The organism is Candidatus Zixiibacteriota bacterium (assembly GCA_034439475.1).
Lineage (GTDB): Bacteria > Zixibacteria > MSB-5A5 > GN15 > FEB-12 > JAWXAN01.
This window is the reverse complement of record JAWXAN010000040.1, coordinates 1-44052: the sequence shown is the minus strand read 5'-3', so window position 1 is coordinate 44052 and position 44052 is coordinate 1. Positions and strand designations below refer to the sequence as shown.

41 protein-coding genes and 1 tRNA gene are annotated in these 44052 nt (G+C 47.3%); 27 read left to right on the top strand and 15 right to left on the bottom strand.

Translation table 11 applies throughout. From position 1 onward, the window contains the following. Nucleotides 1–328 precede the first annotated feature (328 nt). Complete coding sequence (locus tag SGI97_05675) at nucleotides 329–2047, bottom strand: M28 family peptidase (GenBank protein MDZ4723375.1); 1719 nt, start codon at nucleotides 2045–2047, stop codon at nucleotides 329–331. A 150-nt stretch (nucleotides 2048–2197) separates the two neighbouring features. Between SGI97_05675 and SGI97_05670 the strand changes: the two genes are divergently transcribed. From SGI97_05670 to SGI97_05655, 4 genes are all read left to right on the top strand, one after another. After that, entirely contained in the window at nucleotides 2198–2758 is a 561-nt protein-coding gene (locus SGI97_05670; GenBank protein MDZ4723374.1) for a hypothetical protein, read from the top strand. A 63-nt stretch (nucleotides 2759–2821) separates the two neighbouring features. Continuing rightward, on the top strand, nucleotides 2822–3544 hold the full coding sequence (locus SGI97_05665; protein MDZ4723373.1) for a ComF family protein: 723 nt from the start codon (nucleotides 2822–2824) through the stop codon (nucleotides 3542–3544). A gap of 14 nt (nucleotides 3545–3558) precedes the next feature. Next, nucleotides 3559–4473 (top strand): site-specific tyrosine recombinase, encoded by a 915-nt coding sequence (locus SGI97_05660; protein ID MDZ4723372.1) that lies wholly within the window; start codon nucleotides 3559–3561, stop codon nucleotides 4471–4473. Further along, on the top strand, nucleotides 4424–5422 hold the full coding sequence (locus tag SGI97_05655) for a diguanylate cyclase (GenBank protein ID MDZ4723371.1): 999 nt from the start codon (nucleotides 4424–4426) through the stop codon (nucleotides 5420–5422). The genes SGI97_05660 and SGI97_05655 overlap by 50 nt, the downstream gene beginning before the upstream one ends. An 8-nt stretch (nucleotides 5423–5430) precedes the next feature. On the opposite strand, the gene SGI97_05650 is transcribed toward SGI97_05655, so the two are convergent. After that, nucleotides 5431–7416 (bottom strand): oligopeptide transporter, OPT family, encoded by a 1986-nt coding sequence (locus tag SGI97_05650; GenBank protein MDZ4723370.1) that lies wholly within the window; start codon nucleotides 7414–7416, stop codon nucleotides 5431–5433. Between the two features lie 582 nt (nucleotides 7417–7998). Here SGI97_05650 and SGI97_05645 point away from each other — a divergent pair. The 4 genes from SGI97_05645 (at nucleotide 7999) to SGI97_05630 (ending at nucleotide 11882) form a co-directional block, all read left to right on the top strand. Continuing rightward, nucleotides 7999–8808: a FlgD immunoglobulin-like domain containing protein gene (locus SGI97_05645; protein ID MDZ4723369.1), complete on the top strand. Its 810-nt coding sequence runs from the start codon at nucleotides 7999–8001 to the stop codon at nucleotides 8806–8808. Between the two features lie 300 nt (nucleotides 8809–9108). Continuing rightward, nucleotides 9109–10110: an ABC transporter permease gene (locus tag SGI97_05640; GenBank protein ID MDZ4723368.1), complete on the top strand. Its 1002-nt coding sequence runs from the start codon at nucleotides 9109–9111 to the stop codon at nucleotides 10108–10110. Beyond that, the gene (locus SGI97_05635) at nucleotides 10107–10886 is read left to right on the top strand and encodes an ATP-binding cassette domain-containing protein (protein ID MDZ4723367.1); all 780 of its coding nucleotides are present in this window, start codon (nucleotides 10107–10109) and stop codon (nucleotides 10884–10886) included. Before SGI97_05640 ends, SGI97_05635 begins: the two co-directional genes overlap by 4 nt. Before the next feature lie 60 nt (nucleotides 10887–10946). Beyond that, on the top strand, nucleotides 10947–11882 hold the full coding sequence (locus SGI97_05630) for an MlaD family protein (protein MDZ4723366.1): 936 nt from the start codon (nucleotides 10947–10949) through the stop codon (nucleotides 11880–11882). Between the two features lie 15 nt (nucleotides 11883–11897). On the opposite strand, the gene SGI97_05625 is transcribed toward SGI97_05630, so the two are convergent. The 7 genes from SGI97_05625 to SGI97_05595 all read right to left on the bottom strand — a co-directional run bounded on the left by SGI97_05625 (nucleotide 11898) and on the right by SGI97_05595 (nucleotide 18974). Continuing rightward, nucleotides 11898–14177 (bottom strand): DEAD/DEAH box helicase, encoded by a 2280-nt coding sequence (locus SGI97_05625; GenBank protein MDZ4723365.1) that lies wholly within the window; start codon nucleotides 14175–14177, stop codon nucleotides 11898–11900. A gap of 20 nt (nucleotides 14178–14197) precedes the next feature. Continuing rightward, complete coding sequence (locus SGI97_05620) at nucleotides 14198–14761, bottom strand: hypothetical protein (GenBank protein MDZ4723364.1); 564 nt, start codon at nucleotides 14759–14761, stop codon at nucleotides 14198–14200. A 188-nt stretch (nucleotides 14762–14949) separates the two neighbouring features. Further along, entirely contained in the window at nucleotides 14950–15624 is a 675-nt protein-coding gene (deoC, locus tag SGI97_05615; protein ID MDZ4723363.1) for a deoxyribose-phosphate aldolase, read from the bottom strand. Between the two features lie 12 nt (nucleotides 15625–15636). Continuing rightward, a complete protein-coding gene (locus SGI97_05610; GenBank protein ID MDZ4723362.1) occupies nucleotides 15637–16818 on the bottom strand; it encodes a phosphopentomutase in 1182 nt (393 codons plus the stop codon). A 115-nt stretch (nucleotides 16819–16933) separates the two neighbouring features. Then, nucleotides 16934–17785 carry a hypothetical protein gene (locus SGI97_05605; protein MDZ4723361.1) on the bottom strand — a complete coding sequence of 284 codons (852 nt, stop codon included), beginning with the start codon at nucleotides 17783–17785 and terminating at the stop codon, nucleotides 16934–16936. A 44-nt stretch (nucleotides 17786–17829) separates the two neighbouring features. After that, nucleotides 17830–18396 (bottom strand): zf-HC2 domain-containing protein, encoded by a 567-nt coding sequence (locus SGI97_05600; protein MDZ4723360.1) that lies wholly within the window; start codon nucleotides 18394–18396, stop codon nucleotides 17830–17832. Nucleotides 18397–18398: 2 nt separating this feature from the next. After that, complete coding sequence (locus SGI97_05595; GenBank protein ID MDZ4723359.1) at nucleotides 18399–18974, bottom strand: RNA polymerase sigma factor; 576 nt, start codon at nucleotides 18972–18974, stop codon at nucleotides 18399–18401. Nucleotides 18975–19133: 159 nt separating this feature from the next. On the opposite strand from SGI97_05595, the gene SGI97_05590 reads away from it, so the two are divergent. The 3 genes from SGI97_05590 (at nucleotide 19134) to SGI97_05580 (ending at nucleotide 22561) form a co-directional block, all read left to right on the top strand. Next, nucleotides 19134–20540 carry an MFS transporter gene (locus SGI97_05590; GenBank protein ID MDZ4723358.1) on the top strand — a complete coding sequence of 469 codons (1407 nt, stop codon included), beginning with the start codon at nucleotides 19134–19136 and terminating at the stop codon, nucleotides 20538–20540. Nucleotides 20541–20579: 39 nt separating this feature from the next. After that, nucleotides 20580–20652: transfer RNA gene (locus SGI97_05585), tRNA-Ala, on the top strand. A gap of 169 nt (nucleotides 20653–20821) precedes the next feature. Further along, complete coding sequence (locus tag SGI97_05580; GenBank protein MDZ4723357.1) at nucleotides 20822–22561, top strand: hypothetical protein; 1740 nt, start codon at nucleotides 20822–20824, stop codon at nucleotides 22559–22561. 72 nt (nucleotides 22562–22633) lie between these two features. Here the strand turns inward: SGI97_05580 and dcd are convergent, their stop codons facing one another. Continuing rightward, nucleotides 22634–23191 (bottom strand): dCTP deaminase, encoded by a 558-nt coding sequence (gene dcd, locus SGI97_05575; protein ID MDZ4723356.1) that lies wholly within the window; start codon nucleotides 23189–23191, stop codon nucleotides 22634–22636. Nucleotides 23192–23443: 252 nt separating this feature from the next. On the opposite strand from dcd, the gene cobO reads away from it, so the two are divergent. The 10 genes from cobO to SGI97_05525 all read left to right on the top strand — a co-directional run bounded on the left by cobO (nucleotide 23444) and on the right by SGI97_05525 (nucleotide 34732). Next, nucleotides 23444–23986, top strand: coding sequence for a cob(I)yrinic acid a,c-diamide adenosyltransferase (gene cobO / locus SGI97_05570; protein MDZ4723355.1), 543 nt, complete (start codon nucleotides 23444–23446; stop codon nucleotides 23984–23986). A gap of 102 nt (nucleotides 23987–24088) precedes the next feature. Further along, on the top strand, nucleotides 24089–25042 hold the full coding sequence (trxB, locus tag SGI97_05565; GenBank protein ID MDZ4723354.1) for a thioredoxin-disulfide reductase: 954 nt from the start codon (nucleotides 24089–24091) through the stop codon (nucleotides 25040–25042). Between the two features lie 118 nt (nucleotides 25043–25160). After that, entirely contained in the window at nucleotides 25161–25877 is a 717-nt protein-coding gene (locus tag SGI97_05560; GenBank protein ID MDZ4723353.1) for a Yip1 family protein, read from the top strand. A gap of 10 nt (nucleotides 25878–25887) precedes the next feature. After that, entirely contained in the window at nucleotides 25888–27219 is a 1332-nt protein-coding gene (locus SGI97_05555) for a TolC family protein (GenBank protein ID MDZ4723352.1), read from the top strand. 27 nt (nucleotides 27220–27246) lie between these two features. Further along, nucleotides 27247–28563 carry an efflux RND transporter periplasmic adaptor subunit gene (locus SGI97_05550; GenBank protein MDZ4723351.1) on the top strand — a complete coding sequence of 439 codons (1317 nt, stop codon included), beginning with the start codon at nucleotides 27247–27249 and terminating at the stop codon, nucleotides 28561–28563. After that, entirely contained in the window at nucleotides 28560–29252 is a 693-nt protein-coding gene (locus tag SGI97_05545; GenBank protein MDZ4723350.1) for an ABC transporter ATP-binding protein, read from the top strand. Before SGI97_05550 ends, SGI97_05545 begins: the two co-directional genes overlap by 4 nt. 48 nt (nucleotides 29253–29300) lie before the next feature. Continuing rightward, entirely contained in the window at nucleotides 29301–30521 is a 1221-nt protein-coding gene (locus SGI97_05540) for an ABC transporter permease (protein MDZ4723349.1), read from the top strand. 46 nt (nucleotides 30522–30567) lie between these two features. Further along, nucleotides 30568–31779 (top strand): ABC transporter permease, encoded by a 1212-nt coding sequence (locus tag SGI97_05535; protein ID MDZ4723348.1) that lies wholly within the window; start codon nucleotides 30568–30570, stop codon nucleotides 31777–31779. 171 nt (nucleotides 31780–31950) lie between these two features. After that, nucleotides 31951–33300 (top strand): GWxTD domain-containing protein, encoded by a 1350-nt coding sequence (locus SGI97_05530; protein MDZ4723347.1) that lies wholly within the window; start codon nucleotides 31951–31953, stop codon nucleotides 33298–33300. Next, nucleotides 33242–34732, top strand: a complete 1491-nt coding sequence (locus tag SGI97_05525; GenBank protein ID MDZ4723346.1) for a GWxTD domain-containing protein — start codon at nucleotides 33242–33244, stop codon at nucleotides 34730–34732. The genes SGI97_05530 and SGI97_05525 overlap by 59 nt, the downstream gene beginning before the upstream one ends. Before the next feature lie 149 nt (nucleotides 34733–34881). Here the strand turns inward: SGI97_05525 and SGI97_05520 are convergent, their stop codons facing one another. The 5 genes from SGI97_05520 to SGI97_05500 form a co-directional block, all read right to left on the bottom strand. After that, nucleotides 34882–35280, bottom strand: coding sequence for a hypothetical protein (locus SGI97_05520; protein ID MDZ4723345.1), 399 nt, complete (start codon nucleotides 35278–35280; stop codon nucleotides 34882–34884). A gap of 147 nt (nucleotides 35281–35427) precedes the next feature. Beyond that, nucleotides 35428–35640 (bottom strand): hypothetical protein, encoded by a 213-nt coding sequence (locus tag SGI97_05515; GenBank protein ID MDZ4723344.1) that lies wholly within the window; start codon nucleotides 35638–35640, stop codon nucleotides 35428–35430. Between the two features lie 134 nt (nucleotides 35641–35774). Next, a complete protein-coding gene (locus SGI97_05510) occupies nucleotides 35775–36527 on the bottom strand; it encodes a DUF1573 domain-containing protein (GenBank protein MDZ4723343.1) in 753 nt (250 codons plus the stop codon). Between the two features lie 38 nt (nucleotides 36528–36565). Then, nucleotides 36566–37342: a DUF1573 domain-containing protein gene (locus SGI97_05505; GenBank protein MDZ4723342.1), complete on the bottom strand. Its 777-nt coding sequence runs from the start codon at nucleotides 37340–37342 to the stop codon at nucleotides 36566–36568. Nucleotides 37343–37390: 48 nt separating this feature from the next. After that, nucleotides 37391–38119 (bottom strand): DUF1573 domain-containing protein, encoded by a 729-nt coding sequence (locus tag SGI97_05500; GenBank protein MDZ4723341.1) that lies wholly within the window; start codon nucleotides 38117–38119, stop codon nucleotides 37391–37393. 145 nt (nucleotides 38120–38264) lie between these two features. On the opposite strand from SGI97_05500, the gene SGI97_05495 reads away from it, so the two are divergent. The 6 genes from SGI97_05495 to SGI97_05470 all read left to right on the top strand — a co-directional run bounded on the left by SGI97_05495 (nucleotide 38265) and on the right by SGI97_05470 (nucleotide 43830). After that, entirely contained in the window at nucleotides 38265–39197 is a 933-nt protein-coding gene (locus SGI97_05495) for an ABC transporter ATP-binding protein (GenBank protein MDZ4723340.1), read from the top strand. Then, complete coding sequence (locus SGI97_05490) at nucleotides 39194–39991, top strand: ABC transporter permease subunit (GenBank protein ID MDZ4723339.1); 798 nt, start codon at nucleotides 39194–39196, stop codon at nucleotides 39989–39991. Before SGI97_05495 ends, SGI97_05490 begins: the two co-directional genes overlap by 4 nt. Before the next feature lie 45 nt (nucleotides 39992–40036). Beyond that, nucleotides 40037–40552 carry a ferritin family protein gene (locus tag SGI97_05485; GenBank protein ID MDZ4723338.1) on the top strand — a complete coding sequence of 172 codons (516 nt, stop codon included), beginning with the start codon at nucleotides 40037–40039 and terminating at the stop codon, nucleotides 40550–40552. 180 nt (nucleotides 40553–40732) lie between these two features. Then, entirely contained in the window at nucleotides 40733–42100 is a 1368-nt protein-coding gene (locus SGI97_05480; protein MDZ4723337.1) for a dipeptidase, read from the top strand. Continuing rightward, nucleotides 42100–42897, top strand: a complete 798-nt coding sequence (locus tag SGI97_05475; GenBank protein ID MDZ4723336.1) for an SDR family oxidoreductase — start codon at nucleotides 42100–42102, stop codon at nucleotides 42895–42897. Before SGI97_05480 ends, SGI97_05475 begins: the two co-directional genes overlap by 1 nt. 3 nt (nucleotides 42898–42900) lie before the next feature. Continuing rightward, complete coding sequence (locus SGI97_05470) at nucleotides 42901–43830, top strand: DMT family transporter (GenBank protein MDZ4723335.1); 930 nt, start codon at nucleotides 42901–42903, stop codon at nucleotides 43828–43830. Nucleotides 43831–44052: the final 222 nt, after the last annotated feature.

The following is a 44052-nucleotide window of genomic DNA, read 5'->3' as shown; positions in this document are numbered from 1 at the left end:
CCAGTCCTAAAGATTTAAGAGAACAAGTGTACTTCTACACTTAGATAGAATAGCGGTTTTCAGGGATAAGTCAAGGCAGATTATTGTTAGGACGGGATGAACTGAGATTGCAGCGTCGTCCCGTTTGATACGGAACTCCTCGCAACGACGTACTGGAAATGTCTGCTTTGATTTCTTGTAGCACACCGCTTGCGGTGTGATCTTAATGTTGGCGCGCGACAGGGACGTCCCGCGCGAAGAGATATTAACGTGTCAGGCGGGGCGCCCGACACCACAGAACGCTTGAGTCGTTGCGAAGACTCTTTGTCCTCGATTTGGTCTTTAATCTCTACTTGAATTCCACTTTGAGATTGAGCGTATCATTTTCCCGAATGACAAGCGCCTGTGTGCTTTGTCCTTTGCGGAATTTTCCAAGTGCCGACATATAGGCGTTGATGTCATCAATTTTATAATCACCGAGCTTGATAATGACATCACCCCGAAGAATGCCTGCCCGCTCGGCTGGCCTGTTCGCGGACACGCCATCGACCCGCAATCCCACAACCTCGGCGATGTAGTCGGGCATTATTCCAAGCGTCACAGAGAAGGAGCGTGCCATTTGTCCGGTTTCGTCTTTGGTTTTCTGAAAAGCGAGAGTGGTCTGGGTGCTGTCAAAATGGGATATAATCTCTGTGACAACGCCAAGCACTCTGCGGGTCCCTTCGAGGTTTATTTTGGAGGCAATATCTGAGGGTTTATGATAGTCCTCGTGCTGGCCAGTGAAGAAGAAAAGGACCGGAATGCTTGCGTTGTAAAAGGCCGTATGATCGGAAGGGCCGGTGCCGGTCTCTTTGAATGTCATTTTCATATCCGACCGGGAATAGGTGGCGAAGTAAGTCTTGAATGCCTCTGCCGTTCCGGTTCCGAAAATGCCCAATCCGCTGTCTTCAACTTTCAGGCGGCCAATCATGTCCATATTGAGCATCATACGGATCTTGTCTGGCGCGACTGTCATATTCTTTGCAAAATGATTTGAGCCAAGAATGCCGGTCTCTTCGCCTGAAAAGGCTATAAAAAGAAGCGAGTAGTTTGATGGTTCGGGCTGTTGAATAAAATATCGGGACAGTTCAAGCACTCCAGCAGTCCCCGAAGCGTTGTCATCGGCACCATAATGTATCAGGTGTTCGGTCCCGGTATAACGCGAAGCCGCGTTACCCCAGCCGAGATGGTCGTAGTGACCGCCTACGATGACTGTGCTGTCACTTTTGCCTTGAATAAATCCAATGACATTCATTCCAGTGTCTTTGACCCTTACAAGATCAGTGTTTCCCGACACACGGGTAATTTTGGGCTTTTGCAAGTCCAATCCGAGTTTTTTAAGCCCCGCGCGTTTAAGCCAAATTATCGGGATTTCTTTCACCGCAATACGTGTGGCTGCCATCGACGGGATGGTGTCATCCTGATTCAACGGGGTAACAAAAAAGATTGCGCTCACTTTATTGTCGATTGCCGTCGCGATTTTGTCGGTCAAAGAACTGAATTTGTCGAAATCAACATGCGGGAAAGAATCTGCCGATGGAGCATAGCGACGGATAAGCACAGGTTTGCCTTCGACAGATTTGCCGTCGTAGTCGTTGTACTGGCCATCGCCACTATTGATGCCGTAGCCGAGATCCATAACCTCGTTGAGAACAAAGACGCCGCTCGATGATTGAAGCAATGGCACATATTCCTCATGGAGGCGAAGCAATTTGCCGTTGATAAGTAGCGTGTTTCCTTGACCATACTCGGTACCTTTGGTGAATTCGAAATACTGGAACCAACTGTTATTGTCACCTTTGGGTGTCAGGCCTGAGGCCATGAATATCGACGCAATATACTGGGCGGCTTTTAATTCACCCGGCTCGCCGACCTCGCGTCCTTCCATTGAATCCGAGGCAAGGATACTAATATGTTTAAATATGGAGTCGGTTGAGATAGTATAGCCGGAGCTTCTTGTGTCTGCGGCCAAAGCCAGTGAAAGCCCGATGATGTAAAAATATGCTTTGAGCATCAAGAACCCTTTCATTGTGAATATTCTCTTTAACTGGGAGCAATATAGAGAAGTATTGACGTCGAGTCATGTAGATTTTTAACTCTGAATAGTTTGCCCATTGGCAAAAGATTACTATATTGCGATTGAAAGAGAAAATTCGGATGAAGAAAGCAAGGATCGAGTTTGCCTGACGACATCAAAATCACGAAGAACAAGAACGCATTTGGGAATATCCCGGATTTGTTGGTCGTCGCCGTCATACTCTTGGTGGCTATTATAGCATATTTGTTGTTTTTTGAGCGGCAAATTCCCGCATCGCCGACAACTCACGGCCAGACGGATTCCCGTCCGGGTATGAATTCCTCCTTGTTGAGCCAACTGCCGCAGGATTTCGGTTCTCTGGTAAGTCTGGGGCACAGTTTTATGGACTCTGCTAATTATCCGATGGCCGCCGAGGTTTATGCCCGGGCGCTAGCCATCGACAGCAGTTCTTTGGATCTTCGGACTGATTATGCTACATGCCTGAATGGTATGGGCCTTCCCGACAGGGCTATCGATGAGTTTCGCAGAGTTCTTGTAATCAATCCGAGCCACATGGTGGCCCATTTTAATTTAGGGATTGTTTTTCAGGCGAAGAACGCTATGGATTCTGCGAGAGCGCATTGGCAGGAGTATTTAAATCTCGACCCCAATGGACCGGCCGCCCAGTCGGTAAGAAATTTACTTCAGGAGACGAAACCATAGTTTTATCAATCGAGAGTTTGATAGTGCCGTTTGTGTTTGTTTGACTTATTATAGTACGAGGTAATGATGGCACACAAACTCTTCTCTGCTGGACTCATTGCGGATTTAATAGACTTTATTTTCCCTGCCTTGTGCGCTGGTTGCGGTAGCTATTGCGAAAACAGAAGCGGTCTCTGTGAACTCTGCAATAAACAAATCCAAACATTTTCAAAGCCGTTTTGTTTGGCCTGCCTCACACAGGCCGATATTGAAAAGAAATGTCCGCATTGCAAAGAAGTGATGACTCCGCTGTTTGCCTATGGCGACTATTCCGGTCCCCTCAAAGAAATAATTCGTCAGTTGAAATTTCATGGTGTGACGACACCTGTCAACTCAATAGCCGGGAGACTTCATGCCCAGTTCGCTGACCTTATCGAGCCGTTAACAGCCGATACTCTTGTCCCCATTCCGCTCTATTCAGGCAGGGAATACCATAGAGGTTATAACCAAGCCGAACTCTTTGCGCAAGCGATAAACGGTCAGTGCTCCATGTCTGTGAATACGGACTTACTGTTTCGAAATGTAAAAAAGAAGGAACAGGCGAAACTTCGCTTTGAGGATCGCATCGAAAATATTAAAAACGTGTTTGAATATGCGGAACCAGCGGATGACAACCAGTCCGGGTTGAGAATTATTCTGGTCGATGATGTCATCACCAGCGGTGAAACTGTCAAAGAGGCAAAAAAAATCCTTGAGCAGAATGGACATTTTGTTGTGGGCGTGATGGCAATGGCGCATGGGGTATGAAAGAAGGGGTATCGATGAAAACCGCAACTGGCGGGTCAGCCGAGATGTATGTGGAGGATTTCCTACACCATCTTCGCCTTGAGCGGGGGTTGTCTAAGAACACAGTTGACTCCTATCGAAGCGACCTTTTTTCATTCTTTTCCGGCGCATTAATAAAAGCACCCAAAGATATCACGCCCAGGAACGTAAATGATTATTTCAGCGGCTTGAGCAAAAAGGGACAAAAACCATCGACCCTGGCAAGAAAGATTTCCTCCCTTTCGCTCTTCTTTGAGAGGCTTCAGTCGCTTGGAATCGTTTCGACAAATCCAAGCGTTGCATACTCTGCGCCCAAGATATCCCGTTATCACCCCGATTATCTTTCTGTCAAGGAGATTGAATCAATTATCGCGTCGGTCGAAACCCTTTCAAAAGAGAAGTTTCGTGATCGCGCGATCCTTGAGATTCTCTACGGGAGCGGGCTTAGACTTTCAGAATTGATTGGACTCGGCTTGAGCAATGTGGAATTTGAAGCCGGTTTCATACGAGTGACCGGCAAAGGAAACAAGCAGCGTATTGTGCCGCTTGGAGGATTTGCCAAAGAGGCGTTGGTTGCGTACATACATCATCAATCACCAAACAACCCAACTTTCGGCAATTCAGCCATTTTTGTCAGTCGGCTCGGTAAACCCTATTCACGGGTCGGGATGTGGAAAATCATCAAAGAGTTGGTTCATCAAGCCGGGATAACCAAAAAGGTCACCCCCCATACTTTCAGGCATTCTTTTGCAACGCATTTGCTTGAGGGAGGAGCGGACCTGCGGACAGTACAAGAAATGCTTGGGCATGCCGATATATCTACTACGGAGATTTACACCAGAATAGACCGGGACTATATCATTGCCGAACATCGAAAGTATCACCCTCGAGAACTTGCGGGCTTCAAATGAGACATCATTTGGTCACGGCCTTGTTTATCATTTTGCGATAAAACAAAACGGCGTTAGCCTCGACTTTCATCTCAAGCAATTTTTCAAAGGGAAAGAACTCTCCTTTCATTTTTTCGACGATTTCGAAAAGCTGGTGACAATCTGTCAGAGGCACCAGATCAATGTCATCCTCGTCGGCGGGAAATCTGATTTTTTTAAAGAGCTTGAGTTGATTCAGGCGATAAAGCAGAACGTATTTCTCTCAATTATTCCGGTAATCCTGTATCATCCTGAGCCGAGCAACGAGACGATCATCGCGGCGTACGAAAACGGGGCGGAAGACTTCATTCATGGCGAGTGGATAGAGAAACTTGTTGAAGTTCGCATCCAGCGGGTCATTGCAAGAAGTATACGCGATCTATCGGTTAATCCCTCAACCCGTTTGCCGGGTCCGGCAATGATTGAAGAGGAGATAAACAGACAACTTGCAATGAAGGCAACCTTTGCTGTCTGTTACGCCGACCTTGATAATTTTAAGGCCTTCAATGACTATTACGGCTACTCTTTCGGCGATAAACTCATCAAACTTACGGGACGGATTATCCGTGACACGGTTTTCGATACCTGTCGCGAGGGATTTGTCGGCCATATTGCCGGAGATGACTTCATCTTTATCATACCGGATGATTTGATTTCAAATGTATGCGGCTGGATAATTAAGTGTTTCGATGCCTTTGCCCCCAATTACTATGAGAGCGAAGACATCGAAAGGGGATTTATAACAATTGAAAATCGCAAAGGGATAATTGAGAGCTTTCCGATACTGTCGATCTCAATTGCGGTTGTTTCGAACTCAACACGACAATTCGGTCATATGGGCGAATTGTCAAAAATACTGGCGGAGCTAAAGAGAGCCACGAAGCAGCTCCCCGGCTCAAATTATATGGTCGATCGAAGAAAAGACCATTAGCGCCAGCCTCAGTCTTTCGAATCCTTAAAAGAGAAATAGGCCAGTAATCCTGCCACACAGGAGAACATCAGCAGGGCGAGCCAAGGTCCAAAAGCTCCGCCGAGGCTTCCCAGCATCCCCTCATGGGCGTCATAGTATCCGGCAAATGTAACCGAGGCTCCGATCAGGAAGGCCACTAGCACACCAATCAGGGCATCACCAGCGACCATGCCGGAGCAGAATAGAATACCTCTGAAACTTCGCTGAGTCTTTTTACTTTCAGGCGAAAATTTGTCAACGGCCATAGCAACTAATCCGCCAAGCAGTATGGGGGATGAAAGTGAGAGCGGCAGATAGAGTCCGATGGCAAAGGGGAGTGAGCCGATGCCCAATAGTTCGATTGAGAGCGCCAGCATTCCACCCACAAAAATCGGAGTCCAGGGGAGATTGGAATTCATTACTCCTTCGACCAGCGTCGCCATGACATTGGCCTGAGGTGCGAGCAACGGAGTTCGGGTTGTGTCACCGGCGACAAAGCCGAAGGCGTCATTCAGATAGTACAGTGTGAAACCCATCGCCAGAGCGGGAAAGACAAGTCCGATAAATTCAGTGAGCTGCTGCTTCCACGGAGTTGCACCCAGAAGGTATCCGGTTTTGAGATCCTGCGCGATGTCGCCTGACATGCACACGGCGATGCAGACAATTGTTCCGATAGACATGGCCGTAATCATTCCGGGGATGCCCGAGACTCCAAATTGAATGAGCAGGAGACAAGTGACCAAAAGGGTCGCGATAGTCATTCCTGAAACCGGCGATGACGAAGAACCGACAAGCCCGACAATTCGCGCGGCTACTACGACGAAGAAGAATCCGAATAGCGTTGCTATCGACGCGCCCAGAAAACCAAGCTGGCTTCCGGGTAGAAAAGTCATTATGACGACGATTACCAAAACACCAATCACCACCCATTTCATGGAGAGATCACGAGTTGTACGCGGAACAGTGTTCGAATCTACCTTCTTTCCTGTCAGTTCCTTTAAGCCGTGACCGAAGGACGAAATAATCACCGGAAAAGCCTTGATGAGTGACACGAACCCACCCACAGCAACAGCGCCAACGCCTAAATATTTTATGTACGATCCGCGAAGCTGCGATGCTGTCATGTCATTAAGCGGAATTGTCCCCGGAGGAATAATAGCATCAGGGATATAGCCGCCTATAAATGAAAGCAACGGGCCGATTCCCAAATATCCCAAAACCGCGCCGCTGAACATGAGGGCGGCGATCCGTGGGCCGATAATATAGCCGACGCCCATTAACGCAGGAGTGGCATCAATGCCGACTGTCCCGCCTTTGAGTAGTCCTCTGAATTCATAGTTGACAGATTCTGGCCAAACTTTAAACATGTTGTAGCAAATTTTATACGCCGCCCCAATTCCAATTCCGGTGAAAACGAGTCGGGCTTTGCCGCCGCCTTCATCGCCCGCCATAATAATCTCAGCGCATGCTGTCCCTTCGGGAAAGGCAAGTTTGCCATGCTCTTTCTCCACAAGGTATTTGCGCAGAGGAATCATAAGGAGGATTCCCAAGCTTCCGCCAAGCATCGCGAGGAGAAAAATATCGAGCTTTGACACAGTATGTTGGTAGCCTGCGGCTACAAGCTGTTCGTTGGCCGACCAGATGAAAAAAGCAGGTATTGTGAAAATAATCCCCGCGGCAAGCGATTCTCCGCTGGAACCGATTGTTTGGACTATATTATTCTCGAGAACTGTTCCTTTGTTTTTTCTGAATAATAGCTTAAAAACAGCCATGGATATAACGGCCGCTGGAATCGAGGCCGATACGGTTAGGCCGAATTTTAGTCCGAGATAGGCATTGGCGATCCCAAAGACGACTGCTATTATAGCGCCAAGAATTACAGCTCTCCATGTTACTTCCGGCACAGTTTCGGTGTCGGCAATGAATGATTTGAAGACTTTAGGTTTCTCTTTTTTTGCTGAGTCTGCAACCTGCATGACACCTCCTCGGCCTGTATCAACTGATGATTTTTAGCTAAAAAAGCATCAAAGTTGTGGAATGTCAAGGATTTAGTGTATATCGCAAGCCCAGACCGCCTCTTTGCGGAAGGGCTCTCAGAAGTGGCAGTGTGTTTGCTTAATAATCTTTGGAGAAGCCATGGCCGACGCAGAATCTGTGTCTGCCCAGAGAGGTAGACTTTGTTGACCTTGAAAATTTGCATAATTGCCTAAGTTTTTGTTTTGACGCGATTTTATGAAACTGTTATCATAATGGCGTGTTCAACTCTCAGACAGGCAAAAGAGGAAGAATCTTCTTTTTTTATTCGCATTTATAACAAGATTGAGCGCAAAAAACCTTGACAACGATAGCAGAGAAGTGTAATATGCCTGTAGGTAATCTAACGCCGATACTGACTAATCCGATTGCAAACGAGTTTTGGTCATTCATACAGGCACACAAATCGTATTGTGGAATAGGAAGCGGCTGCTGGGAACGAGGGATTGTTCTGAAGCCTTGTCAGCCTTATCATCAACCAGTTTAGCCCTGAGGGGTGAACCTTGTTCAAACGTTTTAAAACCATGACAGTAGTCGTTGCTGTACTTATGGCTCCGGCTCTGATTCTTGCCGCGGGGAACCGCTTAGCTCCTTCCAAGGCAACAGCAGGAACGGACAACACAATCACTATTCCTTTGGAAATTTCCAACTTGGATGGTCTAATGGCTATGGACATTCCGTTAAAGTTTTCTGAAGGCGTAACTCTCAAAGAGGTTACCTTCGAAAACACACGTACGGAATACTTTGATCTGAAGTTGTCTAACATCAATAACGAGAAAAACACTGTCGTTATCGGTATGATCAGCCAAGCGTCCGGTGAACGCAAGCCGGAGCTCACTGCTGGCGAAGGTGCCGTTGCAAACCTTGTGTTTACCATTGATAATCCTGCGATTACAGAAGTGACTTTGGAAGCGGTGAAGCTTGAATCTCCGCACCACTCGCTACTCTTCATCTATCGCGAAGATGGCGCAAACGGCTCCGTACACACCCGTGTCGAGCCCAAGTTCGAGAATGTTACAGTCTCTCTTTCAGGCATCACCCCGGATGGAATGCCGAAAGAATTCAGTCTGAACCAGAACTATCCTAATCCGTTTAACCCGTCGACCCAAATCGCGTTTGCTTTGCCAACCGCTTCAAAGGTCGAATTGTCAATCTTCAATGTGCTTGGCCAGAAGGTCAACACTGTTGTCGACGGTGACATGCCAGCGGGGAATCACACGGTAACCTGGGACGGCCGAAATGCGAGTGGAAGCTCCGTGTCAAGCGGTGTCTATTTCTATCGCATCGTTGCCGGATCGAATATCCAGACCCGCAAGATGATGATGTTAAAGTAAGGATATTCTTACTTAGTTAGTTATATTACGCGTTCAATAAAGTGTCGAAGGCCTTTTGCGCTAGTCACGCAAGAGGCCTTTTTTCATTTTTCCTCGCACATTCTGCTCTCAAAAGTACCCCTATCATAGTAGCTATTGCGTAATTGCGCTATAGGCCCCCCTCTGACATGTTCTCGTGCCTCAAAAGTCATTGAATAGAAGTCGATTAGGAGACAGTGTGAGCCACAGGGACAATATGGCACAGTTTTTGTATATGTACAGCCTACCAGTGAATTCGGTCAACTTACCAGAGCCGTATATGTGAGTGTACGTTCGTGTTCGAGATTATTGTCGGTCTTTCTTGGCGGTTATACCGTTGATAATGCGTTTCACTGGCATGTGAGAAAAAAAGGACTCCGAGTCATCTCGAGGTCTTATTCGCACTATCCTGTCTGTACACAGCAAGGCTGTCCGCTCTTTTCCCTTGACTTAGGACGCCCAAGCTTCTACCATGGCCGGAACTTGGGAGAGGACTACACTATTCTAACTGCCTTTAATAACTGGCTCAAAAATTTTGCGTTTGAATCTCAGCGCCTCGTTTTCTTTTCATTCAAGATGACGCTTTCGGTTTTCGGCCGGCCATTCTATTTTACTGAGACACTTGAGCAAATGTATCTTATCGGAGTGGGTTCGCTCTATCTGGTCGTACTGACTGGAATATTTGCCGGACAAGGCTTTGCTCTGGCCTTCTCGCAGGAATTGGCTGATTTTGGGGCAAAAGACTATCTCGGACGAATAATGGCCATTGCTATTATTCGAGAACTCGGACCGACCTTGACGGGCCTGATGGTCGCCTCGCGGGTTGCCGCAGGGATTACCGCCGAGATTGGCGCTATGAAGTCATCGAATCAGCTCGATGCCATGACCGCCTTCGGCATTGATCCCATCAGGAAGATTGCCGCACCGCGGCTTATTGCGCTTTTTATTATGGTCCCGGTACTGACGATTCTGATGGACGTCATCGCTATCTTCGGTGGATGGGTTGTTGCCGTGCTCATATCACATGTATCGTCAACATTGTACTGGGCGAGTGTGAAAGAACGACTTGTTTTTGGGAATCTATTTATTGGAATATTCAAACCATTCGTGTTCTCATTTGTGATTGCCTTTATTTCTTGTTATAAAGGATTTACATCAGAAGGCGGGACTAAAGGGGTAGGGCAGGCAACCACTAATTCGGTGGTGCTGGCATCGATTACAATTCTCATTGTGAACTTCTTTATCACCAAGGTCATATTTACTTATATCAAAGGGTATTTATGATCGAGTTCAAACATGTACACTTCTCCTATGGAGAGCGCCCTATTCTTCAGGATGTAACATTCAATCTCAACAACTCAGAATCGGTCATAATTATGGGGCCATCCGGATCAGGCAAATCGACAATACTGCGGCTTATTCTTGGTCTTGAGTTTCCTCAGCAAGGGGAAATACTTATCAACAACGAGAGTCTTCGCTTTATGAAGGAGAAAGAACGTCGTGAAGTCCGGAAACATATCGGAATGGTATTTCAGGATGGCGGGTTATTTGATTCTTTAACTGTCGGCGAAAATGTGGGCTATTATTTATTTGAGCACACCAGCCTGCCCCTGCATGAAATCGAGCAGCGAGTAGTTGAAATGCTTGGCTTTGTTGATCTTGAATCCGAGGAAGTCATCGACAAACTGCCGGAGCAGCTTTCGGGGGGAATGCAACGGAGAGTCGCTATTGGGCGCGCACTACTTTCAACGAGCCCAACGATAATGCTCTACGATGAACCAACCACAGGCCTTGATCCACAGGCCACTCAAAAGGTTTTGGGGCTTATGAACAAGCTCACACGAGAAAAATCGATTTCTACTATTGTTGTCACTCACCAGATTGCAGACGCCTTCACACTTGCCGACCGCTTTATGATTATATATGATGGTATGCTGGTGTTCGATGGAAATTTGGAAAAGCTCCGCGCCAGCGGCGATGAGAGGGTGCTTGAATTTCTGGAACCCTTTCGTGCTTCGCACTCGCTGGTAGTTAATAAAGGATTTGTAAATGGCGACTAATAATGAAGTGTCTATTTTTCGGACGTTTGAAGTTCAACCAGAATCGATCGGGTAAATAAAATGAAACGTTCTATAAATATTGGCTGGGGTCAATTGCGGGTTGGTCTTCTTATCATGTTTGCCATAGCCGCTCTCATGTGGGCTTCACTCGGCGGGGGCGGGACATCCATTTTTGACAAGAAACAGCATTTTGTGGCGTATTTCAGGAACGTCAATGGGCTCTTGAACGGCTCGCCGGTTTGGATGTCCGGTGTCGAAGTCGGCAACGTCAAAAAGGTCGAGTTTGTCAATTTGGATTCTCTTCGCCAAGTAAAAGTAATTGCCAGGGTAAAAGAGGATCTTTGGCCAATGCTTACGCCCGGGACAGAAGTGCAGATTGGCACTATTGGCTTCCTTGGCGATAAATACGTTGAAATTATTCCCGGACCGGTAGGCAAAGGATCTGTTGCTGAGGGGGCGACACTACCAACTCGAGATGTCGGCGATGCTTCATCAATGTTGAAGGCAGGAGAAAAGGCTCTTTTAAGTGCGGGTGCGGTGGTCAATAACCTTGACACTTTGCTCTCGAATATCAACAACGGAGAAGGGACGCTGGGCAAACTTGCAACAGACAGCAGTTTGCATATCGAAATGGTGCAACTGATTAGAAATCTCACAAAGCTGACCTCCTCGCTCCAAATTACCCAAGACAAGTTGAGTACATCAATCGGCTCAATGTCCTCTTCAGTCGCATCATTGAGCAATCAGATTCAGAACAAAAGCGGCACGCTCGGACAGTTGTTAAATGACCCGAAGCTCTATGATAACCTGAACTCGACGACCGCCCGTCTTAATAGTGTGGTCGCCAGGATACATGCTTCAGAGGGAACGTTGGGACTGTTGGTGAGCGATACGGGAATGTACAAAGAGGTGGTTAACCTTGTGGTGAGGATCAATAATCTTGTGGCGGATATAGAGCAAAACCCACGCAAGTATTTTAAGGTCTCTGTGTTTTAGAGAAGCACAGCGCAATCAGACGACTTCGACTGCCAGCATATATTCAAGCAATTTCATTACGCTTTCTTTGCCGACATTGCCAACTTCAAGAGCCGGCCCCACGCATGTGGGACAGCCTTCTACGCACTGACACACTTTTACATGTTCATAGGCGGCCTCAAAAAGTTTATCATTTTCGGCATACAATTTTTCTGCAAGACCGACACCACCTGGAATATTTTCATAAATGTAGACGGTCGGACGCTCGGTAAACGGCGCTCGTACCTGTGAAATAGAGCGCAGGTCCCGGCTGTCGCACATTACCCAGAGCGGCGCCATTTTGCCGAGGATATTGGCCAGGCCACGAAGCGCGCCGGCAAATTCCGAATTGCTTATTCCAAGTTTGAATGTAATGTCAGCAGGAAAAGAATACCAAAATGCGCTGGTGTGCATTTCAAGCTCGGGCATGGTGAGATGTCCTGAACCGACATTTTCATGGGTATGAAACTTAATCTTTTTGAAGAGAACCGTGACACTTGTGACCGATACATCACCGCATTGAATGCGAGCATCATCAAGAGAGATGGTTTCGCTATTAACCTCGAGCACCTTGAGCGTCGTCTTCGTTTCGGCGTCGGTATAGTAGTTGACAGATACTTCCTTTACATAGGCCTTCTTTCCATCCCAATCCAATTTTGTCACCTGATACTGCTCGGCTCCGTGCAGATAAATAGCCTCGGGATGTAAAAAAAGGGGAGCGGAGAACCAATCGACTTCTCCGATAACAGCCGAGTTCTTTGATTCATTCAAAATGACGAAATTATCTGGTGAAGCTGATCTGAGCGAGACCTGCTGTGCCGGGTAAATCTCGGACGACCAGTGATATCGATTTCCGCTGCGGCGCACCAGTTTTTCTGATGCAAGAAAATCGAGAATCTTGCCAACCGCGAGATCGCCGGTATATTCCTGGATAGTGAACGGCAATTCGAAAGCAGCGCATTTGATATGATTCGTTCGGATTATCAGGTTGTCAGGATCAATAATTCCATTTTCAGCTGTTTTCTCAAAAATATACTTGGGTTCCGCGCAGAGAAACTGATTTATGGCCGAAGAATTGGCGACCATGATTGTCAACGACATACCAGATCGACGGCCTGCGCGTCCGGCTTGTTGACGAAGGGAGGCGATTGAGCCGGGGTAACCGACAATAATCGAGACATCCAATGAGCCAATATCCACGCCAAGTTCGAGGGCGTTTGTAGAAACAACTCCGGTTATGGATCCGGAGCGGAGACCTTGCTCGATTCGCCGACGTTCATTGGGGAGATAGCCGCCTCGATAACCAGCTATCGAAATACCCTCGCCAAACGAGCCTTGCAGTTCCTTTTGCAGATAGGTCAGGATGACCTCGACATAGAGTCTGAAATGGGCGAAGACTATTGTTTGAATATTCTGCTTCAAGAATAACGAGGCTAAACGAGAGGCCTCATTAATCGATGATTTTCGGATACCGAGCTGTTTATTGATGACCGGCGGGTTATAGATGGCAAAGTGCTTTTCGCCTGATGGAGCGCCATTGTTGTCTATCAGCATGACAGGCCGGCCGATTATGCGGCTTGAGAGTTCTCTCGGATTTGCAATAGTCGCGGAGCAGCAAATAAATGTCGGATTCGAACCGTAGAATTGGCATATGCGATGAAGCCGCTTAATAACATTGGCCAAATGCGAACCAAAGACGCCGCGATAGTGGTGAACTTCGTCGATGACGACAAAGCGCAGATTCTCAAAGAGTTTTATCCATTTTGTGTGATGCGGCAGAATACCGGCATGAAGCATATCCGGGTTAGTTACGACTATATGTCCCGCGGAACGAATCGCGCGACGGGCATCATTTGGTGTGTCGCCGTCAAAGGTGTAGGTCTTGATGTCGACTTCCAGCTGCTGGATAAGAGAGTATAGCTCAGCAAGCTGATCCTGTGAGAGGGCCTTGGTTGGAAAGAGATACAGCGCTCGAGAATCCGGATGTCTGAGAATATGATTGAGCACAGGGAGGTTGTAACAGACCGTTTTTCCTGAGGCGGTGGGCGTAACCACAACCACGTCCTTGTCATCTGAGACTGCTCTGAAGGCATCGGCCTGATGAGTATAGAGTTGTTCGATACCGCGCGTTTTGAGCGAGTCCACCAGACGCTGGTCGATTTCCGAAGGGAAATCAACACACCGAGCATCGCGGGCGGGGTATGTTTTCCAATGGGTGATATTTCCGGCTAAATCTTTATCCCTTTTCAGAGAATCAATTATCTGTTCAAGGTTCATGGAGCGAGAACGGAAATAAACTATATTGTAATATTGGTCAGGTTCCGGCGGCAAATATCACAGAACTTCTCTGACTTGCTATCTATATCCAGCATTACCTTACTAAAATAATTTACACATCTCGGATTGCGGCAGGCAATAAGCTCATACATATGAGCCAGCATATGTACCGACTCTTTATAGAGGCGCGGGTAAATGCGGGTCTCGTCCTCGGGCAGTCCATAAAACTCCTGACGGATATTGTACAGAGAAATAATTGCAGTGCCGGAAAGCCTGTCCACACAACTCATTATATGATTGTCTTCGGGCAAATAAAGATCTTCTTCGCAAACCGCGATGACCTTCTCGCGGCTGTTAGCTTTGCTTCGTTCGATTTTGGAAAGAATAACCTGGGCGTAGTATTGATTGCGGACGACATTAAAGGCCTCTGGCGGCATCTTCATCCCTTTAAGGATATCGACCGAGCGATTGAAAATTGGTCCGACATTGGATGCCAGTTTATTGACCATCATAAAATCAACATCGCCCATCGGGACGACTACAATTTTTGACTTTAGAAGTGAAACTCCAACTACTGGCGCCATAACAATCAGCCGTAAATTATCGTCTCTTCACGAATCGCACCAAATCCGTCCGATCCATCTCTGCCCTGATGAATTCGGTCCTTCTGAGTTGCTGACTTTTCCACAAGGGAAATATACAGCTTTGCCGCTCAAATATTACAAAAAGTATCTGCGAGTTCATTTTATTTTTGTATTTATTGCCTGATGTATCACAAATTATCCCTGCCGGTTAACAATCTAACAGTTTGTGAACATCCCAGTCGGGAGGCTCCTAAAGTCACAAAGTGTTCACATTGTTCCACCGTCCGTATGCCGCCTGATGCCTTCACATGAATCTTGCCATCTGCTGCCCTGAATAGCAACGCAATATGATGAGGCGAGACCTCTCCGAAAAATCCGGTCCCCGTTTTAACAAACTGAGCGCCTGCGTCGATAACCGCTCGCGTTGCTCCGACCTGCTGATTTTCCGTCAGTAAAGGACATTCGATTATCACTTTAAAAATAATCCTCTCGGGCAAGAGTTCGCGGATACGTTTCATCTCGCTGCCAGCTTCGATGAAATTTCCTGAAACAAGCTGACCGATATTGGCGACCATGTCTATTTCATCGGCCCCATCTTCAACTGCTATCTCGGCTTCATATACTTTTACGTCGGTACGTTGGGCTCCGAGCGGAAAACCGACAACAGAAACGATTTTCACTGAGGTTTCTTTAAGAAACTGCTTTGCATGGCCAACCCAGACAGGATTGACGCACACTGCATAAAGTGAGAGAGAGGCAGCCTCCTGACACAATTGCCGAACTCCCGATTCAGTCACATCGGGTCTAAGAGCGGAATGGTCTATGAGAGAGGGCAGTCTTTCCAGAAATGGCTTTATTATCATCGGACAATTTATTTATGAGAAGATAGATTTGCGAAATGACAGACCATACCCGGAATATTCAATGAAGAAAATATCAGCCAAAGTTGCGGCGATATCAGCAAAGGTTCCCCGGGTTCCGAGGTTGATTCCTGCTCTGACATGTTTGCCATATATAAGCAACGGTACATACTCTCTGGAATGGTCGGTCGATGTTTTAATAGTCGGATCACAGCCATGATCAGCGGTTATTATAAGCAAATCGTGTTCTCGAAGGAGAGGGAGAAGGTCACCAAGCCGTTTATCGAACTCCTCCAAGCCTCGTTTGAATCCTTCCTCATCATTTCTGTGCCCCCAGATTTGATCGAAATCCACGCAGTTTGCGAATATGAGATGGTTTCGATTGTCATGTTCTACTGCATTTTGAATCGCAGACATGACTTCCTGATTGTTCGACGTCTTTATTGATTCCGTGATTCCCCGGCCTGCGAAGAGGTCATAGATCTTTCCGATCGCCAAGGTATCGCAGTTTCTTTTGATGAGCAGATCAAGAATGGTATCAGTCGGGGGGAGACGCGAGAAATCTTTCCGGTTTCCAGTTCTGACAAAGGCTCCGGGTTTACCGACAAAAGGCCGGGCAATAACCCGTCCGACATTATATTTGTCGACGCAGACATTCCGGGCAGAACGGCAAATTCTGTACAAATCCGGAATTGGGAAAAGATCTTCATGGGCGGCAATCTGAAACACTGAATCAGCCGAGGTGTAGATAATGACTGCGCCGGTTTTTAGGTGCTCCTCTCCAAGTTTGTCAATTATCTCTGTTCCACTCGCAGCAACGTTTCCAATTATCTTGACATGAGCTGATTTTTCAAATGTTCGGACAAGTTCATCGGGAAACCCATTTGGGAAAACAGGAAAAGGCTCATCGAGAATAACCCCGGCCATTTCCCAGTGTCCCGTGGTCGAATCTTTCCCAGCGGACTTCTCCGCCATTTTTCCATAACAGCCTATAGGCGAGTTGTGCGCAGGGATACCTTCAATCGGCGTGATATTCCCCAGCCCCAGACTTTGACAGACGGGCATATTCAATCCCCCGATAGATTGTGCCAGGTTTGGCAATGTCGCCGAACCTGTATCGCCATATTGGGCGGCATCAGGAAGTTCGCCAACTCCGCAGGCATCGATCACGATGAGAATTACCCGGTTGAAAGACATGAAAAAAGGTAGAAAATAAAAATTGAGGTGTAAATAACAAAGGCGGGTCTGGTATCACCTTTGTTATGCTGAGATTTTTCCCGCTCCTGCCTAATGAGAAGCATGAAAAGTGTCTTTAGGTAGAAGTCACGCTTTTCTCTCGCTTGGTCAGAACCAACTCGACGTCGTACTCGGCTTTTGTTTTGGATGAGACGGCTATACCGTCTCGATACATTCGTCGGTCACCATCGATAACTCGCTTTTCGCGTTGGAGGACAAAAACCCCTTCGGTGTAGGAATGATAGCACACTCCTGTGAGTGTAATTCGGTTCACGCCTGAAATAAAGTCCTTTTTAGCCGGATCGGGCTGGATTGGAATAACAAGTCGGCCTTCGTATTCAATAACGACGCAGTCGTATCCTTGCTCACGAACAAAAGCCGTGACACGATACATTGTCGATGTTTGCAACGGAATATCTTCATGGACAATCTTGCTCGTTTGTGTCCAGGTCTGGCCGACTGTTACTTCCTCTGCGGGGAAGACCGGCCAGGCCTGGTCAATAAAATTTTTCATATATGTCAGGTCGCCTTTCTCTTCGGGAGAGGCATATTCAATGTCGATCAATTTGCCGCGTGGGGAAAGAGAAATGATAAGCTCTTCCCCTTGGAAGCTGGTATCGATAACTGAAGAGTCTTTGTGATTTACCGTTCTCTGTTTATAAAAATTTGTCTGTAAGATTTCAGCCACAGAGTCATCTACAATTCTCCGCGTCGTTTCCTCGGTTAAAATGGTCAGCTCGTTTGACCTGTCGAATGTGATAGAATCCCCTTCGATACCTTTGGCGCTTCCCTTGAAGGTTGTCGTGAAGTAAGTCTTCGTCCCGGGTTCGCTCTTTAACCGAAGCGTGACTGCCTTCTCGCCTGTTGAACAGGAAATACAGAGCGCGGCAAGGAGTGAGAGTGAAAAGATGGCGGTTGTTGGTTTCAAAGTGAGGCTTTCTGTGGAATATGTCTGAATTGTTTTTCTCTCATTTATCGAGTCGCAAGCAGGTCGGGAAGCATCTCTACCCTTCCAAGCAGACCGGGGGGGGACATCATCAACATTCCCTTGGTGATATAGAACTGTTCGGCTTGGCTGTTAATGGAGCTATTATCGTGGTCAACAAGCCAGCCCATTGATCCGACGGTCGTCGTCTGTGAGACTGCCATGTGTAAAGGGTTAGACCGCTGTTGATACTTTGTTCCGAGGGTAACGGCGGTGAAGAAAATTGCCAGTGAGGCGGCTACCGATAAAAGTGCACGGAGAAGGCCCCGACGCTGATTTTGGCGCTCCGCCTCGGAGTAGACCGGAATAACGCGGGGAGTTTCGGAATTGACAGTTTTGGCTAATATAAGTTGTATGGTTTCGTCCCAGTACTCCTGACCGGGTTCGGGCGCTGTTTGGGCGCTCAATAAACTCCTCAGACGAGCTAAGGCATTGTACTCGTTGCTGCATTCTGTGCAGGATTCAAGGTGTAATTGAACCTGTTGGGTCTGGGCAGTTTCGAGTTCACGGTCTATATAGTCGTCAAGGAGCGACATCGCATGGTGGCACGTCATATTTACTCCTCTTTCGCAAGTCGCTTCTTTAAGATGTTCTTCAATTTAGATCGCGCAATGTGGAGATTTGATCGAACGGTGGCCTCCGGACAGTTGAGAATCACAGCTACTTCGGCCTTGGTATGGCCTTCAATGTCGTGAAGAACGACTGTAATCCGCTGCTTTGGAGGGAGGGTGGCAAGGGCCCGATTTATCTCCGTCATGATTACCCTGTCCTCGAAATCGTCTCGCGGTGTTCTCACCGATCTCGCCAAGTCAAGCTGGGAGTCGGACGGCAGACCGATTAACTCGTCGGAAATCTGGATGTGTCCTTTGCGTCTCCGCAGCATATCTATGGCATAATTGGTAGCGATACGTACCAAGAACGAGGTAAACGTGTTTACATTCAGCAACTCCTTCTTTTTCTTGTATACCCGGACAAATGTTTCCTGTACAACTTCATCGGCGTCCAAGTGATTCCTGACAATCTGAAAGGCCACTTGGTAAATTTTTTTCCGATATCGAGTTACCAACTCCGTAAAAGCGGCAGAATCTCCCTCTACAAATCTCTGAACCAGTTCGGGTATATCATTTGTCATTCCCCAGTTGTCTGACCTCTGCTGTTGATATATAGACGCACAAGTGGTTTAGCTGTTTAATCTCTAAATTCATACTGCTTGCTATTTGTTCAAAGATTGAGCAATAATGTATACTTGTCAATGTTTATTTGGACAACGACTTAGAGGGAATTATCGGTCATGGCTGAAAATCCGTCATTACCCGGCAAGTATAAATACTTTACGGTTGGCGCAATCGGGACATTCATGGCGACTCTGGATGGCTCGATCCTGAATGTCGCCCTTCCGACAATTTCACGGGACCTGAATGCCCCGATTGATCTCGTGGCCTGGGTTGTGCTGTCATACAGTCTCACACTTATTTCACTGATGCTCATTTTCGGGGCTTGGGTTGACCGTCGAGGTTATTTTTTTGGTTACCAGTTCGGTTACATCTTTTTCATACTTGGTTCAATTCTCTGCTCGCTTGCGACAAACATTGAGATGCTTCTTTTCGGGCGCGTGGTGCAGGCCGTGGGAACTGCCATGTTTGCTGCTATCGGGCCTGGGTTAGTTACAACCGTCTTTCCCAAAGAAGAGCGAGGGAAAGGGATTGGGCTGATGATTATGATGGTCTCGGCAGGCTTCATGATCGGCTTTCCACTCGGAGGGGTGATGCTTGGGATATGGACATGGCATTCCCTTTTTATTGTGAATCTGCCCATAGGCGCGGTCGGGCTTTGGTTTGTCTATGCCTATTTTGGCCGCCTTCCGAAGCCGGAGAAAAAGGGGCCGTTTCCTTTGAGAGGTGGGATCGCTGTATCACTGACTTTGGTAACATTTACTTACGCCCTATCGCTTCTTGATAATCGCGCAGTCAGCGATCCTCTTGTCTTGGGTCTTGTTGCTCTCTCAGTGATGTCATTTGTTATTTTCATTTTCAATGAATCGAAAGCAGAGACCGCGTTAATTGGATTGGGCATTTTCAAAAACCGGCTTTTCACCTTGTCCATCTCCGCTCAGACAATGCAATTTCTCGCAACGTCAGGAGCAATTGTTTTGCTCCCTTTTTATTTCGAGGAAGTACTTGAATATGCGCCAAAAGATGTCGGGTTGCGGCTTTTCATCCTGCCAATTATGATGTTTGTCTTTGCGCCGCTTTCAGGACGATTGTCAGACAAGATCGGCTTTCGCCTGCTCACAACTTTCGGCTTGGTCGTAATCGGACTTGGTTTGCTTATGATCTCAAACTTTACCCTGACTACAACCGATCCATTCATATTTACCAGTCTCGCTCTCCTGGGTGCCGGAGTCGGGATATTTAGCACGCCAAACTCGTCGGCCTTGATGGGCTCAGTTACTGAAAAGGAAAGGGCGATAACATCGGGGATTTTGGCGACCAATCGGAATATCGGAATGGCAGTTGGGGTGGCATTGGCGACCTCGCTCTTTTCGCATTTTCAAAAAGTGCAGGGAGCAATTGTCGATAAGAAGCTCTTGTTTGCGGCAGCGTATCAGCCAGTTTTATACAGCTCCATGATTTTTGTAGGGATTGGTATTATCTTTTGTATTTTGCGGTCAAGTCCCTTGAGAGAACAAAAGCATTGACATATATCGGCTGATACTATATTGTTGCAGGCCTATAACGGGGCCATAGCTCAGCTGGGAGAGCGCTTGACTGGCAGTCAAGAGGTCGCGAGTTCGATCCTCGCTGGCTCCATTTTTATCACGGTTTATCAGTCCAATTACTCCTAATCTGCAGCCCAAAAGAGAAACTCGATTCAAATAATCCGCTTTCTGTCTGCAACCTATTCCCTGGATTTCCGTAAAGGACCAATAAGTATTTGAAAAGAACAGACAACACGAGCTGTTGTGGGAGGAAAGATTTAATGCGTAAGCCGATACAATCAGGTCTTGCAGCGATTGCCCTGCTCATCTTCTATGGAACTGGGAATGGGGCAGCCATCACCGAAATAGTAAATCCGAAGCTGGGGGAAATTCATGCGACCGGTTTCGAATTGTCCAAAGCTGGCGAAATCCAGATTGAAGCGGTCGGGCTTCGTTCGCAAAACGATGACAATATGCTTGTCTATGCCTGGATTATTGATGCCGGTACTCGGGAGGCCGTTTGGGTGATGCGAGAGCAAGGAACAGATAGAGCCGCAGGCAGCAGATCGCTTCGCAAAGCCGAGAAGACACTTATGCTCGAAGCCGGACGTTACGAGGCCTACCTCTATTCTGGCCCAAATTACTGGTTTGGTATGGGTGATTTCGGTGGCAACAATGTAGGGCAGATAATCGGCAATGTCTTTTTTGGTAAAGATGACAAAATCGAGCGGTATATCGACGATTGCTATGTCAAAATCTCATCGGCCACAATGGGTGGTTCAGATGTCAAACAATTCGAAGTGACCGGAGATATGCCGGGCGCTTTGTTTAAGGCAAATAGACTCCGCGATTCAGAGCATGCCCAGTGGGGATTTACATTAGATAAGCCGTCAAATCTTCGCATCTATGCCATCTTGGAACAGCCGGATAATTATCGTTCGCCTGTCGACGGCGGCTGGATTGTCAATGCCGATACCCGCGAAAAAGTTTGGGTACTTGACCGCTGGGATACCGAGCGAGCCGGCGGAGGAAAGAAAAACCGTCGGTTTGACGACGAAATCCGACTCGAAAAAGGAAACTATGTTCTTCACTTTGTCACCGATGACTCGCATTCGTTTGAAGAGTTCAACGCCAACCCTCCGGTAGATCCCTTTAACTGGGGAATAACGGTTCTTCCGGGCGCAGGATTTGATAATTCTGCGCTACACACATACACCCCGCCTGAAAAAGGAAAGCCTCTTATTGATTTCACTCGCGCCCGCGACAATGATAATTCTGAGCAGGCGTTTACCCTTACAAAAGAGGCGAAACTCTATATTCTCGCCGTCGGAGAATTTTCAAATGGCGGAGATGAGTTTGCCGATTACGGCTGGATACAAAATGCGACAACTGGCAAAACCGTGTGGGAGATGACGGATCGCAACACCGAGCATGCCGGCGGAGCGGAAAAGAACCGTATGTTTGATGGGACGATCACGCTTCCGGCTGGTGATTATATCGCATACTTCTCGTGTGATGACTCCCATGCCTACCGAAGCTGGAATTCGGACAAACCGTTTGATCCCAAAGCATGGGGGTTGGCAATCTATCCCACAAGCGGCTCCAATGCATCTGATTTCAAACAAATTGCTCTCACTGAGGTCAAAGCTGGAGAAAATATGCTGGTGAATTTGACTCGTGTCAAAGACGATGAGCACCGTCGCGGCACATTTACCCTCGACAAACCAGCTACAGTCCGCGTGTACGCTCTTGGTGAGGGAACCGGCGGGGATATGTCAGACTATGGCTGGATTGAAAGTGAGGAGACCGGCGATGTGGTGTGGGAGATGACTTGGCGCAACAGCCGCAATGCCGGAGGGGCAGTCAAGAATCGCGTGTATGACGGCGAGATAGAACTCGAGCCGGGCACATACAAAGTGTTCTATGAATCAGACGGTTCACACTCGTTTAACGAATGGAATGCTTCGCGTCCGAGGGATTACCGTAATTGGGGAATCACGGTAAGTCTTGCTGGAAAGTAGACGTTTAAATAATAAATTCCAATCGTTCCGAGCTAGAGATCGGGGTTGTTGCAAGAAGCAGCAGCCCCGATTTTATTTGTCACCTTTCGAGTGGGTGATAGTCTGCTGGCTCTGGTACTTTCCCTTTTTGTCGGCATACGATGTCAGGCATTCTTCATCTGACTGCAGAAATATCAGTTGGGCGATACCTTGAAAAGCATAAATCCGAACCGGGGCAGGGGATGTGTTTGAAAGCGACAGTGTTGCATATCCTTCCCATTCCGGCTCAAATGGTGTCACATTGACAACGACGCCAGAGCGGGCATAGGTTGATTTTCCAAAACAGACTGTGAGAATATCGCGTGGGATGTTGAAATACTCATGAGACCTGCCGAGCGCGAATGAGTTTGCGGGAATGACGATCGAGTCTGATTTAACACTAGCAAATCTGTCGCTGTTGTCCTTTTTCGGATCAAGCTCGGATGGGTTGTCACTGCGAAATATTTTGAATTCGTCGGCGAGGCTGATGTCATAGCCATACGATGACACGCCAAAGCTGATTCCCTGTCGAACCTGGGTCTCCGTGAACGGCGCTATCATTTGGTGAAGTCGTGACATATCAATTATCCAGCGGTCAGATTTTATAGGCATTCGATTCCTTTCGATAGGCGAAGCAGTTTAACTTATGCGGCTCATAGTACGCCTTGCATTGATGGTTGTAAATGGCCAAAATGGCCGCGATTGTATGCATTCTCTAATAATAGTCTCCATGAAAATATAAATTGCTCTAAGACATTAACATGCAAACTCCTAATTTTAGGATATAGGAGTGAAACAGACAAAAATCTGCTTTGCTTTTGGTCGCAAAGAGCCTACATTTAGCCACTTGAAACGGATTAGTTTATGACCGCCAAGGAAAAATTCGGCCTGCTGATTGTCTATACCGGCGATGGCAAGGGGAAGACCACCGCCGCGCTCGGAATGTGCGTGCGTGCAGTTGGCTATGACTGGAAAATCTGCCTTATCCAATTTGTCAAAGGTAGCTGGAAATACGGCGAGCTAAAGGGTCTCAAACGACTTGAACCGAATGTCGAGCTACATGTCATAGGTGAAGGCTTTGTTGGGATCGTCGATGACACAAAAGATTTCGAGGTCCATCGCGAAGCCGCCAAACGGGGTGTCGAGCTTGCCATCGAAAAAATAAAATCTGGGAATTATCAGCTCGTCATCCTCGATGAACTCAATGTCGCATCTGATTTGGGACTCGTAACTCAGGAAGAGCTTGAACGAATAGTCGCTTCCCGAACAGCTGAGCAAAATCTCGTAATTACTGGCCGCGGAGCCTCGGATTGGCTGAAAGAAAAAGCAGACCTTGTCACTGAAATGCGCGAGATAAAGCATCCGTATCAAAAAGGTATTCTCGCTCAAAAAGGAATTGACTGGTAGGCTGGAAAAAGTGAGAATTCTCGCTTTGAGAGTGAACCAATTGGAACTGACGCCGGTTTAGCCTTTCAATGAAAAGTAAGCTGTTTTAAGTAAGGTGAGAAGATGATCGAAGACAAAAGATATGAAATTGTAATTGTTGGTGGTGGACCAGGAGGATTATGCGCCGGAATGTATGCGGCCCGAGCGCGACGGAAAACGGTCTGTCTCGAAAAGTTTCTGCCGGGCGGCCAGATCGCAGTGACGGGCGAAGTCGAAGACTATCTCGGTTTTGAACATATCAGCGGAGCGGAGCTCGCGATGAAATTTACCGAGCATGCCAAAAAATTCGGCCTTGAAATTAAACTCGAGGAAGTTGTCGAGGTCTATGTCGATGGCGAGGATCGTGTCGCGCGATGCGCATCGGGAAATCTTTATCGTGGCAAAGTGATTATCTTATCGACTGGCGGCTCGCCGGTCTATCTCGGCGTTCCGGGCGAACAGGAATACAGCGGGAAAGGCGTCTCATATTGCGCAATCTGCGACGGGGCTTTTTTTCGCGACCAGGTTATCGCTGTCGTCGGCGGGGGTGATGCCGCTGTAGAGGAAGGGACTTTCCTTACTAAGTTTGGCACGAAGGTTTATATTATTCATCGGCGCGACAAGCTCAGAGCGCAAAAAATCATTCAGCAACGCGCTTTTGCAAATACCAAAGTTGAATTCATTTGGGATACATCGGTCGAGGAAATACACGGAAACGAGAAGAAAGTCTCATCGTTGTCGCTGAAAAACCACAAAACCGGGGCGAGGACGAAGCTTGAAGTCGGCGCGATTTTCCCTTATATTGGTTTCCACCCGAATTCGAATTTGGTTCGAGAAGCCATTCGAAAAGACCAAGGCGGGTACATTATAACGAATGACCGAATGGAGACCTCGATTAAAGGGATTTATGCTTGCGGTGATGTCCGATCGCAATTGGTTCGTCAGGTCACAAACGCCGTCGGGGATGGCACGACAGCCGCAGTAGCGGCGGAAAAATATATTGAAGAGCTTGAGGATAAACACGCTCTGCGTGTATAGATCATAGGTGAGCTTTACGATAGATCGTCGATGTAATATTTAGTCCACACTCAAATAAGACAACGGGTTGAAACAATTGGTGGATACGTCCGTTAGTGTGAGGAATAAGGAGAGGAAAATGGTTGAGCAGACACTAACGCCCGAAAAAACGAGCGTTGAAAAAGAGGGGCCGCCACTTTCGGTGCGCGGACTGTGGGAAGTGTTCACTTCACCCACATGCTTTTTTGATGAAATTCGGCAGAACCCTAAAGTGCTTGTGCCTCTAATTGCGATTGCTGTGACGTTTTCTTTTTTCCTGTATTTCACCGCCGATATAATCGCTCAAACACAAATTGCGGAGATGCGGCAGAAACCGAATATGCCAGCTGACCAGATTCCGACTGTGGACAGTATGAAAATGTATATCTGGATTTTTTCTGCACCAGTAATTATTCTCTCTCCGCTTATTATCACCGCATTGGCAATGTTTTGGGGTAACTTTGTGATGGCAGGGAAGGCGACATTCAAACAAATATTCTCTGTCGCTGTTTATGGGGAGTACGCCTTCTTTGTTGCATCGCTTGTGGTGATACCGCTCATAATCGCCAAAGGGAGCATGGCAGTATCGCTTTCGCCGGCTATTTTGCTCTCTGATCAGGATATCACAAATCCTCTGTGGTTGGCCCTTTCAAAGCTTAGTGTTTTTCATATTCTCGAATTTATCATTATTGCGATAGGTTGTCAGAAAATTTATTTGGTAAGCCGCAACAAGGGATACCTGTTGTCGGTCTTATCGATGGGATTGATAGCGCTGTTGCATGTCATTACCACAGCCATAGGGAAGCTGTTCACTTAAAGGAGAAGAAATGCGGATTGCTCTCGGAATTACTCTTGCACTTGTTTTGACTGTTTTTGTATCAGGAATGCCTTCGACGGCGACAGCGGCGCCGTTGACACTCGACGATGCCATCACATTGGCCCTGCGTAACCGCGTTGTCATAATCCAGACCCAAGGGGCAGAGGAACTTGCCCGCGCTGGTCGAAGAGCTGCTCTCGGTAGCTTTTTGCCCCGCTTGAGGACATCTTACACGTATGGAAAATCAAAGCAGACTAATCAAAAAGTGGATATTAAAGACACTCTCGGAAACGTAACGAAAGATGTGTCGATAGACGACGCCGAAGGAACAAACAAAATATTTTCCGTTGATGCAAGTATCTCAATCTTCGATCTGGCTAATTTCTATAACTATTCCGCATCCTCGGCGGATGTTGCTCGCGCAAACCTTGATGTTATCGCCTCAGAGCAGGACCTAATATTTTCTGTAAAATTGTCGTTTTATGCCTTCCTCGCAGCAGTCGAAAATGTCGCTGTTCAGGAAGATGCGGTGAAGCGCGCAGAGGAGCAGTTAAAACTGATTCAGTCTCGCTTTGATTTGGGTTCGGCATCGCTTTCTGATGTACTAAAGCAAAAGGTGCTATACGGCACCGATAGATTAGAATTGCTTCGCGCACGGAATGCCGTGACAACCACTGAATCTGATCTGGCCTTCACGATTGGTGTCGATCCTCGTCAGGATTGGGAATTTTCTACTCAATATACTGTGCGGGAATACGATGGTACACTCAACGATGCCATTGAATTTGGTCTGACTCATCGCCCGGCCTTGCTCGCTGATGAGCTAAACCTAAAGTCCGCTTCGAAATCAGTGAGCGCTTCACGGGCTGAGTATTTGCCCAAGCTTGATGGCTTTGCATCTTATTCGAAGTTCTCGGGTAGTTCAGGTTTTGCAACGCTTACGGACCGCTCCTCAGACACACGAGAATATGGGTTTACGGCCTCTTGGAACATCTTCGATGGGTTTTTCAGAGAAAGAAACATAACTGCCTCAAGAGTGACCAAGAATAACGCAGAGGCGTTCTTGGCCGATACGCGCAATTCCACAGTAACGGATATTAAGACTGCCTATCTTAATATCGAACTTCTCCGAGAACAGAAGAGCGTTTCCGAGGAAAATGTAGAGGCGGCAACCGAAGATTTGAAAATAACACAGGAAAAATATAATCTGGGCGCGGCGACAATTCTTGATTTGCTGAGCACGCAGGTTTCGCTCAAGCGGGCGCAGGTGTCGCTTATCCAGATTGATTTCGACTTGAATTTGGCGATCTCGACGCTTGAAAACGCAATGGGTAAAATGTAATTAGTATAGAAGAGGTGTGGAACGCAGATGAGCAAAAAGAAAATCATTTTTTTATCGCTGGCCGTTGTGGTTATAGCCGTATTTGTCTTTCTCAATCTCAGATCGGATGCGGGAAATACTACCACAGTCAATGCCACTGCCGCCTCTGAAACTGATATTATTGAAATTGTCTCGGCTTCGGGCAGAATCCAGCCTCAGAGCAAAGTGAATATCACCTCGGAGGTGAACGGCGAAATTGTCAAATTGCTTGTCCGGGAAGGCCAGGAAGTCAGACAAGGTGATTTGCTCATTGTGCTTGATACAGTGAGACTTCGCTCCGATGTCGATCAGGCCCGGTTTGCGGTTAGTGAGATTAACGCACGTTTAGAGGGCTCCAAAACTTCGCTTGACCAGGCTCAGGAGGAATTTGACCGCCAACAAAAAATGCGTGACCAGAATCTAACGTCTGAGACACAATACAAAGATGCGAAATATCAATTTCTGAGCATGAAATCGTCCTACGATGCCATGCTTGCGCAGTCAAGACAGATGAACTCGGCCTTCGAGAAGCAAGTTGAGAATTTCAGCAAAGCGAAAATTGTTGCTCCGATGAATGGAATTGTGACCTTTGTTGATGTCGAAGAAGGAGAGATTGCAGCCGCACAGACTGCCTTCACACAGGGCAAGACGCTTATGACTATCTCTAATCTCAATGTTTTCGAAGTTGAGGTGGAGGTCGATGAAACAGAAGTCAATAAGGTCTCGGTCGGTCAGTCGGCGAGAATTGAAGTCGATGCATTTCCTGATACGACATTTCCCGGGTCGGTCATAGAAATCGGAAACACGGCCGTTGTTCAAGGTCAGGGCACTCAAGACCTCTCGACAAATTTCAAGGTAAAAGTTATTTTTAATGATAGCGATGTCGCTATCCGTCCGGGTATGTCAGCCACGGTTGATATCACGACCAAGAAACGCGATATGGCTTTGGCCTTGCCATTTAGCTCTGTTGTTGTCAGGTCTTTTGATATGGATTCACTTTTGGCCGCCCGCGCCTCTACTAAAGAGGACGGCGTGGTCAATGCCGTGCATGCCGCCGAGACCACCAAAGGTGACAAGGCCGGAAAATCGGGCAAAGACATCAAACGGAAAGAATTGAAAGGCGTCTTCGTTATCAAGGATGGAGTCGCGCGATTTACTGAAATCGAGACCGGCATTTCTGACTCCAAAAATATTGAGGTCTCATCCGGCGTCCAAGTAGGCGATTCTGTCGTCTCGGGTCCGTACAGTGTGTTGAGAACGCTTAAAGACGGCGACAAAGTCGAGCCAGAAAAAGACGATGAAGAGAATGGGAAGAGCGAAGAATGAATTTAATCCACACTGAGAATTTATGGAGAACGTACATTATGGGGGCTGAGGAAGTTCACGCGCTTAGCGGGGTCTCCATTGACATAGAAAAAGGGGAGTACGTTGCCATCATGGGGCCATCAGGTTCGGGCAAATCGACCCTTATGAACCTCATTGGCTGTCTCGATACGCCTTCGCAGGGGGAATACACGCTCAATGGAAAACAGGTCAGCAATATGGGGGATGACGAACTTGCGACAATTCGCAACCGCGAGATCGGATTCGTGTTTCAAACGTTCAATCTTCTCCCTCGAGCAAGCGCGCTCCACAATGTAGAACTGCCGCTTATTTATAATGGAACGTCTTCAAAGGAAAGGTCTGAGAAGGCCAAAGTTGCTCTTGGCAAAGTTCATCTGAGTGACAGGATGAACCACAAACCGAATGAACTTTCCGGCGGTCAGCGCCAGCGTGTTGCGATTGCCCGGGCCTTGGTGAATGACCCTTCGCTAATACTCGCTGATGAGCCAACCGGAAATCTGGACAGCAAAACCTCAGAAGAAATTATGCGTCTCTTTGATGAACTTCATCGGCAGGGGAACACGATTATTACTGTCACTCATGAACGCGATATTGCCAAACATGCGCACCGCATCTTGTCTATTCGTGATGGTCTTATAGCAGGCGATGAAAAAACCGCCATTGCCAGCTAATGCGCTAAAGCGAACCATTGCGTTCACTATACCAGAAAGAATATTTCAATGATTACCGGGTCTATTTTTGCCATCGCATTCGACGCTCTGAGAGCGAATAAACTTCGCTCCGGCCTAACCTTGCTTGGCATTATCATCGGGGTCACTTCGGTCATGACAATAATTTCGGCGCTTGAGGGGATGACCGACAATATAGCTAAGCAGTTCAGCAAGCTCGGCTCTTCGACCTTTGTGGTAACGCGTGTGGGAATTGTAACCTCCGATGAAATGTGGTGGGAGAAAATCAAACGCAAACCATTTAAGGTCAGTTATGTCGATGCCATCCGCAACGGTTGCAGCGATTGCGAGAAAATATCCCCTACTGTGAGAACCGGGCGGCGTGTTAGCTACGGAGGGAAAAATCTTAGGGACGTTGAAATATCCGGCACCAGCGCTTCGCATATCGACATAGTGGACCTCAATGTACAGCTGGGTCGTTTCCATTCACATGAAGACGATCTGCATGCCCGGCGGGTGGCGTTCATCGGCGAAGATATTCGAACCGAGTTTTTCGAGGGATTGGATCCTATTGGTAAAGAATTGCGAATAGCCGGTGAAAAGTATTCGGTCATAGGAGTGGCGGAAAAACAGGGCTCGATCTTTGGCGAGAGCCAGGACAATTTTGTGAGCATTCCTTTTTCCGCCTGGACAAAGCAGTTCGGCATACCGAAAAGGCAATTCTCAATGACAATTAAGGCATCGTCGGTAGAGGCGGTGCCGGCAGCCATGGATCAAGTTCGTCTTATCCTCAGATCAGAGAGAAATGTTCCGTTTAAGGACGAAGATGATTTCGATTTGCTCACTGCCGAAAGTATTCTCTCGACTTTCAATGCGATTACCGCAATCGCTCGGATGGTTTTGATTATTATCCCGTCAATATCCCTTGTTGTGGGCGGAATAGTAGTAATGAACATTATGATGGTTTCCGTTACTGAGCGGACGAGAGAGATTGGGATTCGCAAATCTCTTGGCGCTAAGCAGAACCATATTCTTCTCCAGTTTCTTTTCGAGAGCCTGATGCTGACTCTTGGCGGAGGCATTGTGGGAATTGTCTTGGGATTCCTCATAGCAGAGGCCTTGGTCGCCATGATGGGGATGGAAATTTCTCCGTCGTTTATTGCAATCATGGCCGGTCTCTCAATTTCGGGAGGCATCGGTCTCATATTCGGTATTTACCCGGCTATGAAGGCCGCCAGACTTGACCCCATTAAGGCGCTCAGCTACGAGTAATTATCAATTGATACTAAGCGCAGTAGAATTGAAGGAAGCAGTCTTGATGGCCCTTGGCTCGCTTAGGTCTAACAAACTGAGGTCGGGGCTGACAATACTCGGTGTCATGGTCGGAGTTGGTTCGGTCATCGCGATGGCCTCTGTGCTCGACGGATTTGATCTGGCCCTTCAGAACGAAGTGAACAACATCGGTTCAAACGTCATTTATATCACAAAGTTCTCTCCAAGTACCGACTGGGATAACCTTAGCGACGAGGAACGCAATAGGAAAGCGATAACGTCCGGCGAGGCTGCGGCAATAATCAAGAACTGTGATCTCATTGACGGGGTCTGTCCGCAGAACTTTTATTTCAAGCCGGGCGGGAATGAAGTCAAATATGGCGCAAATAAAGCGAGCCAGCCCAGATTGTATGGGACATGGCCTGATTATCCCAAGGTGCGCGACAAAAATGTCTCAAGTGGGCGTTATCTGACGGAACTGGATCAACAGTATAAGGCAATGGTCTGCGTTATTGGCTTTCAGATCGCAGACGTACTTTTTCCTTCAGATGAGCCAGTCGGCAGAGAAATTCGTGTCAACGGAAACAAGTTTACTATAGTCGGGGTGCTCGAAGAGACTAAGTCAAATTTTGGCAGTGACGAAGACAACAATGCAGTCGCAATACCGCTTTCTGTATTCGAGAAACTCTATCCGTGGGAAGAGGAGCTAAGCCTGATGGCTCGCGCCCGCAGTTATAATGAGATCGCGGCGGCAAAAGAAGAAGTCACCAGTGTTTTGCGTCAATTCCGGAGGGTGCCCTTCAACAAAGACGACAATTTTGCTCTCTCCACGCAGGATAACCTTCGCGAAGAGATAGGCAAGGTAACTGATATGGTCTATCTAATAGGCATTCTGGTGACCTCAGTTGGTCTCATGGTCGGAGGAATCGGGGTGATGAACATTATGCTTGTCTCAGTGACCGAACGCACTCGCGAAATAGGCGTGCGTAAAGCGATCGGGGCGAAACGGGCAAATATCATTGTACAGTTTTTAACCGAAGCCATGACGCTTTCAGGGATGGGTGGAATTATTGGTGTATTCGGTGGAATCCTGCTTGGGCTGGGTATCAATGCAGCCATAAATTTCCCGCTCTCGATTTCTGTCTTTTGGATATTTACCGGATTCACCGTGGCCGTATCGGTTGGTCTTGTTTCCGGCATTTATCCGGCAATTAAGGCCTCCCGATTGGATCCGATAGAGTCCCTAAGGTACGAATAGATTTCGTCGCTCTTTCCCAAGCCACTTGGGCCTGAATTAATAAATCAGCTTTGACTCTTTTGACCCTTTGGTTGACACTTCTCCAGTCAGAATTCTCCTTGCATAAGCCTTTACCCCACCATAGATTGCAAATAATTATGGATTACTCTGAAAGTATCGTATAAGAGCTATATGAAAGCAGTCAATTTACTAAAACTTTCACTCAAATTAGTTCTCTTTGCTGGCTCCGCCGTGATAGTTATAGACACGCTCCTCGCTCAGCAGAATAGGAAAGAGGACCACGAGACCAAACCCGGTCCGCTACTTTATATCGATCACGCCGATTTTAAGTCGGACACACCTGGTAAAGTCAGGCTGGAAGTATATTATCAGCTCTATAATTTTGGACTTCAATTTGATAAAAAAGACAGCCTGTATGTTGCAGAATATGAGGTTTCCGCAGTTATTCGCGACGACGACGGCAAGCAGGCAGCAGCAGAGAGCAAAGACAAGACAGTCGTACTTTCAAATTCCGAGCGGATCCGGTCGCGTTTCGATTTTCGCACAAGCCAACTAAATTTTGATCTTGACCCGGGTAAATACACTGTTGAATTTTCTCTGAGGGACCGCAAGACCAGACTGGTCACGAACAAAGAAATCAAGATGAAACTTGAAGATTATGGCCGCGATGAACCGCTCATGTCGGCTGTTGAGTTTGCCCATGTTGCCCAACAGACCGAGGAAGAAAATGGTTTGTTTAACAAAGGCGTACTCAAGGTTATTCCTTCGGTGACGAGAGCCTTTGGAGGAGACGATGAGTCGACACTATTATATTATTTTGAATTGTACCCGGGGCAGGATTCAGAGAGTGATGTCGTTGTCGAGACCATTTTAAGACATTACGCCAAAGGTATGCTCTATCGTGATACTCTTCATGTGAAGCTTGACAAGCCGGTTATACGCCAGCTGAGGGAGATATCGATTACCGATCTTGAACCGGGCAACTATGAGATGGAAATTTATTTGCGAGGCCGGCGTAACAAGAAACTCGATGAGCAAAAACAGGAACTGACGCTGCTCTGGAGCCAGTATGGTCTGATACGAAATGACTGGAAAACAGTGATGAATCAGATTCAGTATATTGCGACATCGGAGGAAATCGATAAGGTCAAAAATGTAACAACTCTGGAAGAGCGAAAGAGCGCCTTCGACCAATTTTGGGAAAGCCGCGATCCTACCTTGGGCACCCCCGAAAATGAGACCAAACGAGAGTTTTACCGACGAGTAAACTATACCAATGAACGCTTTACTTCCGGCCATCGAGAAGGATGGAAATCTGACCGAGGACGCGTGTACATTGTTCACGGCGAGCCCGACCGTATAGATGACCAGCCCTTTTCGCCAAGCGAAGTGCCGTATCAGATTTGGCACTATTATTATAGCGGTCAATACCTGCGATTCACTTTTGTCGATGAAAATGAGGATGGCGATTATCGCCTGCAATATCCGTACGATGGACGTAATCAGCGACCAGATTTTTAGACTACGATTGATTTCCCGCATGTGGGCCGGCCTGGTAACCCTAATCCTTGCTGTATTTTTCTGCATATCAGACGGTTCAGCGCAAATAACCTCCTCGACTCAGTCATTGACGGTTTTTTCAGCGCCGAATTATTTGGATAACCCTGCATTCGCTCCACATACGGTCGTTGAGTTTCCCTTTACGTTGTATCGAAACGAATTTACTTTTTTTAAGCCCGATTCGCTTGACCCATTGTGGTATGCCAGGATATTTGCCCAAGTAACCCTCTATGACGAACAAGGGACTGGTATCGACTCAACGACCACCTATTTTACTGTCCCGGTCGTTACGGCAAGTGAGGGCGCACGTCTTGGTATTCGACTCTTCAATCGTTTGGTTCTCGAATCGATGCCGGGAATATATTCCGCGCGTCTTGTAGTTATCGATGCTGTGAATAAGAGAAGGGGGGAGATTTACTTTCCCAAAGTGCCGGTACCGGCTTCCCGGACCGAACGCATTGCCATCGGTGGCGAATGTCTGGCATATAAAATCACTTATGTTGCTGAGGATACCTCCCATGCTCCATCTCCAACAACAAAGAATGGGTTTGATGTCCTCTTTAACCCACTCGCCATTTTTGGACCGACCGACACAATTATTTATGTCTATGGAGAGCTGTACAATCTGTTCTATGACAAAACACAGAGCTCTACCTACACCGTCTCCTATGACATCCTTGATGATACAGGCGCAATAGCGCAAAGCTATGGATTCAAAACTCGCAAGCAGACTGGGACCTCGGCCGTTGAAACACAGTCCTTCAGTCTTATCGGCTGTGCACCGGGGCTTTATACAGTGCGGATGATTGCCGCAGACCAGTCCCACATCTCTGCCGATACAGCCCTGCTTCGCTTTCGCCTTGCATCGAAAAACGATATCCTCCGCGCTTCAACCCTGACGGCATCGTTCGATCCCTACGATACGCTGAGCTATCAGGTAAAGCTTAATCTTTCCAGTTATTTTCTTACTCCGGAACAGAAAATTACTGTCGATCGTCTCAGCGACAGCGGCAAGATTAATTTTTTGAAACAATTTTGGAAGGAACGAGATATCCGTGTTGAGACCGACATCAATGAGGATAGAATCGAACTTATTCACCGGTACGAGACTGCTAACCTTCTGTTTTCCACACGCTTGCGCATCGATGGATGGGCAAGTGATCGCGGGAGGATTTATATCACTTATGGGCAATGGGAAGAACGAAAAGACATTCCAAGCCCCGAAGACGAACGGCCGTTCGAAATCTGGTATTATAGATCACAAGAGGAAGGCATTTTGTTCGTTTTTGAGGATAAGCAGGGATTTCAGGATTATACTCTTGTGCACTCAAACGCAAATGGCGAAAAGTTTGATGTAGTCTGGAAGGCCAGAATATCGGAAGAATTTCGCTGAGTAGCTTCGATATTAATTGAAGCGAGATGCAGTTTTTCTAAGCTGACTACCCGGATACATTTCACAGTCATTATTCCGAATAATAAAAAAAGCCGCCAACTGGGCGGCTTTGTAATTTTAAAGTCGTTAATCGAGCGTCGATATTTTGTCTAATGACTGCCGATCTGCGTCCCAGCCGCCGTGTCAGCCGCTTGTCCAGGAAGTCGTATTTCCCGTTTGATAGGGATAGTAAAACGACTCTTAGAGGCATCGTTGGCTTCCAGTGTGAACGACGTGCTAAACGTTTTAGACACAGCGCCTTTCTTAAGCTTAGCTAGTCCCTCAGCCGTTTGACCGGGGGCAATGGTTTTCGGTAGGGTAACGTCCATAAGCTCGCTGGGCTGGGCAATCAAAGACAAATCAATAGTGCTGTCAGAGACGTTTGTGATTTTGAATTTAATCTGGTCACGTACTCTTTCAGCGAACTGAGACAGATCAAGTTTGTAGGGTCTTATAATCAGAGGAAAAGTAGAGTCCGGGCGCCTGACTACCGAAGAGGTTATCTGCACAAACTTGTCAGGTTTTCCTTCGTTTGTCTCAATCTTGGGACGTTTTGATACTATCCCATTGACAGTCTTCGTATCGAATATAATTTCTAAACGGGTGCTGTCGCCGACAGCAATCAGGTCCTTCTCAAGAGGAGCCTGTGTGCATCCTCAGCCAGGTACGACTTTAAGAATCTTGAGGCTATCATCACCAGTAGAATAGAGCCAAAAGTAATGACTTATTCGAGAGTTTTGCGGCACAAAGCCAAAGTTGAACTCCGTCTCAGGCATGGTGAGCCGTGGCGCTGCAATCAACGATGTGCCACCCAGCATCAGCAGAGATACAAGGGAGACAGTCTTAACGAAGGTTGACATATTGTTCATACTCATTATTTCCTAATATACACAGAATTTCCCAATATCATCAGAATATTATCACGATTTTCTGGCATCACGAACAAGCGCTTAGTTTACCTATATCGGCCATTTGGACCGGTGATATAAACCAAACATTTAATTTAACGGCTGCCGATCTCTTTGGGCGAAGCTGGTGAGTCCGTGGCCTGTCCCGGGACTCGGAGAGTCCGCTTTATAGGAATCGTGAATCGGCTTTTCTGCTCGTCATTTACCTGAAAGGTCAGAGAGCGCTCAAAAGAATCATCCAAAGTACCGGTGTTCAACTTGACAACACCTTCCGCGGACTGCCCAGCAGCGACACTCTTGGGAAGGGTCACTTGCGCGATATCCTCAAGTCCCGAGACAAGCGTCAGTTCAAGATTATTCTTTGAGGCATTTGTGATCTTAAAAGTTATTTGGTCACGTACCTTCTCGCCTGATTGCGAGATATCCAGCTTGTAAGGCTTAATGATGACCGGGAAGGTTGAGTCAGGGTTGCTCAGGACAGTAGAAGAAATCTGTACAAATGTGTTCGGCGTACCTTCGTTTGTTTCGATTTGCGGACGCTTCACAACGGCATTGGTATATGTCCTTGTATCAAAGATAATATTCAAACGAGTACTGTCACCGGCCGCCAGGATATCTTTGTCGAGCGGAGCCTGCGTACAGCCGCAACCTGGCATAACTTTGGTAATCTTAAGGCTATCATCGCCAGTTGAATGGAGCCAGAAGACATGGCTGATCTTGGAGTTTTGCGGTACATATCCGAAATCAAATTCGGTCTCAGGCATGGTCAGCTTTGGAGCAGAAAATAGATCCGCTGAAGAAATGATGAGCACCAAAGCGGCCAATATCAGGGTACGAAATTTTTTCATTGTGATGTCCATAAGTTTAGAGGTTCGGCTATCAGAAGTTATTTTTTGCCAGTAGCATTGCTTGCAATATCGGTTGCGGTATTCGCCGGCGAAACGACTGTTCGTTTGACCGGCACAGTAAATCGTGTTTGTAAGGCGTCATCGAGCTGAAATGTAAAAGAGCACGCAATTGAAGTATTGAGATACTCCTTTTTAAGCTCGATAGTGCCAGTCGCCGAACCTCCTGCCGGAATAGTTTCTGGGAGGGTTACCTCCATGAAACGAGTCGGGGCGACGACAAGAGTTGGTTTTAGCGGCGTGGCTGATGTGTTGGTGAGGGTAAAAGTCATTTTGTCCCGCACGAGTTTGCCCACAGGTGTTAGATCAAGTTTGAATGGCTTAATGGTGATCGGGGTCGTCGCCAAGGGATCAATCATGACATCGGCATGTACCATAATGAATGTATCAGGCGTCATGGCGTCTGATTCAGGTTTATTCTCGTTGGTCCAGATCCGCGGCCCCTTCGTTATTTTCCTGGTGAATGTCTTTGTGTCGAGCATGATATGCAAAAGTGTGCTGTCACCTGCGGCCATGTTTTCCTTCTCCAGCGGGGTTTTAGTGCAACTACAACCGGGAACGATTCTGGTTATTTTCAGGGAATCGTCGCCCGTCGAATAGAGCCAGAAGTCATGGCTCAAATCGGCATGCTGCGGCACAAACCCAAAATTGAATTCAGGCTCTGATATTTCAAGTCGTGGCGCTGCAGAGGACGTTGATGACAGTAATGCCGTCGCGAGCAGGAATTGAGTGATCTGTTTCATGTTCCGTGTTCTCATGTATGTCTTCCTTCATCTCGCATTGTTAAATCGCCTATCCTTGGCTTACTATATTCTCGTGCGTGTTGTTTCCAATATAATCGGGATCGTCAGACGAGTTTTTTTACCCGCAGGATTCGTAACTTCAATTGTTAGTGAAGCCGACTTTCTATAGTGCAAAGGGTCAGCGGTAACAGTTTCGATTCTCTCATAGGCCAGTGAGCCGACAACACGGTCATTTGCCTTGATAGAATTGGGGAGTTTAGCAAGTAAATCAGCATTGCTGAGAGAAATTATTTTGGCAGTCAAAGTTTGATTTGTTTGATTGAAAATGGAAAAACTGGCCCGAGCGGATTTCTGACCGGATTTGGATGAAAGATCAATTTGTTGTGGCAATGCGCGAACCTGGACGAGACTATCTGCTGGTGAGGTTACAAAGGCTTTCAGAGCAAACTTCAAGGGCTCGATTGAGGCATTCGTGAAGATATAGGGCTGGCGTGTCGTGGTGCCTGTTGACTCTGACACATCCCACACGAAGGTAATGGGTAGACTGTCTGACGGCAACAAAGTCGAAACGGAAGCGGGTATTAATATGCATCCACAACCAGACTTGATATCAGATATTTCAACTGAATCTTTGGCCGTGGATTTTATCCAGACGGTGTGCGCGAGTGTGGATCCGTCCGGTATCATACCAAAATCAAACGAACTGTGGCTCAGACTTACAGCGGACTGGTCTACACAGAATCCCGCCGAGGCTCCAAGTATGAGTAAAGTAAAAGCAAGTTTACCTATCATCGAGGTATTATAACACCGTTTTGCAATATAGTTCCACTATATAAGCTATTGGAGCAAATAGATTTGTCAAGATTATTACTTTTCTTTAATTGTTGTTTTTCGACCTTCCGATATATAACTTGGGCACTGGTATTAGGTTTCGCTTATGAATATTATAGAAATCTGTGATTTAACGAAAATCTTTCACACCCGCCTGATGAAGGGGAATGTAGTTGCCCTTGATACTGTCAGCCTTGACATACATCAAGGCGAGGTTTTCGGTTTGCTCGGCCCAAATGGCTCAGGGAAAACGACATTGGTCAAGAATCTGCTGGGGATTTGCTCGCCGACCTCAGGTACAATCAGAATAAACGGATTACCGCCATCAGATCCGCTTTCGAGAGAAAAAATCGGCTTTCTGGGCGAGAATTACCGATTTCCGCTTCATCTGACAGGTCTCGAACTACTTATGTTCGCTGGCCGCCTCCACGGCCTCCCTGAGAGCCAAACCGAGGGCACCGCCCAGCAATTGCTCTTGAGCGTTGGTATGGAAAGATGGTCGAACACTAAAATCAGCAGATACTCCAAGGGAATGACCCAGCGAGTTGGACTTGCCCAGGCAATGCTTTCTGATCCAGACCTTATTATCCTCGATGAACCCACTGACGGAATCGATCCGATCGGACGGGTTGAGTTCCGGCATATTCTGGAACGGCTCAGAAACCAAGGAAAGACAATTCTGCTCAATTCGCACCTATTATCCGAAGTCGAATCAGTTGCCGACAGAGTGGCCATTCTTTCAAAGGGGAAACTTATGAGGCTCGGTACCGTTTCCGAGCTGACCAACCACAAAAATCAATATCGAATCGAGGCCGCACTTGGGGAACAACAGTTTGATGTTCCGACCGAGATGGGACGACGAGTATCAATTACTTCAACTGATATGGTCGTCGAACTGAATGATATTGATGACATAAATTACATCATTGACCATCTCCGAATTCGCAAAATTGCCATCAAGACAATTACTCCGGTAAAGGTAACTTTGGAGCAAACATTTATGGACACGCTGACAGTGCCTCAGGAGCAAAGTGTATGAGAGGCTTCGTGCGCGACAGTTTTCTTGAACTATTTCGCTCAAAGACTATATTTCTCTTTGGGGCATTTACGGTGTTGGGGTTGTTGCTTGCGTTCGGCTCGCCATCGATAGATTTCCCTTTTCCGAATGATGACACAGGAACAGGATCGGATAACGGCGGGAGTTCTACTAGAGCTTCGATTCTCATAAAAGTTGTCGAGACGAGCACAGGCTTTCTTGTGTTTTTGGCAGTCATGGCGAGCGCGAGCGTACTGCCACGAATGCTTGAGAAGGGAAGGGTGGACTTCTATCTGTCCAAGCCGGTTTCTCGGGGAAGCATACTCCTCAATAAGATGGCCGGAATCTGGCTGAGCTATGGAGTTGTCATTATTGTTTCCTCAATTCTCATTTATAGCGTTGCGGCGGCGATTCATGGCGCGTTTGATCAGAGAATACTCATTGTCTTCGCGGCACAACTGATAGTGTTTTTTGTCTGGATTACGATAACAAGCACCGCCGCAGTTGTCACGGGATCGCAGGCATTCGCGATAATGTCCGCTTTTATTATTTGGGTTTTTCAGTCCATACTGAGCGCCCACGAGGCAATTGCGGATAATCTCCCAAGTGAGTGGATGGGTACAATTGTCAATTTCCTCTATTACGTCTTTCCGAAAACGTCGCAGTTGTCGGACCAGGCTATATTGATGGCAACGGGACTGCCGTATGAAATGTGGATGCCGTTGGTGACAACCCTTGGATTTGCGGCGATTCTGATGCTCGCATCGTTTGTAATTTTCCAGCGAAAAAACTACTAAATCCAAGCTTGCCGAGACCAAGTTGGGTATTTATCTTTGTCCACCATGAACGAGACTAAAAAAGAACAGCAAGACCCGCTTGAGCCGTTGAGAGTGGCTTTGAAACTCGAACAGGAAGGGAAGAAATTTTTCCTTGAGTCCGCGACCAAATTCAAAAGCCGGTTGGCCCGGCGAACCTTCGAGTTTCTTGCCGCTGAAGAAGACAAGCATATCAAACGAATAGAAGAGTTTTATCATTCCATTGAATCATCAGGACAGACCGGACTTTTGAAAATAGAGGAATCAACTGCGCATCTCCGCTTGGCCGAGTTCAACGACCGTCTGGCTGAGTTGCGTGATGAGATAAAGCCAAGCGCGTCCGATGTCGAAGCCTACCAGTACGCGCTTAAGTTTGAAAACGGCGCTGAAGAGTTTTACGAAAAGTTCATGAACGAATCAGATGACCCGAATATCAAACGCTTCTATCGCTGGCTGATTCAGGAGGAGGAGATGCACTCGAAGCTCATCCACTCCTGCATGAAATTTGCCGATGACCCGGCCGGATGGTTCAAAGAGCGATAGGGGGGTTTCGACCATTGCGCAGTTAAAATCTTTCGATTTTTGACCGCGAAATATCGTTCTGCTACCCTCTATCGTCCACCCAGCTCGCATTGTCATTCGCTAAATCTGACTTTACAGTCGATTTATTCTACTCTATATATTCTCCGACAATAATAGACCACACAATAAGGAGCTGGAATCGTGACCCCATTTGAATATCTCGAAGAGACCAAACAGAAGCGACTGGATGAACTGAAGCAATTTCTTTCATTCCCTTCTGTGTCAGCAAAATCGGAACATAAACAGGATGTTGCCGATTGTGCCGAGTGGCTCAAAAACCATATGTCAGCAATAGGTTTTACGGCCGAGTTGTCGGCCACTCAGGGAAACCCGGTAGTCTACGCCGAATACATGGCCGATCCAAAAGCCCCAACTGTGCTCTATTATGGGCACTACGATGTTCAGCCGCCTGAACCGCTTAGTCTCTGGACGACTCCGCCGTTCCAAGCCGAAGTCCGAGATGGTTATCTTTACGCGCGAGGTTCTGCCGATGACAAAGGGCAGACGTTCACACACATCAAGGGAATGGAGGCTCTGATTAAAACATCGGGCAAACTTCCGATCAATGTCAAGTTTCTGATTGAGGGGGAAGAGGAAGTCCATTCAGTGAATCTGCCGGAATTCCTCAAAGACAACAAAAATCGTCTCAGAGCAGATATCGTCGTAATTTCCGATACGGCTCAATTCAACAAAACCCTTCCAGCGATAACCTATGGCCTTCGCGGGATTGCTTCATGCGAGGTCTTTGTCTATGGCCCGAACCGCGATGTCCATTCAGGTACCTTTGGAGGGGCGATTGCCAATCCTATAACTGTGCTCTGCCAGCTTGTGGCGCAATTTCATGATAAAAACAACAAAGTCGCCATTCCCGGTTTCTATAAAGATGTCAAACCAGTCACCAAATTCGAAAAATCCCAGTACAAAAAGCTCCCCTACAAGGAAGGCGCATACAGGAAAGCGCTCTCGATTTCTGCTCTGCACGGTGAAAAGGGATACACGACTTTCGAAAGAACATGGGACAGGCCAACTTGCGAAATAAATGGTATTACCGGCGGATATCAGGGCGAGGGGGCTAAGACAATTATTCCGGCCATGGCATCATGCAAAATCACAATGCGTTTAGTGCCGAATCAGAAACCGCTGGATATATGTAACAAGCTCGAGAGATATCTTAAGAAGCTCGCTCCGACATCGGTGCGGATAAAAGTCAACAAACATGGCGGCGCCCCGGGTGTGGTTGTGCCGACAACCGGACCATGGCTTGATGCAGCAGCGCGGGCGATCAAAGCGGGATTCGGGAAAGCGCCTGTCTTCATGAAAGAGGGAGGATCTATTCCGGTAGTGAGTGATTTCAAGAAAACGCTTGGAATAGATACCTTGCTCATTGGTTTCGCCCAGAGTGACGACAATATCCATTCACCGGACGAGCGTTTTCGACTCGTGGATTTCGAGCGTGGCTGTCGCACAGCGGCGATGCTTCCGGAAGAGCTTGCGAAAGTAAAGCGCTGATGGATCTTGGACTGAAAGGACGAAGGGCTCTTGTCACTGGTGCGTCGTCCGGTCTCGGAGCCGCCGCGGCACTTGCTTTGGCCCGCGAAGGAGTTCAGTTGATATTGAACTCCCGAAACGAGGAGAAGCTCAAACATTCTGCTCAAAAAATAGAAAGCGAGACCCGCCATTGTCCGGTTCTCCTGCCTGCTGACTTGTCAAGTGAGAGTCAATTGAGAATGTTGATAGATAAGGTGTTGCGGGAATCATCTAAAGTGCCAGTTGATATAGTGGTTATCAATGGGGGCGGTCCGCCGCCGGGGGATGTGCGGGATCACGCCAATGATCGATGGACCGAATCTTATAATCTTGTGCTCCAACCGGCCATACGTCTGACTCGTGCGCTACTTGACGGAATGGTGGAAAGGAAATGGGGAAGGCTCATCTTCATTACTTCGGCCAGTGTCCTCCAGCCAGTTAACGAACTTATACTTTCTAATACGTTCCGCGCTGGAGTTACGGCATTCGCAAAAACAATCTCTAATAATTATGCCAAACATGGAATTACGGTCAATTGTGTTTGTCCGGGGTACACGGCAACAGAACGATTGCAGAGTCTTGCAAAATCACGCTCCGAAAAAAGCGGATGTTCAGTGGAGGAGGAACTTGAGAAATTCACTACGCTCTCACCTGCAGGACGAATCGGACAGCCTGATGAGTTGGCGTCGCTCATCACCTATCTGGCGTCTGAACGAGCCGGATTTATTACAGGTACTTCGATACCTGTCGATGGCGGACGCAACGGCGCGCTCATCTAATAAATGAAATCACTTCCTCGCCTTGACGGACTAAAAAAACATCCCGAGACTAATTCTCATGCTGTGAGAACTCTTGCGGCGCTGATGCCGGTAATATTACTTCAACAGGTAATTGGCGCACTCGGATTTCCCATCACCAAATATGGGGTGACCGAAATTGAGCCATTCACATTTGCGTTTTTTCGTTTTGTAATCGCAAGTCTGCTCATGTTTGCAATTGTACTTGTTCGTAAAGAAGAAACGTCGATAGAGCGTAAAGACTGGCCAAAGATAATTGGTCTTGGCATACTCATGGTTCTTCTCAACCAGCTCGGCTATCTTTGGGGGCAGTCGATGACCGGAGCGGGGCACGGCTCAATTCTCTATGCGACAACGCCGATATGGGTATTTCTTTTTGCGCATTTCCATCTTGGCGAGAAAATGTTTTGGAGACGAGGCTTAGGAATAGGCATCGCTGTTGCTGGCGTACTTGTGATTATGTCCGGAGGTGTGCTGCATATTGGAATGGAGTATCTTGTAGGAGATATTATAATCTTTATCGCGGTGCTGGCCTGGGCCTATTACACAATACTCGGCAAGCCGCTCGCGCAGAAATACGGCGCGTTGCGGATGACTGCCTATGCTCTTATATCCGGCTCGCTTCTCTATTTCCCTTTCGGCGTATACCGTGCAGTAGAATTTGATTATTCGTCTGTCACAACTATGGGATGGCTTGCGGTGCTCTACATGGCGATTGCCATGTCGATTATTGCATATGTGGCATGGTATTGGGTGTTGAAACAAATGGATGCCTCGCGCCTTGCAGTATTCAGCAATATTCAGCCGGTTATCGCGACAATCGCCGCTTATTTCATGATTGGAGAGACGGTTGGACTGTCATTCCTGATTGGGGCGGGAGTTGTACTGGCCGGTGTCATTACTGCTGAGGTCTGAGAGGTTGACAGAGATTGCGAAAATCAGTACTCTTTGCCCCTAAAAAAGATTGATTATTTTTCACAAATATGGAGAGACAAATACATTATAGTCGATTACTTGTGACCTAGCCCCCAAAAACGAGTCCAGCTGTTATGTTAGTAAATCTGGATTTTGAAGGAGGCCGGTATGAACAAGAAGCGGTTGCGCCCGGAACAGATCATCGCCAAGCTTCGAGAGGCT

Excerpts from the sequence above, each read along its gene's own strand:
- SGI97_05580 (MDZ4723357.1), top strand. The coding sequence starts at position 20,822 with ATGCGTAAGCCGATACAATCAGGTCTTGCAGCGATTGCCCTGCTCATC.
- SGI97_05525 (MDZ4723346.1), top strand. The coding sequence starts at position 33,242 with ATGGCGATTATCGCCTGCAATATCCGTACGATGGACGTAATCAGCGAC.
- SGI97_05675 (MDZ4723375.1), bottom strand. The coding sequence starts at position 2,047 with ATGAAAGGGTTCTTGATGCTCAAAGCATATTTTTACATCATCGGGCTT.
- SGI97_05515 (MDZ4723344.1), bottom strand. The coding sequence starts at position 35,640 with ATGAACAATATGTCAACCTTCGTTAAGACTGTCTCCCTTGTATCTCTG.
- SGI97_05560 (MDZ4723353.1), top strand. The coding sequence starts at position 25,161 with ATGGTTGAGCAGACACTAACGCCCGAAAAAACGAGCGTTGAAAAAGAG.
- SGI97_05490 (MDZ4723339.1), top strand. The coding sequence starts at position 39,194 with ATGAGAGGCTTCGTGCGCGACAGTTTTCTTGAACTATTTCGCTCAAAG.
- SGI97_05595 (MDZ4723359.1), bottom strand. The coding sequence starts at position 18,974 with ATGACAAATGATATACCCGAACTGGTTCAGAGATTTGTAGAGGGAGAT.
- SGI97_05645 (MDZ4723369.1), top strand. The coding sequence starts at position 7,999 with ATGACAGTAGTCGTTGCTGTACTTATGGCTCCGGCTCTGATTCTTGCC.
- SGI97_05650 (MDZ4723370.1), bottom strand. The coding sequence starts at position 7,416 with ATGCAGGTTGCAGACTCAGCAAAAAAAGAGAAACCTAAAGTCTTCAAA.
- cobO (MDZ4723355.1), top strand. The coding sequence starts at position 23,444 with ATGACCGCCAAGGAAAAATTCGGCCTGCTGATTGTCTATACCGGCGAT.
- SGI97_05600 (MDZ4723360.1), bottom strand. The coding sequence starts at position 18,396 with ATGACGTGCCACCATGCGATGTCGCTCCTTGACGACTATATAGACCGT.
- SGI97_05590 (MDZ4723358.1), top strand. The coding sequence starts at position 19,134 with ATGGCTGAAAATCCGTCATTACCCGGCAAGTATAAATACTTTACGGTT.
- SGI97_05635 (MDZ4723367.1), top strand. The coding sequence starts at position 10,107 with ATGATCGAGTTCAAACATGTACACTTCTCCTATGGAGAGCGCCCTATT.
- SGI97_05510 (MDZ4723343.1), bottom strand. The coding sequence starts at position 36,527 with ATGAAAAAATTTCGTACCCTGATATTGGCCGCTTTGGTGCTCATCATT.
- SGI97_05530 (MDZ4723347.1), top strand. The coding sequence starts at position 31,951 with ATGAAAGCAGTCAATTTACTAAAACTTTCACTCAAATTAGTTCTCTTT.
- SGI97_05630 (MDZ4723366.1), top strand. The coding sequence starts at position 10,947 with ATGAAACGTTCTATAAATATTGGCTGGGGTCAATTGCGGGTTGGTCTT.
- SGI97_05660 (MDZ4723372.1), top strand. The coding sequence starts at position 3,559 with ATGAAAACCGCAACTGGCGGGTCAGCCGAGATGTATGTGGAGGATTTC.
- trxB (MDZ4723354.1), top strand. The coding sequence starts at position 24,089 with ATGATCGAAGACAAAAGATATGAAATTGTAATTGTTGGTGGTGGACCA.
- dcd (MDZ4723356.1), bottom strand. The coding sequence starts at position 23,191 with ATGCCTATAAAATCTGACCGCTGGATAATTGATATGTCACGACTTCAC.
- deoC (MDZ4723363.1), bottom strand. The coding sequence starts at position 15,624 with ATGATAATAAAGCCATTTCTGGAAAGACTGCCCTCTCTCATAGACCAT.
- SGI97_05555 (MDZ4723352.1), top strand. The coding sequence starts at position 25,888 with ATGCGGATTGCTCTCGGAATTACTCTTGCACTTGTTTTGACTGTTTTT.
- SGI97_05550 (MDZ4723351.1), top strand. The coding sequence starts at position 27,247 with ATGAGCAAAAAGAAAATCATTTTTTTATCGCTGGCCGTTGTGGTTATA.
- SGI97_05495 (MDZ4723340.1), top strand. The coding sequence starts at position 38,265 with ATGAATATTATAGAAATCTGTGATTTAACGAAAATCTTTCACACCCGC.
- SGI97_05500 (MDZ4723341.1), bottom strand. The coding sequence starts at position 38,119 with ATGATAGGTAAACTTGCTTTTACTTTACTCATACTTGGAGCCTCGGCG.
- SGI97_05620 (MDZ4723364.1), bottom strand. The coding sequence starts at position 14,761 with ATGGCGCCAGTAGTTGGAGTTTCACTTCTAAAGTCAAAAATTGTAGTC.
- SGI97_05485 (MDZ4723338.1), top strand. The coding sequence starts at position 40,037 with ATGAACGAGACTAAAAAAGAACAGCAAGACCCGCTTGAGCCGTTGAGA.
- SGI97_05665 (MDZ4723373.1), top strand. The coding sequence starts at position 2,822 with ATGATGGCACACAAACTCTTCTCTGCTGGACTCATTGCGGATTTAATA.
- SGI97_05540 (MDZ4723349.1), top strand. The coding sequence starts at position 29,301 with ATGATTACCGGGTCTATTTTTGCCATCGCATTCGACGCTCTGAGAGCG.
- SGI97_05610 (MDZ4723362.1), bottom strand. The coding sequence starts at position 16,818 with ATGTCTTTCAACCGGGTAATTCTCATCGTGATCGATGCCTGCGGAGTT.
- SGI97_05505 (MDZ4723342.1), bottom strand. The coding sequence starts at position 37,342 with ATGAGAACACGGAACATGAAACAGATCACTCAATTCCTGCTCGCGACG.
- SGI97_05535 (MDZ4723348.1), top strand. The coding sequence starts at position 30,568 with ATGGCCCTTGGCTCGCTTAGGTCTAACAAACTGAGGTCGGGGCTGACA.
- SGI97_05475 (MDZ4723336.1), top strand. The coding sequence starts at position 42,100 with ATGGATCTTGGACTGAAAGGACGAAGGGCTCTTGTCACTGGTGCGTCG.
- SGI97_05545 (MDZ4723350.1), top strand. The coding sequence starts at position 28,560 with ATGAATTTAATCCACACTGAGAATTTATGGAGAACGTACATTATGGGG.
- SGI97_05625 (MDZ4723365.1), bottom strand. The coding sequence starts at position 14,177 with ATGAACCTTGAACAGATAATTGATTCTCTGAAAAGGGATAAAGATTTA.
- SGI97_05470 (MDZ4723335.1), top strand. The coding sequence starts at position 42,901 with ATGAAATCACTTCCTCGCCTTGACGGACTAAAAAAACATCCCGAGACT.